Here is a 51,242-nt window from a genome sequence, read left to right as displayed (position 1 = left end):
CGGCATCATCGATCAGAAAACATCAACGCTGCGGCGCTGCGCTAGCGCTGCGCCGCAGCGGACCGAACCATGAACGATTGTTACCTATCCATCCGGTCTGTTTTGTTACCAATCCATCCGCTGGACACAACGCGCATCTCGCTTGCTGTAGGATATTTAGAGATCCAGCTCCCACGTCTCGCCGACCAGATCGGCGCCGAAGCTGTGGTGCCTCTCTTCTTTCACCAGCCTGAATCCCGCGCTCTTGTAGATCCCGCGTGCGGCGACCAGGATGCTCTGCGTCCACAGCGTCATCTTGCTGTAGCCGCGCTCGCGGGCGCCCTGGATGCATTGCTCGACGAGTGCGCGGCCGACGCCGAGGCCGCGCGCCTTCTTCTCCACCTGCAACAGGCGGAGTTTTGCGATCTCGTCCGTGGCCTTGACCAGAAACACCGAGCCGACCGGCTCGCCGCCGGCCTCGGCGATCCAGCAGTGTTCGCGCGCAGCGTCGTAATTCCTGATGAACTGTGCGCAGATCTCGGCGACCAGCGCCTCGTAGCTGATGTCCCAATTGTAGTCCGCGGCATAGGCGGCGCCTTGGCGGGAGATCACCCAGCCCATGTCGCCGACGCGATGGCTGCGGAGCATGACGGCCGCGGGCTGGTTTCGAGGTGGCTCTAGCAAGGCCTCGATGGTCGCCATGGCTTGCGTGAGCCGGGTCGCATCGCCGGGCGAAAGCTGAGCCAGCATTGCGGCGACCTCGTTCTGCGAGCTCTGGTTCAGCTTGGCGAAAGCCTGCCGGCCCTTGGCGGTCAGGCTGAGCTGGTACTGCCTGCGGTCTGCGGGCAGGGGCTTTCGCGTGATCAGCCCCTTCTCGTCGAAACTCTGGACGATGCGGCTGAGATAGCCGGGATCAAGACCGAGCTCGTTTCCGATCTCTTTTGCGGCAAGATCGTCGCGATGGGCGAGCTCGTAGAGCACCCGCGCCTCGCTGAGCGAGAACGGACTCTTGCCGAGGTGCTGGTCGAGCACACCGAGCTTGCGGGTGTAGAAGCGGTTGAAGGCGCGAACCGCCGCGACGTGGTCGTCGGCAGCCTGTTCGGCCACGGCGCTTGATGACGAACCTGTCGATAACATGGGATCACCTCGATATTTGCCATTGTCAATTAATTGATTGACGTTGGCAAGTATCGCTTCAGCCGACCATGACAATCCGGCTGCGCAGCATGGTCCGGGACGACCGGCCGAGCCGCCGGAGCAGCCGCGCCTCGGAATGCCGGGCGTGGGGCGGGTATCCGCCGATCCGGTCGTAATGATCGCGCGCGATCAGCAGCCCTTGATCGCCGAGCGGACCGACGAGCCTGCGCGCCACCGCCCAGAGAACGTCGCGCACTGCGGTATCTGCGTAAGGCGAGCGGGCATAGCGGAACACCGCGGCACGATCCCGGCCGCTGGTGGCGACGGCCTGGATGAACTGGGTGGTTTCCTCGATCCAGCCCGTTTCCAGCACCGCGCCCGCAGGCAGGAACATCAGCCAGGGCGATCGGGCCTGGAGCGCGCCGGCCGCGAGCGCAGCGCCTTGCGAGTGCCCTTCGAAGCCGATGAAACGGCAGCCCGCGACGTCGGCAACGCGCTCGATGACGCCGTTGCGCGTGCCGTCGACCAGAAGCACTTCCCGGATTACGCCGGCTGTGGCGCCGGGCACCAGCGCGGCCAGGGTTGCGACCGCGGTCTGCTCGACACCTTCGGTCGGAATGATGACGCTCAGCATGATTGAGGCTTCAGTTTCCGCACTTCGGGAGAAGCGTAGCGTTGCATGATGTTGTCATAAACCCGTCGCGCTGCCGAGTGCAACTTTCGGAAGGGGCTTCGGCGTGCGATGGTAAACTGCCGCGAGTCATCGCGGCCGAATGTGTCAGGCGCGGGCTGGTAATATTGCCGAATGTTTCGGCACAAGCCGATCCTGACGGTATTAACCGCGAATGCTTCGTGGCGACGTTTCGCTGCCCGGGAGAGACCTTGCATGAACGCCGATCACCTCGCCGTTGGCACCGCGCCAACATCGCCGAAGCAGGAGGCCGCGCCGACCTTGCGGATCCGGGCGCTGATGCTGGGCGACCGCATCAACGCGTCTGGCCTCGAGATCGGCACGCTGGTGTCCTCGACGCCGGCCGCCTTCCGCGTTCATGCCGGCCTTGCCGTGATCTTTCGCTACGGGGTCGTCGTGCTGATCGGGCTGTTGCCGTCGGAGGAGAAGGTCCTCGTCGACAACCTGAAGTCACGCGTGACCGGAGAGTTCAGCCCGCACGAGGAGGAGATCGCGCAGGCGCAGCTCTGCAACGAGGAAGCCGCCGAGACGATCCAGCCGGGCGGGCCGATCTGCCTCGCCAAATTCTCCGACGACCGGCTGCTGCTGGTCGCCGATGCGCTCGCCAAGAGCACGTCGCTGGCGCGCGACGAGCGGCGCGTCGCCGCGGTGTTCGACGTGATCGAGCCGTTTGCACGGGAGCTCGCCGAGCGCGGTCGCACGCCGCAACGGCGCAAGGGCATCCTGCAATTGATCGGCAACGCGCTGCTGGTGCAGCAGCGGGTCGCCGGCCGCGTCGCCGTCGCCGAGAAGCCCGACGTGCTCTGGGAGAAGCCCGAGCTGGACCGGCTCTATTCGCGCCTGGAGGACGAATACGAACTGAAGGAGCGCCTCGACACGCTCGAGCGCAAGCTTGCCGCGGTGTCGGAGACCGCCAACGCGCTGACCGATATCATCGACACCCAGCGCTCGCTCCGCCTGGAGATCGCCGTCGTGGTGCTGATCCTGATCGAGGTCGCGATGGGGACTTTTCAGCTCCTGACCGGCCGCGGTCACTAAGCATGATGAGATCAGGTTTGATTGCTACAACGTAAGCGTGCTCCCTCTCCCGCTTGCGGAGAGGGTGTTTCCCCAACGGGATAACCCCTAGATCAGAGCAGCGCAATGGCGCGCGATCATCATCTCTTCGTTGGTGGGAATGACGAAGACCTCGACCATGCTGCTGCTGCCGTTGATGCGCTCGCGCGCGGCATCGTTGCTTGCGGCGTCGATGCGCACGCCCATCCAGGCGAGACGCTCGCAGATCGCGCCGCGGATGTCCTTGGCATGTTCGCCGATGCCGCCGGTGAAGATCAGGCAGTCCAGACCGCCGAGCGTGGCCGCCATCATCGCGACCTGCTGCGCCGCACGGAAGGTGAAGAGATCCACGGCTTCACGCGCCGCAGCCTCGCGGCTCGCCAGCAGCGTGCGCATGTCCGCAGACAAGCCGGAGACGCCGAAGAGGCCTGACTCGTGATAGAGCAGGTGCTGGACATCCTCGACCGACATGTTCTCGTGCTGTTGCAGATAGAGTAGCACGCCCGGATCGATCGCACCGCAACGCGTGCCCATCACGAGGCCGTCGAGCGGTGTCAGCCCCATCGTGGTGTCGATGCTGCGGCCATCGCGCAAGGCGCAGAGGCTGGCGCCATTGCCGAGATGTGCGATGATTGTGCGCTTGGCGGCGAGCTCCGGCGCGATCTCGGGCAGGCGTCCCGCGACATATTCGAACGAGAGGCCGTGAAAGCCGTAGCGCCTGATCCCACGCGCCTCGAATCGCCGGGGAATGGCGAAGCGGCTCGCCGGCGGCGCCAGGCCGTGGTGGAAGGCGGTGTCGAAACACGCGATCTGCGTCAACTCGGGCCGGATCGCCGCGAGGTTTCGCACCGGCGCGAGGCAGCGCGGCTGGTGCAGCGGCGCCAGCGGCGTCAAGGCCTCCAGTTTCGCAATGATGTCGTCCGTCAGGACCACCGGGCCTGAATAATCCGGACCGCCGTGGACGATGCGATGGCCGACGGCCCGCAGGCTGCGTCCACCGAACCGGCCCTCGATGAAGGCGAGCACGTCCGCGAACAGATGGCCGCCGGCTGCCTCCGGCGCCTGCTTGCTTGTCTCGAACAGGTCTTCGCCTGTAGGGCCCTTCACCACCAGCCGGGGTTTGTCCTCGTGCTCGTCCAGCAGGCCCTTGCAGAGCAGGGCGGGCTCGGCCGCCGCGACATCGAACAGGCCGAACTTGATGCTCGACGATCCCGCGTTGAGGACGAGGACCGTCTCCGACATCGCTAATCGCCGGCCTCGGCCGGCGTGTTGCCGCCGGCGCTGTTTTGCCAGACCCAGTCACGAATCTCAGGCATGTCTTCACCGTGCTCGCGGACATAACGGGAGTGTTCGATCAGTCTGTCGCGGAATTGCTGCTTCACCTGCGCAGCCTTGGTCGCCAGTCCCGGCACGCGTTCGATCGCCTCGATCGCGAGGTGGTAGCGGTCGAGTTCGTTGAGCACGACCATGTCGAAGGGCGTCGTCGTGGTGCCCTCCTCGGCAAAGCCGCGCACATGCATGCCGGCATGGTTGGTGCGGTTATAGGTCAGCCGGTGAATGAGATAGGGATAGCCGTGATAGGCAAAGATGACGGGCTTGTCGCGCGTGAACAGGCTGTCGAAGTCGCGGTCGGACAGGCCGTGCGGATGCTGCTCCCTCGGCTGCAGCGTCATGAGGTCGACGACGTTGACGACGCGGATCTTCAAGTCCGGCAGCGCCTTGCGCAGGAGGTCGACGGCGGCGAGCGTCTCCAGCGTCGGCACGTCTCCGGCGCAGGCCATGACGACGTCGGGCTCGCCCTTTCCGTCCTCCGTTCCCGCCCAGGTCCAGATGCCGATGCCGGCATCGCAATGCGTCGCAGCGTCCTGCATCGACAGCCATTGCGGCGCCGGCTGCTTGCCGGCGACGATCACGTTGATGCGGTTATAGGTGCGCAGGCAGTGGTCGGCGATCCAGAGCAGCGTGTTGGCATCCGGCGGGAAGTAGATGCGGACGATATCGGCCTTCTTGTTGGCGACGAGATCGACGAAACCGGGGTCCTGATGGCTGAAGCCGTTATGGTCCTGGCGCCAGACATGCGAGGTCAGCAGATAATTGAGCGAGGCGATCGGACGCCGCCACGGCAGCTCCCGCGTCACCTTCAGCCATTTGGCGTGCTGGTTGAACATGGAATCCACGATGTGGATGAAGGCCTCGTAGCAGGAGAAGAAGCCGTGCCGTCCCGTGAGCAGATAGCCCTCCAGCCAGCCCTGGCAGAGATGCTCGCTCAGCACCTCCATGACGCGGCCGTCCTGGGCGAGGTGCACGTCGTAAGGCTCGGTGGGCTCCATCCAGACGCGTTCGGTGGCTTCGAACACGGCGTCGAGTCGGTTCGATGCCGTCTCGTCCGGGCCCATGATGCGGAAGTTGCGCGTTTCCGCATTGAGGCGAATGACATCGCGCAGGAATTTGCCGAGCTCGCGCGTCGCTTCCGCAACGACTTCGCCAGGCTGCGGCACGTCCACCGCGAAGCTGCGGAAGTCCGGCAGCTTCAATTCTTTCTTGAGGAGGCCGCCATTGGCGTGCGGGTTGGCGCCCATGCGCCTGTTGCCGTCAGGCGCCAGGGCCTGAAGCTCGGGGACGAGCGCGCCGCTTTCGTCGAACAGCTTCTCGGGTTCATAGCTGCGCAGCCAGTCTTCGAGAATCTTCAGATGCGCCAGGTTTTCACGGCAGCCGGCAACAGGAACCTGATGGGCGCGCCAAAAGCCCTCGACCTTCTTGCCGTCGACCTCCTTCGGGCCGGTCCAGCCCTTGGGGCTGCGCAGCACGATCATCGGCCAGCGCGGCCGCTCGACGGTTGTGCGGCCGTCGCGGGCATGTTGCTGGATCGAGCGGATGCTGGCGAATGCAACGTCGAGCGCATCGGCCATGGCCTGGTGCATCAATTTGGGATCGTCGCCCGTGACGAACAGCGGCTCGTGGCCGAACCCGCGGAAAAGGTCGCGGATCTCCGCGTCCTGCATCCGCCCAAGCACGGTCGGGTTGGCGATCTTGTAGCCGTTGAGATGCAGGATCGGCAGCACCGCCCCGTCATGGGCAGGGTTCAGGAACTTGTTGGAGTGCCAGGACGCAGCGAGCGGGCCGGTCTCGGCCTCGCCGTCGCCGACCACGCAGGCGACGATCAAATCCGGGTTGTCGAATGCGGCGCCATAGGCGTGCACCAGCGCATAGCCGAGCTCGCCGCCTTCGTGAATCGAGCCCGGCGTTTCCGGCGCCGCGTGGCTCGGGATGCCGCCGGGGAAGGAGAACTGCCGAAACAGCTTGCGCAATCCGTCCACGTCGCGCGCAATATCGGGATAGATCTCGCTGTAGCTGCCTTCGAGATAGGTGTTGGCGACCATGCCCGGACCGCCATGGCCGGGACCGCAGACATAGATCACGCTGACATCGAGCGCGCGGATGACGCGGTTGAGGTGGGCATAGATGAAGTTGAGGCCCGGCGTCGTGCCCCAATGTCCGAGCAGACGCGGCTTGATGTGCTCGGGCCGCAGCTGCTCGCGCAGCAGCGGATTGTCGAGCAGGTAAATCTGCCCGACCGAGAGGTAGTTGGCGGCGCGCCAATAGCGATCGAGCAGATCGAGTTCGCTGCTCGCTTCGGCCGTTTTTTGTTGGATTGTCATGTTCCTGCCGACCTTCACTTCGCGATCGTCACCAACCCGGTTCCGGGGCGATCGATCCGTCGGGCATGAAACGGGATGGTCGTGACGGCCGTGTTGCGTGAGGTCAAAGGCAGGCGCGCGAAGTTTGGGCAGCTCTACTGTGCATGGGGTTGTTTTCACGTTTTTGGTTTGTGTTCTTGATTTGTTCCTATGTCGTGCTATCTTGGCTGCATGAGTCCAGCATCCTCTCATGCTCTCAAGCACCCGCCGGTTACGGCGCCCTCCGAGCCGGCGGGTGCGCCTTCAGATTTCCCCGAGCTTGGCGTCGCCATCGACCGCGCGCGACGGCGAGGGCGGGGCGCGCAGTCCAACGCCAGCGGCCGTTACGAGGCCGAGGCGCGCGTCGCTTTCGACGACGGCTGGCAGAGCCTGGACGAGCTGCCGCCGTTCAAGACGAGCGTCGCTATCGACACCTCGCGCAAGGTGATCACACGCAACGATTCCCCCGACATCGGTTTCGACCGCTCGATCAATCCCTATCGCGGCTGCGAGCACGGCTGCGTCTATTGCTTCGCGCGGCCGACCCACGCCTATCTCGGCCTGTCGCCGGGGCTCGACTTCGAGTCGAAACTGTTCGTGAAGCCCGAGGCGCCTTCGCTGCTCGAGAAGGAGCTTGCGGCTCCCGGCTACGAGCCGCGGATGATCGCGATCGGCACCAACACCGATCCCTACCAGCCGATCGAGCGCGAGCGCAAAATCATGCGCGGCATTTTGGAAGTGCTGGAGCGAGCAGGGCATCCCGTCGGCATCGTCACCAAGTCGGCGCTGGTGCTGCGCGACATCGACATTCTCCAGCGGATGGCCAAGCGCAACCTCGCCAAGGTCGCGATCTCGGTCACCTCGCTCGATCCGAAGCTGGCGCGCACCATGGAGCCGCGCGCCTCGACACCGCCGAAGCGGCTGGAGGCGCTGAAGCAGCTCTCGGAGGCCGGCATTCCCACCACGGTGATGGTCGCGCCCGTGATCCCCGCGCTGAACGATTCCGAGATCGAGCGCATCCTCGACGCCGCCGCCCATGCGGGCGTCAAGGAAGCCGCCTATGTGCTGCTGCGGCTGCCGCTGGAGGTGCGCGATCTCTTCCGCGAATGGCTGATGGCGAACTATCCGGACCGCTATCGCCACGTCTTCACCCTGATCCGAGACATGCGCGGCGGGCGCGACTACGACGCCAAATGGGGCGAGCGGATGAAGGGCACCGGACCGATGGCCTGGACCATCGGCCGCCGCTTCGAGATCGCCTGCGAGAGGCTCGGCCTCAACAAGCGGCGCTCCAAGCTGACCATTGATCACTTTGCGCGGCCGAAGCGGAACGGTGATCAGCTCAGCCTGTTTTGAGCGGACACGTGCAAGAGGTGTCGCATGCTCAAGGAACTCACCGTGCCGGTGCCGCGGCTGACCGTCATCACGCTCGGTGTGAACGACATCCGCGCCAGCATCGCCTTCTACGACGCGCTCGGTTTCTCGCGCCGGCTGAAGGGGACCGGCGAGGCGGTTGCGTTCTACGACACCGGCGGCCCGGTGCTCGCGCTTTATCACTGGGATCGCCTCGCGGCGGACGCGTCCTTGGAGGACCAGCCGAGGCCCACGACCTTTCGCGGCATGACGCTTGCCTGGAATTGCGTGACCCGCGAGGAGGTCGACGAGGTGCTGGCCTTCGCCGTCGAGAAGGGGGCCACCTTGCTGAAGGCGGCGCACGCGACCGATTACGGCGGCTATTGCGGCTATTTTGCCGATCCCGATGCACATGTCTGGGAAGTCGTGGTCGCACCCGGCATCGAGCTGGGCGAGGACCGGCGGGTGCATCTGGCGGAGTAGGGTGGGCGGCCTGAATAACGGGAATATCCTGGGTTCCCGGTTGCGCTGGCGAAGCCCCCTGGCGCACGATCCCGGCCATGATTCGGGACCCCTCCGCTAAGACCCCAGCCAAAGCCGCGCCGAAGAACAAGGCTGCGCCGAAGGCTGTGCCCGCCAAGGCGGCAAAGATATCTGCGGCCGATGTTGCGAAGGTTCCTGCCGGTAGGAAAGGCATCATTGCCGTTGCTGCCCCCAACTTCCGCCGCGAGCGCGCGCTGATCAAGCGCGGCGTCTGGCCGGTCGCGGGCTGCGACGAGGCGGGCCGCGGCCCGCTAGCCGGCCCTGTAGTGGCGGCGGCCGTGATTCTCGATCCCGACCGGATTCCCCGCGGCATCGACGATTCCAAGCGCCTGACCGCCGAGGAGCGCGAAAAGCTGTTCGACAAGATCTGCGCCACCGCGCAGGTCTCGGTCGCCGTCGCCTCGCCGGCGCGAATCGACCGCGACAATATCCTGCGCGCCTCGCTGTGGGCGCTGAAGCGCGCCGTGGTGGCCCTGCCCGAGGCGCCCAGGCACGTCTTCGTCGACGGCCGCGACCGGCTCGACACCGCATGCGACTGCGAGGCCGTGATCGGCGGCGACGGTATCGTGCTGTCGATCGCCGCGGCCTCCATCGTCGCCAAGGTCACCCGGGACCGGCTGATGTGCGCGCTGGCGCAGGACTGCCCGGGCTACGGCTTCGAGCAGCACAAGGGCTACGCCGTCCCCGAGCATCTCGACGCGCTCGATCGTCTCGGCCCCTCCATCCACCACCGCAGCTTCTTCGCCCCCGTCGCCGCCGCCCGCGCCAAGCACATGCCCTGGACCGTCGAGCCGGTGCAGGACCTGTTCTCGGTGACCGAGATCGAGGTGCAGGTGGAGGCGAGCGTCGAGATCGACGCTTCCGTAAATCTCTAGCGATCCTCCTACAGTTTTCCCATCCGTCATGGCCGGGCTTGACCCGGCCATCCACGTCTTACCAGCGGCACGAAGAACGTGGATGCGCGGGCCTTCGCCGCGCCGAAGCGGCTTCGGCCGCGCAGGCGGGACAAGCCCGGGCATGACGAACTGCGGCGGTTGCCACAACCCGTGACGCCCTTTATCAAAACAGACGTGAGCAAATGGGGCCGGCTGGACGGGTTGGCTGCACCTTCGGACGTTGCATGCGGTTTACCTCCCTGGTCATCGAGCTCATTCGCGCCCGGCCGCGGCTGATCGTTTGGATTGCGGTGCTGCTGCAGGCCGCGATGTGGCTGTTCGTGGCGCTGGTGTTCTACCGCAGCCCGCCCGGCAATCTCGCGATCCTTCTGGCCTTCGGCAGGGAATACCAGGTCGGCACCGATCTCGGCCCGCCGCTTGCCATCTGGCTCGCCGACATCGCCTATCGCGCCGCCGGCGGCCACATGCTCGGCGTCTATGTGCTCGCCCAGCTCTGCGAGATCGCGACCTTCATCGCGCTCTATCATCTTTCCCGTGCCGTGGTCGGCTCGCAGCAGGCGGTGCTCGCCGTGCTCCTGACCATGACGGTGTTGGCCTTCTCCTCCTCGGCGCTGGACTTCGGCCCGCTGATCCTGGCGCGGCCGCTCTGGGCGCTCTTGCTGCTGCACTCCTGGCAGATCATCGGCCAGCGCCGCGGCAATGCCTGGTTCGCCTGGTCGATCGAAGCCGGCCTCCTGCTGCTGACGACGCCCGCCGCGGTCTTCCTGCTGCTGCTGATCGTCGTCTTCGCGGTTACGACCGCCGGCGGCCGCCGGACGCTGCGCGGGCTCGATCCGCTGTTCGCGCTGATCGTCGTCGCCGTGCTGGCGCTGCCCTATGCGGTCTTTCTGATGCGGGCCGAGACGCTGACGCTGCCGGACTTGCCGCCAGTCGCCGAGCTCAACGCCCGCGCGCTGCATGCGGCCTGGCTGCTCGGTGGCCTCGTGCTGGGGGCGGCTGCGATCCCGGCGCTGACCTTTCTCAACACCGGAATGTTCGCCGGCAAGGGCGAGGAGCCACCGATCATCTACCGCCCGCCGGTCGAGCCGCTCGCGCGCAACTTCGTCTATTTCTTCGCGTTCGCTCTGCCGCTCGGCGCAGTGCTGATCTCCGGCCTGCTGGGGCTCGATTCCGTCGTCGGCGGCCCCGGCGTCGTGCTGATCATGTCGGGGCTTGCCGTGGTCGTCGCGGCCGGCGATCTCATTGCGATGCGCCGCGCGCGCATGCTCCGCATGGTCTGGGCCGCCGCCGTTGCCGCGCCCGCCGCCGGCGTGGTGCTCGCCGTCCTGTTCCTGCCCTGGACGGGCACCAGCGAAATTGCGACCTCGATGCCGGCGCGCGCGATCTCGGACTTCTTCGACGAGAGCTTCGCCCGCCGCACCAACCATCGCCTGCGCGCCGTCGCCGGCGAGACCCAGCTCGCCAGCCTGATCGCGCTCCATTCCGGCCGGCCACATCTGTTCATCGACGCCGCCCCCGGGCGGACGCCGTGGATGAGCCAGACCAAGTTCGGCGAGACCGGCGGCGTCGTGGTCTGGCGCGCCTCCGATACCGCCGGCACCCCGCCGCCGGAGATCCTCCAGCGCTTCCCCGGCATCGTGCCGGAAGTGCCGCGCGCCTTCGAATGGCTGGTGACCGGCCGCCAGCAGCTCCTGCGCATCGGCTGGGCCATCGTGCGGCCGAAGGGGACGTAGGTCGGTGTCATTCCGGGGCGGGGCGAAGCCGCGAGCCCGGAATCCATTCATCCACCAACTCTGCCGCTCGATGGATTCCGGGCTCTCGCTTCGCGATCCCCGGAATGACGGCGTGGGTGTGGTTACACCGCGCCTTGCGTCAGCACCTTCGCGATCGCCCGCAGATCCTGCCAGGCCAGCCGCTTGTAAGCCGGCGAGCGCAAGAGGTAGGCCGGGTGAAACGTCGGCAGCGCGCGGATCACCCGCTGGCCGGTGTCGTAGTCGAACCAGCGCCCGCGCGTGCGCATGATGCCTTCGCGCGTCGACAGCAGCGTCTGTGTCGAAGGATTGCCAAGCGTCACCAGCACGTCGGGGTTCACCAATTCGATCTGGCGCTGGATGAAGGGCAGGCAGATTTGCGTCTCCTGCGGCGTCGGCGTGCGGTTGCCGGGCGGCCGCCAGGGAATGACGTTGGCGATGTAGGCGGTGGTACGGTTGAGGCCGATGGCCCCTAACATCAGATCGAGCAGCTTGCCGCTGCGCCCGACGAAAGGCAGTCCCTCGATGTCCTCGTCGCGGCCCGGCGCCTCGCCGACGAACATGATGCGCGCCTGCGGGTTGCCGTCGGCAAACACCAGCCGCGTCGCGGTGTGCTTCAACGCGCAGCCCTCGAAATTCTGCATCAGCTCGCGCAGCGCCTCCAGGGTCGGCGCGGTGCGCGCGGCCTCGCGTGCCGAGGCGATGGCGACGTCCGGTGCAGGCGCGGCTTCGCCGCGCATGACCGCGGGCGCTGCGACCGGCCGCGGCGCTTCGGCTGGCGGGGCCGCGCGCGGGCTGGGTGGCGGCGCATCGATTTCCGCCAGGCGGTCTATCGGTTCCTCCGCGAGCGTGCAGTCGACACCGGCCTCCAGATAGAAGGCGAGCAGCTCTCGGACGGTGGGTGCGGGTTCGGGGATCATGGGAAAGTCTGACTTTTATAGCATAGCGTTTTCAAGCGAAGTGGACACCGGTTCGCGTGAAGAAAACGCGTCAAAAAATGATCAGGACCTTCCCGGTTCTGGCGTACCAGAACCGGGGAGGTCCTGCTTGGACGGCCTTGCATCCCGGCGGAACGCGATTCCGAGGTTGTCCTACCCGGAAAAATCGGAAACAAGAGGGCGCAAACGACCAAGGACCGTCTCAAGGGCTGAGATCAGATGAGCACCGAAGAACTTCCCCCGCGCGAATCCATGGAATTCGACGTCGTCATCGTCGGCGCCGGCCCGTCGGGTCTGTCGGCCGCGATCCGGCTCAAGCAGCTCAACGCCGAGCTCAACGTCGTCGTGGTGGAGAAGGGCTCCGAGGTTGGTGCGCACATCCTCTCGGGCGCCGTGATCGATCCCGCGGGCCTCGACAAGCTGATCCCGGACTGGCGCGAGGATGCCGATTGCCCGCTGAAGACGCAGGTCAAGGACGACCGCTTCTACTGGATGACCGGCGGCGGCGCGATCAAGCTGCCGGGCTTCATCATGCCGCCGCTGATGCACAATCATCACTGCTACATCGGCTCGCTCGGCAATGTCTGCCGCTGGCTGGCGCGCAAGGCCGAGGCGCTTGGCGTCGAGATCTATCCGGGCTTTGCGGCGGCCGAGGTGCTCTATGACGAGGAGGGCAAGGTCAAGGGCATCGCCACCGGCGACATGGGCATCGGCCGTGACGGCAAGCCAAAGGATTCCTTCACCCGCGGCATGGAATTGCTCGGCAAGTACACGCTGTTCGCCGAAGGCGCCCGCGGCAGCCTGACCAAGCAGCTCATCAACAAGTTCGCGCTCGACGCCAAGAGCGAGCCGCCGAAGTTCGGCATCGGCCTCAAGGAGGTCTGGCAGATCGATCCCGCCAAGCACCAGAAGGGCTTGATCCAGCATTCATTCGGCTGGCCGCTTGACCTCAAGACCGGTGGCGGCTCGTTCCTTTATCACTACGACGACAATCTCGTCGCCGTCGGCTTCGTCGTGCATCTGAACTACGACGATCCCTATCTGTCCCCATTCGACGAATTCCAGCGCTTCAAGACCCATCCCTCGATCCGCGGCACCTTCGAAGGCGCCAAGCGGCTCGCCTACGGCGCGCGCGCGATCACCGAGGGCGGCTATCAGTCGGTGCCGAAGCTGAGCTTCCCCGGCGGCGCGCTGATCGGCTGCGCGGCCGGCTTCGTCAACGTGCCGCGCATCAAGGGCGTGCACAATGCGATGGGCACCGGCATGCTGGCTGCCGAACATGTTGCGGCCGCGCTCGCCGCCGACCGCGCCAATGACGAGCTCGTCGAATACGAGAACGCCTGGCGTTCCTCATCGGTCGGCAAGGACCTGTTCCTGGTCCGCAACGTCAAGCCATTGTGGTCGAAGTTCGGCACCGTGCTCGGCGTCGCGCTGGGCGGCTTCGACATGTGGTGCAATACGCTGTTCGGCGCCTCACTGTTTGGCACGCAGTCGCACGTCAAGCCCGACCGCGCCACGCTCGATTCGGCCAAGAGCCACGCGCCCAGGAACTACCCGAAGCCCGACGGCAAGATCACGTTCGACAAGCTGTCCTCGGTGTTTTTGTCCAACACCAATCACGAGGAGGACCAGCCGATCCATCTGAAGGTCACGGACATGAACCTCCAGAAGACGTCCGAGCACGACGTCTATGCCGGCCCCTCGAACCGCTATTGCCCGGCTGGCGTCTATGAATGGATCGAGGAGGGCTCCGGCCCGCGCTTCCAGATCAACGCCCAGAACTGCGTTCACTGCAAGACCTGTGACGTGAAGGATCCCAACGGCAACATCACCTGGGTTCCCCCGGAGGGCGGCGGCGGCCCGAACTACGAGGCGATGTGAGGACATCGCAGGTGACCAGGCGCACGTTCCCGTGAGGACGGGGCTGCGGCGACCCGCCGCGGCCACGATAAGGCCATAGTGGCGGCGTCTTGGGGCGCTGGCGCGGTTTCAATGGGCCGGTTTGGGCGTGCGGAGGGGATCTTCCCGGGTCCGAATCCTTGCGGCGAAGCGCCAAAAGCGGCATTGTCGGCCTGACGGTTCCGGGCCCGGATGTCACCGGCCGCGTTCGCTTGCGATACGGTCTTCTGCTGCAAACCCAGGCACCACCCAACTCAAGGCGAGCCCTGATGTTTTCAAATCGTTTCAACCGCTGGACTGCTGCCGCCATCGCCCTCATGGGCACCGCGATCGCGACGGTCCCCGGCGCGGTCCTGGCGCAGACGCCGGATCATCCGGAAAACACGGCGGCGCAATTTCCGACGCGAAACGATCTGAAGTCGCTCACCGGCGCCGGCAGCTATCTCGCCGCCCGCCATGCTAGCGTTGAGCGCGACGCGACCTCGGCCGCCGCATTCTACCGTTCGGCGCTCCGCACCGATCCCAAGAACAACGAGCTGCTCGACCGTGCCTTCATCTCGTCGGTCGCCGACGGCGACATCGAGGAGGCGGTCAAGCTCGCCGAGCGCATCCTCACCATCGACAAGACCAACCGCGTCGCCCGTCTCGTCGTCGGCGTGCACGATCTCAAGCTGAAGAAGTACGTCGCGGCGCAGACCAACATCAACCAGTCGATCCGTGGTCCGATCACCGATCTCGTCGCCACGCTGCTGTCGGGCTGGGCCGCCTATGGTGCGGGCGATGCCAAGGGTGGTGTCGCCACCATCGACAAGCTGACAGGTCCGGAATGGTATCCGCTGTTCAAGGATCTCCACACCGGCATGATCCTGGAGCTCTCCGGCAAGGAGAAGGACGCCGGCACGCGCTTCGAGCGCGCCTACAAGCTCGACGATTCCATGCTGCGCGTGACCGAGGCCTATGCGCGCTGGCTGTCGCGCAACAAGGATTCCGCCGCGGCCACCAATGTCTATCAGGCCTTCGACAAGAAGCTCGCACGCCATCCGCTGATCCAGGAAGGCCTGCGCGAGACCAAGGCCGGCAAGAAGATGCCGCCGTTGGTCGATTCCGCGCAGGCCGGCGCCGCCGAAGCGCTCTACGGCATCGGCGCGACGCTGACCCGCCGCGGTGGCGAGGATCTGGCGCTGGTCTATCTCCAGCTCTCGCTCTACCTGCAGCCGACGCATCCGCTGGCACTGCTGTCGCTCGCCGATCTCTACGAATCAGTCAAGCGGCCGAAGATGGCGATCAAGGTCTACGAGCGCGTCCCCGCCAACTCGCCGCTCAAGCGCAACGCGCAGATTCAGCTCGCCATCGATCTCGATTCCGCCGACCGCACCGACGAGGCGATTAAGATCCTCAAGGGCGTCACCTCGGAGGATCCCAAGGACCTCGAAGCCATCATGGCGCTCGGCAACATCGAGCGCGGCCGCAAGCGGTTCGGCGATTGCGGCGCGACCTATTCACGAGGCATCGAGGTGCTGCCGCCCGGCAACGACAAGGCCAACAGCGTCTGGTACTATTATCGCGGCATCTGCCAGGAGCGCTCCAAGCAATGGGCCAAGGCCGAGGCCGACATGAAGAAGGCGCTGGAGCTGCAGCCCGATCAGCCGCACGTCCTCAACTATCTCGGCTATTCCTGGATCGACCAGGGCGTGAATCTCGACGAAGGCATGAAGATGATCAAGCGGGCCGTCGAGCAGCGTCCCGACGACGGCTACATCGTCGATTCCCTCGGCTGGGCCTATTACCGCATCGGCAATTTCGAGGAGGCAGTGAAGAACCTCGAACGCGCGATCGATCTCAAGCCCGAGGATCCGACCATCAACGACCACCTCGGCGACGCCTATTGGCGCGTCGGCCGCACGCTGGAGGCAAAATTCCAGTGGTCGCATGCGCGCGATCTCAAGCCCGAGCCGGAAGAGCTGCCGAAGATCGAGGCCAAGATCGCCAACGGCCTTCCCGACGACAATTCGAACTCTTCTGCGGCGCAGGCCGAAAAGAAGAAGGACGACGGCAGGGGCGGCTAAGCTAGGCGCATGATCCGGAAAAGTGTGGAGCGGTTTTCCGATCAGATCATGCGCAAACAAGTGAGTCTTGGGGGCTGATCGCCAATGTCGGCGTTGATTGAAGAGGGACGGGCGAAGGTCAATTTGAGCCTTCGCGTCGTCGGCCGTCGTGCCGATGGTTATCATGATCTCGAAAGCGTGGTCGCGTTTGCCGACTGCGCCGACCGGCTCACCTTGGAGCCGGGCGGGGAGCTGAAGCTCACCACGACTGGGCCGCTGGCTGCCGCCTGCGGCCACACAGCCGACAATCTCGTGCTCAAGGCCGCCAAGCTCCTTGCCGAGGCGATCCCTGGCCTGCAGCTGGGCGCCTTCGCGCTCGACAAGGTGCTCCCTGTTGCAGCCGGCATCGGCGGCGGCTCGGCGGATGCCGCGGCCGCGCTGCGGCTCCTGGCGCGTCTCAACGATCTGTCGCTCGATGATCCCCGCATTCAGAAGGTCGCGCTCGCAACCGGCGCCGACGTGCCGGTGTGCCTCCTCTCGCGCGCCTGCGACATGACCGGCGTCGGCGAGCAGCTGCTGCCGCTCGCGCTGCCGAGCATGCCTTGCGTCATGGTCAATCCGCGTGTGCCTGTCGCCACCAAGGACGTGTTCCAGGCGCTGGGCCTGCGCAACGGCGAGCTCCTGGTCGGCGTCACCGACGTCATCCGCGCACCGGCCTGGCCCGGCGAAGGCGGCTCGATTTCCGATTGGGTCGAGGTTCTCGACACGGTCGCCAACGATCTCGAAGCACCCGCGCTGCGGATCGAGCCTGTGATCGGCGAGGTGCTGGACGCCTTGCGCGATTCCGCCGGCGTCAAGCTCGCCCGCATGTCCGGCTCGGGCGCGACGTGCTTTGCGATCTACGGCGCATCTGAGGAGGCACATGCCGCGGCCGAAACGATCCGGCGCGATCACCCCGCCTGGTGGGTGCATGCGGGCACGTTGAGCTAGCCTTCGTCCTCGTTGAGCTCGAGAAACCGCCGGATCTCACCCAACACCTCCTGCGGCTTGTCGTGCTGCAGCCAGTGTCCCGCCCCGGCAATAGTCTTAACGCGCGCGTTCTGGAAGTATCGCTCCAGGCCGGCGGAGCGAGCGCCCGCTAGAAAGCTTTCGCCGGCATTGAGCAGCAGCGTCGGGCACGTGATCCGCGACCACAGCTCGATGTGATCGTCGGGCCAGAGCCGATGTGGCGCGGAGGCGCGCTGATAGGGATCGAATTTCCAGCTGTAGCTGCCGTCCTCGTTCTGCCGCGCGCCATGCCTGGCGAGATGCAGCGCGAGGTCCCGTGACAGGCGCTTGTTGTGAAGCACCATCTGCGCGGCCGCGTCCTCGAGGCTCGGATAGCGGCGCGGGGTGCGGTCGTGGAGCTTGTCGAGCTGGCCAACCCATCTGCCGATGCGCTCATGCGCCGGCGGCTTCGGTGTGTCCGGCAACATGGTCACGCCGTCGAGGACGACGAGCCTCGTGACCTGTTCCGGGAATGCGCCCGAAAAGATCAGGCTCACCATGCCGCCCATCGAATGGCCGATCAGGGTGACCTGAGGCGCTGCGATGCTGCGAACCAGCTGCGCGAGATCGTACACGTATTCTGTCAGCGCGTAGCTGCCGCCTCTCGTCCAGTCGGAATCGCCGTGACCACGCAGGTCGGGCGCGACGACGCGAAAATGCGGTTGCAGCGAGCGCGCGATGTGATCCCAGCTGCGGCAATGATCGCGGCCGCCGTGCACCAGGATGGCGACCGGTGCACCCTCGTTGCCCCAGTCGGCGTAGTGCAGCCGCAGGCCGTGCGATTCATAGAAGCGGCTTTGCGGGGCGCTAGCCATTGGCCGGCCGCCGCGCCAGGGCGAGCGAGAGGCCGAGGCCCGCGATGAAGACGCCGGAGCCCTGCGTGAGGCGACGCATCAGAAGCGGCCGTCCGGTCAGCTGCGCGCGCGTCGCGGAGGCCATCAGCACCACCACGACATCGGCGAGCGTGTTCAGGGCCACGGAGATCGCACCCAGCAGGATGAATTGCAGCGTCGGGTTCGAGTCCGACGGATCGAGAAACTGTGGAATGAAGGCGAGGAAGAATGCCGCGGTCTTCGGATTGAGCGCTTCGACCAGCACGCCGTCGCGAAACGCGCGCTGGTCGCCGATCGGCTCGCTCCCGAGCGACAGGTTGTTGCCGGCGCTGCGAAACGTCTTGATGCCGAGCCAGACCAGATAGAGCGCGCCGACAAACTTCACGGCGGCAAACAGCTCCGCGCTGGCCAAGATGATGGCGGAGATGCCGAGGCTGCCCGCGACCACATGAACCAGTCCGCCCAGCGCCGTGCCCGCGGTCGAGGCGAAGCCGCTGCCACGCCCCTCCGACAAGGTTCGCGCCGCGACGTAAAAAATGCCAGGGCCGGGAACGGCGGCAATGAGGAGAGCTGCGGCCAGGAACAGCCAGAAATTCGTTTCGATCATGCCGTTTTCGTAGCGGAGCCGGCGGCGATTGCAAGACCTCTTGCTTAGCCCAGCCGGCGCAGGATCACGCTGGCATTGACCCCGCCGAAGCCGAACCCGTTGGAGATGGCATGCTGCATCGGCATTGGCCGCGCGCTGCCTGCGACGATATCGATGCCTTCGGCGCCCGCATCGGGGTTTTCGAGATTGAGCGTGGGCGGCGCGATCTGGTCGCGCAACGCGAGCACGGTGAAGACCGCTTCCAGCCCGCCGGCGGCGCCGAGCAGGTGACCCGTGGCCGATTTGGTCGCGCTCACGGCAATGCCGCGGTTGCGGCCGAACAGCGCGCCGATGGCGGCGAGCTCGCTTTCGTCGCCGGCCGGTGTCGAGGTCGCGTGCGCGTTCAGGTGCTGCACATCCGCGGGCGCAAGCTTGGCCTGCCGAAGCGCGATCTCCATGGCGCGGCGGGCACCATCGCCATCGGGCGGCCCCGAGGTCATGTGATAGGCGTCCGCGGTCGTGCCGTAGCCGACGATCTCGGCGATCGGCGTCGCGCCGCGCGCCTGCGCATGCTCCAGCGCCTCGATTACCAGGATGCCGGCGCCTTCGCCCATTACGAAACCGTCGCGGTTGCGATCGAACGGACGCGAGGCGCGCGCAGGCTCGTCGTTGAAGCCGCTCGACAGCGCGCGAGCGGCCGCAAAGCCGCCGAGGCTGACGATGTCGATGCAGGCCTCCGCGCCGCCGCAGATCGCAACGTCCGCTTCGCCTGACCGGATCATGCGCGCGGCATCGCCGATCGCCTGCACGCCGGCGGCGCAGGCCGTGACGGGCGTGCCCAGCGCGCCCTTGTAGCCGTATTTGATCGAGATGTGGCCGGCGGCGAGATTGGCGAGGAACGAGGGGATCGTGAACGGCGACAGCCGGCGCGCGCCGCGCTGCGCGGTGATGCGCACCGCCTCCGCCATCGCAGGAAAGCCGCCGACGCCGGAGGCGATGATCGTCGCGGTGCGCTCGAGCGCGCCAGCATCCTGCGGTGTCCATTTGGCTTGCGCGACGGCTTCTGCCGTCGCGAGCAGCGCGAACAGGATGAAGCGGTCCATCTTGCGCTGATCCTTGGGCGCGGCAGCCTGCGCCGGATCGAAACCGCCTTCGGCATCATCGGCCTTGTCGGGCACGAGGCCTGCAATGCGCGCGGGCAGCGCCTCTGCCCATTCCGGCAACGGGCGCAGCCCGCTTTGCCCGGCCAGCAGCCGCCGCCACGTCAATTCGACGCCGCAGCCAAGCGGCGACACCGCGCCCATTCCCGTCACGACGATACGACGCATGTCAGTCTCCAGCCGGCGCGACGGCCGGGTTCATGGCCTTGAGCGAAGCAAGCCGTGCGCGCATGCCGCGGCTGGCGCGGGGACCTGCGACGACGACCGCATTGGCGAGCGTGATCGGGCGCTTGTCGGCGGCATCGACCACAATCGGCTCGAGCGGGCGGACGTCGCTCCGGTTCGCCAGCAGGATGGATTCGCCTTTCGGAGCCAGATGCTTGTTGCCCCAGGCGAGCAGCGTAGCGATCACGGGGAAGAAATCCCGCGCCTTGTCCGTCAGCACATATTCGTAGCGCGGCGGGCGCTCCTGATAGCGGCGACGCGCGAACATGCCGCTTTCGGTCAGATGCGCCAGCCGCCGCGACAGGATGTTGGGCGCAATGCCGAGGCCTTGCGAGAACTCGTCGAACTTCGTCGCACCCTGAAATGCATCGCGCAGAATCAGGATGCTCCACCATTCGCCGACCGTTTCCACCGCGCGGCCGACCGGGCATTCCAGGATCGAAGGGGATTTGGGCTGCATGGCGGGCAAGGTAGGTCAGTAACTTGCAAAATGCAAGTGACCGCGCGGGGAGCCATGTGGAGCGAGTGAGGCTGGATTCTGCTGGTGAGATGAAGCGCGCTCTCGTGCCCCGGACGCAGCGCAGCGCCCCCTAGCGGTGCGCTGCAGAGCCGGGGCCCATATTGATCATGATTGCGGATGTCGCATGGGTCCCGGCTCTGCGCAGCAGCGTTTCACGCTCCAGCGCGTCCGGGACACGAGAGCGAGCGGTGCCGTCGCGGCTACTCCGCCATTGCGAGCGCAGCGAAGCAATCCAGATTGTCTCCGCGGCGGGATTCTGGATTGCTTCGCTACGCTCGCAATGACAGGTGCAGGGAGCGCGCAAAGCGTGAGCGTCAGTCGCCTAATGCGACCTTGCCAAGCAGAACGCCACGACCTGCTCCAGCGCGCTCTTCATCGGCGAGGGCGGGAACAGCGCCAGCGCATCCACGGCCATGGCGCCGTAGTGCTGGGCGCGGATCAGCGTGTCCTCGAGCGCGCGGTGCTTGTTCATCAGGCCGATGGCGTGATCGAGATCGGAATCGCCGATCTCGCCGCGCTCGAGCGCGCGGATCCAGAAGGCGCGCTCGGTGTCGTTGCCGCGGCGGAAGGCGAGCACGACGGGCAGCGTGATCTTGCCTTCGCGGAAATCATCGCCGGTGTTCTTGCCGAGCTTGGCGCTCTTGCCGCCATAGTCGAGCACGTCGTCGACGAGCTGGAAGGCGATGCCGAGATTCATGCCGACCGAGCGGCAGGCAGTCTGCTCCGCCTTCGGGCGGTTCGCGATCACGGGGCCGACCTCGCAGGCGGCGGCGAACAATTCGGCGGTCTTGCCGCGGATCACGGCGAGATATTCGTCCTCGGTGGTGGCGGTGTTCTTGGCGGCGGCGAGCTGCATCACCTCGCCCTCGGCGATGGTGGCGGCGGCAGCAGAGAGGATGTCGAGCGCGCGCAGCGAGCCGACCTCGACCATCATGCGGAAGGCTTGGCCGAGCAGGAAGTCGCCGACCAGCACGCTGGCCTCATTGCCCCAGAGCATGCGCGCCGACAGCTTGCCGCGGCGCATCTCGCTCTCGTCGACCACGTCGTCATGCAGGAGCGTCGCGGTGTGCATGAACTCGACGCTGGCAGCTAGCTTGATGTGGCCGTCACCGGTGTAGCCGGCGAGATTGGCCATGGCGAGCGTCAGCATCGGGCGCAGGCGCTTGCCGCCCGAGGAGATCAAGTGGTTGGCCACTTCAGGGATCATGGTCACGTCGGAGCCGGTCCGCGACAGGATCGTGGCATTGACGCGCTCCATGTCGGGAGCGACAAGGGCAACCAGCTCTTCGATCGACGCGCCGGGAGTTTCGAAAGGTACGATGACGGCCACGCCGGTCTCCAATATTTGCCCCGGAAGGGCTATTCTGATGGAAATACAATAGAAACTGGCGGCGGATGCGGCAAGGGCCGCGGAACCATTGATATTTGCCGCGTTAGCCACTTTCAGGCAGGAGACCTCCGTTTTGCGTGAACTGGTTCGGACCAACGATATGGTGCTGGTGTCGGCGATTGGCGCGCTGCTCGACGGCGCCAACATCCATCATCTGGTGCTGGACCAGAACATGAGCATCATCGAGGGGTCTCTCGGCATTCTGCCGCGGCGGATCCTGGTTCATGAGGACGACGCCGAGGAAGCCAGGGCGCTCCTCACCGAGGCAGGCCTCAGCCACGAACTGCGCGGCGATGATTGAGGCCGCGGATATTACCGAGGACGCGTTTCTCGGCGGGCAGTTGCGCTTGATGCAGAAGCGGTCAGGCCACCGCGCCGGGCACGACGCCATCCTGCTGGCAGCAGCGACCGACGCTAAGGCGGGTGACCGCGTGGTCGAGCTTGGCGCCGGCGTCGGCACGGCGGGCCTTGCGCTGGCGCGGCGCGTCGCGGGGATCAGGCTCAGCCTGGTCGAGATCGATCCGGAACTGGCGCAGCTCGCACGGGCCAACGCCGCCGCGAACGCGATTCCCGCCGAGGTCATCGTGCTCGACGTCACCGCCGACGCGCAGGCGTTTGCAGCGAACGGACTTCTGCCCGACAGTTCCGACGCCGTATTGATGAACCCGCCCTTCAACGACCCCGCACGCCATCGCGGCTCGCCGGATCAGGCGCGCCACACCGCGCATGTGGCGAGGGAGGAGACGCTGCATGCGTGGGTGCATGCAGCCCGGCGCATTCTCCGATCGAGCGGCGTGCTGACCCTGATCTGGCGCGCGGACGGAATTGGCGACGTCGTGGCAGCGCTGTCACGCGGCTTCGGCAGCCTCGCGATCCTGCCGGTTCATGGCGAAGCGGGAAAGCCTGCCATCCGGGTGGTGGTGCGCGCAGTCAAAGGCGGCCGGGCACCGACGCAATTGCTGCCGGGCCTCATGCTCAACGAGGAGTCAAACGTGCCGAAGAAAGAGGTGAAGGATATTCTGGAGGGGAGGGCGGCGTTGCCGCTGGCGAGGCCGTGACGGCTTATTGCGGAAGCGATTCCGTCTGCTGCTCTTGCGGCGACGTAAAGCGAAGCGCCGTGAAAAGCGCACCGATCAGCAGCAACAGCAGATAGATCTTCATGGCGTTTCCTTCCGCTGCCTATTGCAGCTTCCCAACGCGGATTCTGCAAAACACGTTCCTGGCACTTTCAATGACACTCGCGTGATAAGAAATGGTTAATCAGAGGTAAGGCCATGGCCGAACAATTGAACGATCGAGAGAGTTCCGGCCTGGCCGACAAGCTCATGCAATATCTGCCGGCGCGCTTTCGTCCCGGCACGGCGGTCGTGCCGGTGGTGCGGCTGTCCGGTGTGATCGGTGCGGTGACGCCGCTGCGTCCGGGCTTGACGCTTGCCGGCGTCGCGCGGGTGCTCGAGCGCGCGTTTTCCTATCGGCACGCCAAGGCCGTGGCGCTGGTGATCAACTCGCCCGGCGGTTCGCCGGTGCAGTCGCGCCAGATCTACTTGCGCATCAAGCAGCTCGCCGCGGAGAAGAAGCTGCCGGTGCTCGTGTTCGTCGAGGACGTTGCGGCCTCCGGTGGTTACATGATCGCCTGCGCGGGTGACGAGATCATCTGCGATCCCTCCTCGATCCTCGGCTCGATCGGCGTGGTCGGCGGCAGTTTCGGTTTTCAGGAGGCGATCAGGCGGCTCGGCATCGAGCGGCGCCTCTACACCTCGGGCGAGCACAAGGCGATGCTCGACCCGTTTCTTCCGGAAAACCCGGATGACGTCATGAGGCTGAAGGCGATCCAGCGCGAGATCCACCAGATCTTCATCGCGCTGGTCAAGGAAAGCCGCGGCGCCCGGCTGAAGGGAGCGGACGACACGCTGTTCACGGGCGAATACTGGGCGGGGGACAGCGCGATCGCGCTGGGGCTCGCCGACAGCATCGGCGATCTCCGCTCAACTCTTCGTGCCCGTTATGGTGAGAAGGTTCTCACCCCCGTGATCGCGCAGCCGACCGGGCTGCTCTCCGGCCTTTTGGGCCGGAAATCGCCCGGCGCGGGGCAGCTTTCGGCCCTGGAATCAATGGCCGGGCTGCCGGACGAGCTGATCTCGGCGGTCGAGACGCGGGCGATTTGGGCGAAATTCGGGTTCTAGGTCTCGCGCTCCCGCGCCATTTCGCCCGGGCGGCGCCGATTGCGGCGCAGGTCCATCTGCGCAAGAATGCTGGTGGGGGCTGAGCATGAGACGAGGATCGACCGATGCCGCCGTTCGTCGCTTTCGCGGGCGTCCTGGGCGGGCTTGCCGTGGTCCGCTGGGCCTACAAGACCGCCATCCGGATCAACCAGGAGCTGGAGGAGATGCGCCTGTCGCGCGTCACCGAGGCCGCTCCTATGGGGGACATTAAGACGCTGAAGCGTGATCCCGTGACCGGAGCTTACCGGCCGGGTTAGAGCACACCTCCACGCGTTCGTCATTCCGGGGCTCGCGAAGCGAGAACCCGGAATCCATCGAACCACGGAGTGAGCGGCGCAATGGATTCCGGGCTCGCCCTGCGGGCGCCCCGGAATGACGCCCGAATCCGCCCCCTTCGCCTTGATTCCCATCCCCGCCGTCGATACGGTCCCGCGCGATTCAAAACCCCCCGCGAGAGCCCGATCTGACGATGGACGCCTCATTGCCCGCCCATATGCGCCCGGAACGTTCGTTCCAGGGCTTCATCCTCGCGCTCCAGCGGTTCTGGGCCGAGCAGGGCTGCGTGATCCTGCAGCCCTACGATATGGAAATGGGCGCGGGCACCTTCCATCCGGCGACCACGCTGCGCGCGCTCGGGCCAAAGCCGTGGAACGCCGCCTATGTGCAGCCCTCGCGCCGGCCCAAGGACGGCCGTTACGGCGAGAACCCGAACCGGATGCAGCACTATTACCAGTTCCAGGTGATCATGAAGCCGTCGCCGCCGAACCTTCAGGAGTTGTACCTGAAGTCGCTCGCCGCGATCGGCATCGATTCCGCCGTTCACGACATCCGCTTCGTCGAGGACGATTGGGAGAGCCCGACCTTGGGCGCCTGGGGCCTCGGGTGGGAATGCTGGTGCGACGGCATGGAAGTCAGCCAGTTCACTTACTTTCAGCAGGTCGCCGGCTTCGAATGCGTGCCGGTCGCGGGCGAGCTCACCTACGGGCTCGAGCGTCTCGCGATGTATGTGCAAGGCGTCGACCGAGTCTACGACCTCAACTTCAACGGCCGCGACGGTGACCAGAAGGTCACCTATGGCGACGTGTTCCTGCAGGCCGAGCAGGAATATTCGCGGCATAATTTCGAATATGCCGACACCACGATGTTGTTCGAGCAGTTCAGGATGGCGGAGGCGGCCTGCAAAAAATATCTCGACGCGGGCTGGCGCGACGGCGGCAACCGGAAACAGCATCTGATGGCGCTGCCGGCCTATGACCAGTGCATCAAGGCGAGCCACGTCTTCAACCTGCTCGATGCCCGCGGCGTGATCTCCGTGACCGAACGGCAGAGCTACATTCTGCGCGTGCGCGAGTTGGCAAAAGCGTGCGGCGAGGCCTGGATCCACACTGAAGCGGGCGGAGCGGCCTGATGCCCGATCTTTTGCTTGAACTGTTTTCCGAAGAAATTCCCGCGCGCATGCAGGCGAAGGCGGCGGACGATCTGCGCCGCATGGTCACCGACAAGCTGGTTGCCGAAGGCTTGGTCTATGAGGGCGCAAAGGCGTTCGCGACGCCGCGCCGCCTTGCGCTCACCGTGCACGGCATCCCAGCGCGCCAGCCGGACCTGAAGACCGAGCGCCGTGGACCCAAGGTCGGCGCGCCCGATGCGGCCGTGCAGGGCTTCCTGAAGGCTACCGGTTTGAAGTCGCTGGACGAAGCAAAAATCCAGCGCGACCCCAAGGGTGATTTCTACATCGGCTTGATTGAGAAGCCCGGCCGCGACGCGATCGACGTGCTCGCGGAAATTCTGCCTGTCATCATCCGCACCTTCCCCTGGCCCAAATCGATGCGCTGGGGCGCGCGCTCGGGCAAGCCCGGCTCGCTGAACTGGGTGCGTCCGCTGCACGCGATCACCGCGACCTTCGGCCCCGAGACCGAAGAGCCCGATGTCGTGAAATTCGAGGTCGACGGCATCGAGAGCGGCCAGACCACTTACGGTCATCGCTTCCTTGCGCCGGCGCCGATCTCCGTGCGCCGCTTCGAGGACTACGACGCTAAGCTTCTTGCAGCAAAAGTCGTGCTCGACCCCGAGCGCCGCAAGGACGCCATCCTCACCGACGCCAAGCAGCTCGCCTTCGCGCAAGGTTTTGAGCTGGTCGAGGACCAGAATCTGCTCGAGGAGGTCGCCGGCCTCGTCGAGTGGCCGGTCGTGCTGATGGGCTCGTTCGAGCCGGAATTCTTGAAGACTCCCGACGAAGTCATCCGCGCCACCATCCGCAACAACCAGAAGTGTTTCGTGGTGCGCGACCCCAAGACGGGCAAGCTCGCCAGCAAGTTCATCCTCGTCGCCAATATCGAGGCGACCGATGGTGGTGCGACCATCATCGCCGGCAACGAGCGCGTGATCCGCGCGCGGCTGTCGGATGCGAAGTTCTTCTACGAGACCGACCTCAAGACCAAGCTCGAGGGCCGGCTGCCGAAGTTCGATCAGATCGTGTTTCACGAGAAGCTCGGGACGCAGGCGGAACGCATCAAGCGCATCGAGCGGCTGGCCGCCGAGATCGCGCCGCTGGTCGGCGCCGATGTCGCCAAGGCGACGCGCGCGGCGCATCTGGCAAAGGCAGATCTGCTGACGGAAGTCGTCGGCGAATTCCCGGAAGTGCAGGGCCTGATGGGCAAATACTATGCGCTGGCTCAGGGCGAAGACGCCTCCGTCGCAGCGGCCTGCGAGGAGCACTACAAGCCGCAAGGGCCTGCTGATCGCGTTCCGACCGATCCGGTCAGCGTCGTGGTGGCGCTCGCGGACAAGATCGATACCCTGGTTGGGTTCTGGGCGATCGACGAGAAGCCGACGGGCAGCAAGGACCCCTATGCGCTGCGTCGTGCGGCGCTGGGTGTGATCAGGCTGATCGCCGAGAACGCGCTGCGTCTGTCGCTCATGAAGGTGGCGGGATCAGCGCTCGCCGGCTTGTCCGTGAAGCCGGCCGATGCCTCGAAGCTTCCGAGCGATCTGCTGGCCTTCTTCGCCGATCGCCTCAAGGTCCAGCTCCGCGAGCAGGGCGCGCGCCACGATCTCGTCGATGCCGTGTTCGCGCTCGGCGGCCAGGACGATCTCCTGATGATCGTCCGCCGCGTCGAGGCGCTCGGCAAATTCCTCGACTCTGACGACGGCAAGAACCTGCTCGCCGGCACCAAGCGCGCCAGCAACATCCTTGCGATCGAGGAGAAGAAGGACAAGCGCAGCTTCGACGGTGCGCCCGATGCTGCGCTCTACAGCCTCGCTGAGGAGAAGGCGCTGGCCAAGGCGATCGGTGAGGTCAAGGCGGAAGCCAGCGCTGCGGTCGCCAAGGAAGACTTCGCCGCCGCGATGAGCGCGATGGCCAAGCTGCGTCCGCCGGTCGATGCCTTCTTCGAGAAGGTGCGCGTCAATGATGACGATCCGAAGGTGCGCGAGAACCGCCTGAAGCTCCTCAACGAGATCCGCAGCGCCACGCGCGCGGTGGCGGACTTCTCGAAGATCCAGGATTGAGGCGCGGTTTGCGGCAAAACACCGCTGTCATTCCGGGGCGCGCGTAGCGCGAGCCCGGAATCCATAACCACGATCGTGAGTATGGATTCTCAGGTGCGCAATTGCGCACCATAGCCCACGCCTCCGGCATGTCCCGGAATGACGGCTGCTGATGTGGCTTGCCTAAAGAAGCCCCGCCCGGCGGGGGGAGGACCGGGCGGGGCGTGATGTCCGATTTAACACTGCTCGCGCCAGCCTGATGTGACGCGCCGGACATCGAATGGAGCGGCTGCGTCTTTAGTCCAGCACCTCGACGATGCGGCGCGAGCGCGGCTCGACCAGCACGGTTTCGCCGTTCACGACGGTGTAGCGATAGGTCGTGGCGCCGAAACGTTGCGGCACGTCATAATAAGTGACGCCTGCCTCGGGTAAGGTGGTGCCGACCACTACGCGATCTGGAATGCGGAAGGGCGGCACACGTTGTTCGACGACATATTCGCGGAAGGCGGGCCGCTGTTCGACGGCAATCGTCGGCGCGCCGTCGACCATGGGGGGCGCGCGTCCAATCGTGACATCGCTTTGCGCCTGCGCCGCAAGGGGCGCGCCGGTTGCGGCCGCGAGCGCTGCGAGAGCAAAAATCCTGTTCCGCATGGACAACTCCTTCGACGTGATTCTGCGGGCGCGCGAGCGGCGCGACCGGTTGCCAATGCGTGCCTCAAGCCAATGTTCCGGGAAAAGGCATGCCGCATTCGCGGCAATTTCGGGCAGTTTTCGTGAGGCCGGAACTCGCAGCAGCCCTTGCGCATCTCTACTCCCGGAACCCAGCCGGTTATGATCCGCGCGCGATTCGCCTCACCTCACAGAAAGATAGTTCATGCACATCACCGTCGCCCACATTTCGCCGATCCTGTCGTTGATTGCGGGCGTGCTCATCCTGATCATGCCGCGGCTTCTCAACCTCATCGTCGCGATCTTCCTCATCGTCAACGGCGCGATCGGGCTCGGGCTCCTGAAGTGGCTCCGCTTCTAGGCGTTCACTTTTCGGAACTGTCCGTCTTGCGCGGGCCCGCCCAAAGTGGTGTAAGGCCCGCGATTTCCCATTCCTCTCGCAGGTTGTGTGCAAGCTATGGCCAAAGCCGCCTCGAAGCCTTCTAAAACTGCAGCGAAATCAAAGCCCTCCGCCAAGGCGAAGGCCGCGCCGGCGGCCCGCAAGGCGCTGGCCAAGAGCGCGCCGAAGCCGGTCGCCAAACCCACTGCAAAGCCGGTGGCAAAGGCAATGACCAAGGCGGCTTCGCCGAAGATTGCCGCGAAGCCTGCGCCGAAGAAGGTTGTGCCTGCCAAGGCGGCGCCGGCAGCGGCCAAGGCCGGCAAATGGGTCTACACGTTCGGTGACGGCAAGGCCGAGGGCCGGACGGAAATGCGCGACCTGCTCGGCGGCAAGGGCGCTAACCTCGCCGAGATGGCCAATCTCGGCCTGCCGGTGCCTCCGGGCTTCACCATCCCGACCTCGGTCTGCACCTATTTCTACGAGCACGACAAGACCTACCCGAAGGAACTGAAGCCGCAGGTTGAGAAGGCGCTCGACTATGTCGGCAAGTTGACCGGCAAGGTGTTTGGCGACACCAGGAACCCGCTGCTTGTCTCGGTGCGCTCCGGCGCGCGCGCCTCGATGCCGGGCATGATGGACACCGTGCTCAATCTCGGCCTCAACGACCAGACCGTGGAAGCGCTGGCCGAGCTGTCGGGCGACCGCCGTTTCGCCTATGACAGCTATCGCCGCTTCATCACGATGTATTCCGACGTGGTGCTCGGCTTCGAGCATCATCACTTCGAGGAGATCCTCGACACCTTCAAGGACAGCCAGGGCTACACGCTCGACACCGATCTGTCGGCCGAGGATTGGGTCGAACTGGTCGGCAAGTACAAGGACGCGGTCGCACGCGAGACCGGCAAGGAATTCCCGCAGGATCCGCACGACCAGCTCTGGGGCGCGATCGGCGCGGTGTTCTCATCCTGGATGAACGCGCGCGCGGTGACCTACCGCAAGCTGCACGACATTCCGGAATCGTGGGGCACCGCGGTCAACGTGCAGGCCATGGTGTTCGGCAACATGGGCGAGACATCGGCCACGGGCGTTGCCTTCACCCGCAACCCCTCGACCGGCGAGAGCAAGCTCTACGGCGAGTTCCTGATCAACGCGCAAGGCGAGGACGTGGTCGCGGGCATCCGCACGCCGCAGGACATCACCGAGGAGGCGCGCAAGGAGTCGGGCTCCGACAAGGCATCGATGGAAGCGGCGATGCCGGAAGCCTTCAAGGAGCTGACGCGGATCTACACGCTGCTCGAGAAGCACTACCGCGACATGCAGGACATGGAGTTCACGGTCGAGCAGGGCAAGCTCTGGATGCTCCAGACCCGCGGCGGCAAGCGCACCGCCAAGGCGGCGCTGCGCATCGCGGTCGAGCTCGCCAATGAGGGCCTGATCTCGAAGAAGGAAGCGGTGACGCGGATCGATCCGGCCTCGCTCGACCAGCTCCTGCATCCAACCATCGATCCCAACGCCAAGCGCGACGTGATCGCAACCGGCCTGCCGGCTTCGCCGGGCGCGGCCTCCGGCGAGATCGTGTTCTCCTCGGACGAGGCGGCCAAGCTTCAGGGCGACGGACGCAAGGTGATTTTGGTCCGCATCGAGACCAGCCCGGAAGACATCCACGGCATGCACGCCGCCGAAGGCATCCTGACCACCCGCGGCGGCATGACCTCGCACGCGGCGGTGGTCGCGCGCGGCATGGGCAAGCCCTGCGTCTCCGGCTGCGGCACCATCCGCGTCGATTACGGCCGCGGCACCATGAGCATCGGCTCGCGCACCTTCAAGACCGGTGATGTCATCACCATCGACGGCTCGCTCGGCCAGGTGCTGGCCGGCCGCATGCCGATGATCGAGCCGGAGCTGTCCGGCGAGTTCGGCACGCTGATGAACTGGGCCGACCAGGTCCGCAAGATCGGCGTCCGGGTCAACGGCGACACGCCTGACGACGCGCGCACCGCGATCAAGTTCGGCGCGGAAGGCATCGGCCTCTGCCGCACCGAGCACATGTTCTTCGAGGAGACGCGCATCCGCACGGTGCGCGAGATGATCCTCTCCGAGGACGAGCAGTCGCGCCGCGCCGCGCTGGCAAAACTGCTGCCGATGCAGCGCGCCGACTTCGTCGAGCTGTTCGAGATCATGAAGGGCCTGCCCGTCACGATCCGGCTTCTGGATCCTCCCCTTCATGAATTCCTGCCGCACACCCATGCCGAGGTCGAGGAAGTGGCACGCGCCATGAACACCGACCCGCGGCGCCTCGCCGACCGCGCCCGGGAGCTCTCGGAGTTCAACCCGATGCTCGGCTTCCGCGGCTGCCGCATCGCCATCGCCTATCCCGAGATCGCCGAGATGCAGGCCCGCGCGATCTTCGAGGCGGCGGTCGAGGCGCAGAAGCGCACCGGCAAGGCCGTCGGCCTCGAGGTGATGGTGCCGCTGATCGCGACCAAGGCCGAGCTCGACCTGGTCAAGGCACGGATCGATGCCACCGCACAGGCCGTGATGCGCGAGACCAACACCAAGCTGGCCTATCAGGTCGGCACCATGATCGAGCTGCCGCGCGCCTGCCTGCTCGCGGGCGAGATCGCGCAGTCGGCCGAGTTCTTCTCGTTCGGCACCAACGACCTGACGCAGACGACCTACGGCATCAGCCGCGACGACGCGGCGAGCTTCCTCGGTCCCTATGTGGCGAAGGGCATCCTCACGGTCGATCCCTTCATCTCGCTCGATCAGGAAGGCGTCGGCGAGCTGGTCAAGATCGGCGTCGCCCGCGGCCGCAAGACCCGCACTTCGCTCAAGGTCGGCATCTGCGGCGAGCACGGCGGCGATCCCGCCTCCGTCGCCTTCTGCCACCATATCGGTCTCGACTACGTCTCCTGCTCGCCCTACCGCGTGCCGATCGCGCGGCTTGCAGCGGCGCAGGCCGCGCTCGGCAAGGCGATCGCGAGCCAGGCGTAAGCCGAAACACAGACTTGAATTGAGAGAGGCGGGACCCAGCCCCGCCTCTCATTTTTGGCACTGCTCTCTCCGCGTCGTCATTGCGAGCCACCGGGTCCGCGCAAAGCGCGGCCCGATGACAGGCTCCACGAAGCAATCCAGAGTCGTTCCGCAGAGGGACTCTACTCGGCGCCCCTCACATCATCCCCGTCTCATCCTCCTCGGCCTGCCCGATCAGCGCCTCGCTCGCTACCGCCTCGCGGCGGGGCACGACGAACATCATCACGCAGGCGCAAAGGATCGAGATCGCGAGGACCGCGGAGGTCAGCGGCAGCGTCGTTGCGGAGTGGCCGCCGAGATAGGCGCCGAACTGCGACATCAGCGCGCCAATGCCTTGCTGCAGGAAGCCCATCGCGCCCGAGGCGGTGCCGGCCGCTTCGGGACGGATGCTGATGGCGCCGGCGGCGGAATTCGCCATCACGAAGGCATTGCCGGCCATCACGATCATATGGGTGCCGAACAGCCAGGCGGGCGCCTCGTTCCAGCCGACGAAGCTCCAGATTAGGTTCGCAAGGCTGCCGCAGAGTTGCAGGGCGAGCCCGAACCAGATCAGCTTCTCCAGTGAGTGGCGCGGCGCAAAGCGCACGCAGAGCAGGTTGCCGACCAGAAACGCAAAGCCCGTCGTTGCGAACCAGGCGCCGTATTCGGCGCTGCTGCGGCCCATCTGCGTCACCACGATGTAGGGCCCGCCGCCGGCGAAGGTGAAGATGATCTGGGACGCCAGCACCTGGCACATCACATAGCCGACGAAGGCGCGGTTGCGGATGAGCATGCCGATATCGCCGCGGAAGCCGCTGCCGGCGGCGCGGCTGCGGCGGGTCTCAGGCAGCGCCAAGGCGATCCCGACGGCAACGACGATGGCGGCGATGGTGATGGCATAAAAGATCGCGCGCCATCCCAACGCGGTCTCGATCAGGCCGCCGGTGAGCGGCGAGACCATCTGCCCGATCATCAGCGCCGCGACCACGAGGCTGATCATCGAGGCGACGCGGTCGCGCTCGTAGATGTCGCGGATGATGGCCCGGCTGATCACCATGCCGGATGCGCCGCCGAGCGCCTGGAAGAAGCGTGCGGCGATCAATTGCGGCAGGGTCTCGGCGAAAATGCAGGCGACGCTGGCCGCCACCATCAGCGCAAGTCCTCCGAGCAGCACCGGACGCCGCCCGAACCGGTCCGACAGCGGGCCCATGATCAGCTGCGACAGCGCGATGCCGACCATGTAGAGCGACACCGTCATCTGCGCGATCGAGATGTCGCTGCCGAAATCCGTCGCCAGCACCGGCAGCGCCGGAACCAGGATGTAGAGCGAGATCGGTGCGACCCCGGTCATCACCACCAGCAGCAGCAACACCAGACGCGAGGTCGCGAGGTTGCCGGCCGCTTCGGGCGGCTTGCTGATGATGCCGTGCATCGCCGGACACTAGCCGCATCGCGTTGCGAGCGAATACGCTCATTTCGGCATACGGCTATGCGCGAGGCGTCAAGCCGTCTTTCGCTGGATCTAGAGCTTCAGCTCCGCCGTGGCCTGATCGAGCCAGGTCTTCGTCGCCTCGTCCAGCGCCGGCCGCACGTCGTACCTGACGCGCGCATGGTACGCGTTCAGCCAATCGAGCTCGTCGCGGCTCAGCATCGCGACATCGATCAGGCGGCGGTCGATCGGCGCCAGGGTCAGCGTCTCGAACGCGTTCATCGGCTTCTCGGCACCCTTGATGTCGGCGGCGACGACCAGCTCGAGATTCTCGATGCGGATGCCGAAGCCATCGGTCTTGTAATAGCCGGGCTCGTTGGACAGGATCATGCCGCGCTTCAGCGGCGTGGTGCCGAGCTTCGAAATTCGTGCCGGCCCTTCGTGCACCGAGAGATAGCTGCCGACGCCGTGGCCGGTGCCGTGCTCGAAATCGAGCCCGACGGCCCAGAGATATTGCCGCGCCAGCGTGTCGAGTTGCGCGCCCGTGGTGCCGTCCGGAAAGACGGCGCGCGCGATCGCGATGTGGCCGCGCAGCACGCGGGTGAAGCGGTCGCGCATCTCATCCGTCGGCTCGCCGACCGCCATGGTGCGGGTGACGTCGGTGGTGCCGTCTTCATATTGCGCGCCGGAATCGATCAGCAGGAGATCGCCGGGCGCGATCCGCCGGTTGCTCTTGCGGGTGACGCGGTAATGCACGATGGCGCCGTTCGGGCCGGTGCCGGAGATGGTCGGGAACGAGACGTCCTTGAGCGCGCCGGTGTGGCGGCGGAAGGTTTCCAGCGCCTCGACCGCGTCGATCTCGGTGAGCTTGCCGCTTGGCGCCTCGCGATCGATCCATGCGAGGAAGCGCGCCAGCGCCACGGCGTCGCGCAAATGAGCCGTCTTGGTGCCCTTGATCTCGGTCGCGTTCTTGACCGCCTTGAGCAGTGCAACCGGATCGCTGCCGCGCACCGGCTTGCCGCCGGCCCCGCTGATCAGGCGGCTGAGTGCGTCGGCCGCTGTGGCATTGTCGAGCGCAATGGCCGCACCGCTCTTGGCCAGCGCCATCAGCGTCGGCGCCATGGCGTCCGGTTCGCGCACGTCGGCGGACTGCTCGAGATGGTCGCGCGTGAGGTTGGAGAGCTTGCGGTGGTCGATGAAGATGGTGGGACGGCCGTCCTTCGGTACCAGCGCGTAGGACAGTGGCAGCGGCGTATGGGCGACGTCGGCGCCGCGGATGTTGAAGGTCCAGGCAACCGCGTGACTGTCCGACAGCACCAAGGCATCGGTGCTGAGCTTGGCGATCTCGGCCCTGATCTGGGTCAGCTTCTCCGCTTCAGTGATACCGGCGTGCTGAAGGCTGTGCACCGCGACGGGGGCGAGCGGCGGCTGCGGCCGGTCCTGCCAGATCGCGTCGACCGGATTGCTGTCGACCGCGACCAGCTCGGCCCCGGCCTTGGCGCAGGCGGCGGACAGCCGTTCTGCTGCCGAAAAAGTGTGCAGCCACGGATCAAATCCGAGGCGGTCGCCGGCTTTCAGTTGCGCCGCCACCCAGCTCTCCGGCGGCGGATCGATCAGCGGTTCCACCGCCCATGCCTTGGCATCGACCTGCTTGGCCGCCTGCAGCGTGTAGCGGCCGTCGACGAACAGCGCAGCCTCCTGCGGCAGAACCACTGCTAGTCCCGCCGAGCCGGTAAAGCCGGTCAGCCAGGCGAGCCGCTCTTCCGATGGCGGCACATATTCGTTCTGCTGCTGGTCGGCACGTGGCACGACGAAGCCGGTCAACTTGCGACGGGCAAGTTCTTCGCGAAGTGCGGCCAGCCGTGCCGCCAACGCGACGCCGGCCTCCGGCTCCTCGAATGTCTGGAAGTGCGCTTCGAACATGGTGGATCACTTTAGGATCATGGAGATCAGTCCGCAATGTAGACGCATTTGCGTCGCATCTGGCATGGACTGTGCTTGAAATAGTTCCATTCGAATTGGGTGGAGTAAAGGATGCGGCAGTTGCGCTTCGTCCGGATAACAGGGAAATTCGAGCAGGTGGTTCATCTCAACGGCGAGGGGACACACGATGCCAGCGTTCACCTTTGAGAAGATTTCGCCGCCGGCGCGCCGCGCTCCGACAGCGGCAGTAACAAAGAAGCCGCGCGGCCTCATCAGCCAGATGATCGACCGTTTCGCCGAGCGCCGCGCCAAACGCGCCGTGCGGGGCAAGCGCGCGTCACGCCGCGACGAGAAGCCGGCCGAGTAGCGCGGCGAGGGAGCGCACCGCCGTCGCGACGCGGTTAGTTCATCCCACCTTCCTCAGCAACAGACTGCTCCACCCCTCGATGCGCAGATGCTTCACCGGCACGAGGCCGCGGGCGCGGTAGGCGGCGATCACGGCGGGCGCCTGGTGCGTCAAGAGGCCGGAGAGGATGACGCGGGCGCCAGGCGCAAGGTGTCGCGTCATCGGGCTCGCTAATTGCCGCAACGGATTGGCAAGGATATTGGCGAGCACCAGGTCGAACGGGCCTGCACGCGCAAAATCTGGCGCGGCAAAGCCGGTCGCGCGGATCACCCGCACATGGTTGCCAACTTCGTTCAGCGTGGCGTTCTCGGCGGCCACCCGGACCGATGGCGGATCGATGTCGGAAGCGAGTACCGCGCGATGCAGCGCCTTCGCCGCCGCGATCGCCAGCACGCCCGTGCCGGTGCCGAGATCGAGCAGGCTCCTTGGGCGGGAGCTCTTCAGGACATGGTCAAGCAGAAGTAAACAGCCGCGCGTCGTGCCATGGTGACCGGTGCCGAAGGCGAGCGCCGCCTCGATCTCGATGGCGAGCTTGTTCGGCGCCACACGGTCGCGATCATGGCTGCCGTGCACGACGAAGCGGCCGGCCGGCACCGGGACGAGATCTTCAAGGCTGGCTTTGACCCAGTCCTTGGCTTCGACAGTGTCGAAGACGAGCGTCGCCGCGATCTGATTTCCTGCTGAAGTTGCAACGAGTTCGCGCAGCCATGCCTGATCGAGCGCTGCGGCGAAATGCAACGTGACGTCCCAGCGTCCGTCAGGCCGTTCGAACGCGGCGACCGCCGCATCGCCGTCGAAAAAGACCTCGGTGAGCACGTCGACGACGCGCTTGGCGTCGGCTTCGCTGCCGATCGAAAAGCTGGCGCGATGGGTCGGGGAAGGCTGCATTCAGGGCTCCGTCGCGTTCAATTTTTGGAACTTTTGCTGCCCAGTTTTCGGACAAGTTGAGGTTCCCGCATTAACGCGCCTGTAGTGGGTGCCACGTATATTTGCGGATGTACAGGAAAGTCCACGCAGCTTGAAATTGAAACGGAGGCGAGTCTTGAAGCGCATGATTCAGAAGTTCTGGTCGGATGAGTCCGGTGCAACCGCGATCGAATACGGCCTGATCGCCGCGGGTATCGCCCTGGCGATCATTACCGTGGTGAACGGCCTGGGCACCACCATGAACGAGAAGTTCACTTCGATTAGCACCTCCTTGAAGTAATTTCCGCCGCCATTTTCCAGCGGGGCTATTTTCTTCAAAGGCTGTTCCTGATCACCGCCCGCTGGGGATTCCCCTGGCGGGCGAGGTCGTTTTTGCCGCCCGACTTCACAGCTTATCCGCCTGCTTGTCCGGACTTTATCCACCACTTTTCCCCTGATCGCCCCGCCGATTTCCCACCGGCTTTCCCCAGGATCGCTCCTGGCCGTATCGCCCAGGCCTCCTCTGGCCGCTCACAGGCCTTTCGACAGCCTGTCCACAACCAATCCACAGCCCTATCCACGGCTCCCGAACAGGGCGCGGTGATCCCGCAGGATCGCCTGCGCTGCGTTATGGCCGGGCGCGCCGGTGACGCCGCCGCCTGGATGGGACCCGGATCCGCAATGGTAGAGGCCTCTCAGCGGCCCGCGATAATCGGCGTGGCCCAGCATCGGCCGCGCCGAGAACAACTGGTTCAGCGTCAGCGCGCCGTGGAAGATGTCGCCGCCGAGCAGCCCGAATTGCCGCTCGAGGTCGAGCGGAGACAGGATCTGACGGCCGAGCACGCTCGCCGCGAAGCCCGGGGCGTATTTATCCACCGTCGCGATCATGAGATCGGCGACCTCGTCGCGATGGTCGTCCCACGACTTTCCATCGGGAAGCCTTGGTGCGACATGCTGGCAGAACAGGCTCGCGACATGCTTGCCGGCAGGGGCCAGCGTGTCGTCCAGCGTCGAGGGGATCAGCATTTCCACGACGGGCTCGCGGCTCCAGCCCTGCGCGCGCGCGTCGAGCCAGGCGCGGTCCATATAGCCCAGACTCGGCGCCAGGATGATGCCGGAGGTGAGGTGATCGCCCTCGCCTGAGAGCGCCGTGAAGGAGGGCAGGCGGTCCAGCGCCACATTCATCCGGAAGGTGCCGGAGCCGTTCTTCCAATGCCGGATGCGGGCGAGGAAGTCCGCAGGCAGAGCATCGGCCGCGATCAGGCGCGTGTAGAGCAGCTTTGGATTGACATTGGCCGCGACATATTTCGCGCGGATCGCAGAGCCGTTCTCCAGCACGATTCCGACGGCGCGGTCGCGCTCGACGATGACCTCGCGCACACCGGCATCCGTGTCGATCACGACGCCACGGTCGCGTGCCGCGCGCGCCATCGCCTGCGTGATCGCGCCCATGCCGCCGATGGCGTGGCCCCACACGCCCTTCTTGCCGTTCACCTCCCCGAACGCATGATGCAGCATCACATAGGCCGAGCCGGCGGCGTAGGGGCTGGCATAGTTGCCGACGATGGCGTCGAAGCCGAACAGCGCCTTGACCAGATCGTGCTCGAAACGTTCGTCCAGCATCTCGCCGGCCGAGCGCGTGAACAGATCGAGCAGGCTGCGGCTTTGTTCCAGCGTCAGGCCGCGCAGAATGTTGGCGCTCTGCAAAGCGTTAACGACCTCGCGGACCGCGTTGGTGCCAAAACCGTCGAGCAGGTTCGGCGGCGCGCGCAGCACGAACCGCCTGAGCACGTCGGCAATGTCTTCCAGCTCGCGCGCGAAGCCGTCGAGCGCTTCCGCATCATGCGCGCTGAGCCGCGCCACCGAGGCTTTCGTTCGCCCCTCGCCGGTGAGGAGATAGCTGCCGTCTGGCGCGGGCAGAAAATTCTGCGCACGCCGCTCGACGATGCGCAGGCCCTGCTCGGCAAGCTTGAGGTCACGGATCACCTGCGGATTGAGCAGGCTCACGGTGTAGGCGGCGACAGAATTGCGAAAGCCGGGGTGAAACTCCTCCGTCACCGCAGCACCGCCGACCACCTTGCGCCGCTCGACCACGCGCACGCGCAGGCCCGCCATCGCCAGATAGGTCGCGCAGGTGAGGCCGTTATGTCCCGCGCCGATGATGATGACGTCCGTATCGGTCATGACTTCCTTGGCTTGATTCCGGGGCTACTCGGCAGAGCCGAACTATGATGCGGGCTCCGCACCGGAGAATCTCGAGGTTCCGGGTTCGATGCTGCGGATCGTACCGGAACGACATCTCTATATCAGGCATTCCTTGCTGCAACATCGCGCCACACTTTATTGCCCGTCCAGGCGCCTTGTGCTCCATTGCGCGCGATCCGGCGCCCGCCGGGGTTTGAGCCGGAGCATTCATGGATTCGATCGTGCAACCCGCCGCCACGGAGCAGTCGTCGTCGTCGCGCAACCGGCTGCTGCTGACGATCTACACCGCTGCGATCTTCGTCAGCGCGCTGCTGCTGTTCTCGGTGCAGCCTCTGTTCACCAAGATGGTGCTGCCGCGGCTCGGCGGCTCGCCAGCGGTGTGGTCGGTGGCCATGGTGTTCTTCCAGTCGCTGCTGCTGGCCGGCTATGCCTATGCGCATCTGCTGATGCAGGCGCGGAACCGGATCGTCCCCGTCGCGGTACATCTGGTGCTGCTGTTCGCCGCCTTCGCCACGCTGCCGCTCGGCATCGCCTCCGCCTATGGCGAGCCGCCGGCTTCGGGCTACGCAGTCTGGCTGCTCGCCCTGTTCGCGGTCTCGATCGGGCTGCCGTTCTTTGCGCTCGCCGCGAACAATCCGCTGCTGCAGGCCTGGTTCGTCCGCACCGGCCATCCGGCCGGGCACGATCCCTATTTCCTCTACGCCTCCTCCAATATCGGCAGCTTCCTCGCGCTGTTGTCCTATCCGTTCCTGCTGGAGCCGATGTTCACGCTGCAAATGCAGAACCGGTTCTGGACCGGTGGCTATGGCCTGCTGATCCTCCTCATCGGCGCCTGCGGCGTGCTGTTGTTGCGTTCGCCGAAGTTGGCGTTGACTGACACGCGGGCCGAGGACGTGAATGCACCCGCGCCCGGCCTCTTGACGCGGCTGCGCTGGATCTTCCTCGCCGCCGTGCCATCGGGCCTGCTCATCGCCGTCACCGCGCACATCTCGACCGACGTCGCGGCGGCGCCGCTTTTGTGGGTGCTGCCGCTGTCGCTTTACCTCTTGACCTGGGTCGTCGTGTTCCAGTCGCGGCCGCTGCTGCCGCACAAATGGATGCTGATGCTCCAGCCGGTCGCGATTGCGGGCGTCGTCGTCCTGCTGGCTTTCGGCGGCGAGCAGAACCTGCTGCTGACCCTCGGCGGACATCAACTCTGCTTCTTCGTCATCGCCATGGCTTGCCACGGCGAACTGGCGCGGACGCGGCCTGCCGCCAAATATCTCACCGGCTTCTATGTCGCGCTGTCGTTCGGTGGCATGGTCGGCGGCTTGTTCGCGGGGTTGGTTGCGCCCTTCACCTTCTCGTGGATCGCCGAATATCCGATTCTGATCGCGCTTGCCGCGCTGTGCCGTCCGTCCGGGAATGAGCGGCTGGCCGCAATCGTCAAATGGTACTGGCTGGCGCTCGCCGCGATCGCGGTGGCGCTCATCGCGCCGTCATATACGACAGGCGACCTCACGACCTGGTTCGAGGATCATCGCGTCTGGGTTGCCGGCGCAGTCGGCGTGCTCGCCGCGCTGCTCGCGCTGATCCTCAATGCCGGGCGCTGGAAGATCTTTGCCACCGTCGCGCTGGCACTGGCGTTGATCCGCGTATATCCCGCGGACGAGGGCCGCGTCACGACCGTGCGCAGCTTCTTCGGCGTGCACAAGATCGTGGTGACGCCGGGCGGTTATTTCCACGTGCTGATGCACGGCACCACCATTCATGGCGCCGAGCGTTTCCGCAACAATGACGGCACGCCTGTTGCCGGCCGACCCGAGCCGATCACCTATTATCACAAGGACGGCGGCATCGGTCAGGCCGTCAGCGCGATCCGCGAGCGCAAGGGCGCGCCGCTGAAGGTCGCCGCGATCGGCGTCGGCTCCGGCACGCTCGCCTGCGCCGCCGAGCGGGGGGAGGACTGGACCTTTTTCGAGATCGACCAGTCCATGGTCGACGCGGCGCGCGACCCGAGGAATTTCCGCTACATCTCGAGCTGCATGCCCGACATGAAGCCCGTCATCGGCGATGCGCGCCTCACCTTCGCCAAGGAGCCCGACGGCGCCTATGATCTCGTCATCGTCGACGCCTATTCGTCCGACGCGATCCCGATCCATCTTGCGACCGAAGAGGCGATGAAGATCTACAAGGACAAGCTCGCGCCGCACGGTGCCGTGGTGATGCACGTCTCGAACCGGCATCTGGATCTCGAAACCGTCGTCGTCGGTATCGCGGACGCCAATGATCTCAAGAGCTGGGTCTTCAACGAGGATTCCGGGCGCGATGGTGACTACATCTTCTCCACCGACGTCGTCATCTCCGCGCGCGAGGAGGCCGACATCGGCAGGCTCGCGTCCTCCAAGCAATGGGAACAGACCGAAGCCGACGACAGGGTGCGGGTCTGGACCGATGACTATTCGAACATCCTGGGCGCGCTGTATCGGCGTTGGAAGGACGGCGAGTAGGGCTCTCTTCGTAGCCCGGATGGAGCGAAGCGCAATCCGGGGCCGCTCCATGCGTGGCACTGTCCCGGATTTCGCTGCGCTCCATCCGGGCTACGAGGCATCGCAACTACGGCGCCACGGGCGTCCCCACCGGCAGCGCAATTCCCTTAGCGCCGGCCACCTCTCGCAATAGATCCGGCCTGTCCGAGATGATGCCGTCGACGCCGAGCTCGATCATGCGCGTCATGTCCTCGCGCTTGTTCACCGTCCACACCACGACGCGCAGTCCGAGCGCGTGGGCCTCCGAGACCAGAGGCGCGGTCACGTCGCCGAAATAGGGCGACCAGATCGCGCCGCCCGCAGCCTTGATCGTGCGCGGCAGCGAGCCGGCGTGATCGGCCGGGTTGAACCCCGCCGTCCAGTTTGTCGCCTTGTCGAGCGCTACCGTCGGAGCCAGGCCGCGCTGGATCGTCAGGTACGCGGTCGGGATGTTCGGCGCCTGCTGCTGGACGCGACGCAAGGTTCGCCAGTCGAACGACTGGATCATGACGCGATCGGAGACTCCCTCGGTCTCGATCACCCCGAGCAGCTTCGCGACGAATTCTTGCGGATCAAGCGTTTCATCGGGACGGTTCGGATCGATCTTGGTCTCGATGTTGAAGCGCACTTGCCTGTTGCCGGACTTGCGCACGAGCGCGAACAGCTCGCGCAAGGTGGGAATGCGAGTCCCCGGGACGGCACGCTGGCCCGGAAATTGTTCCGCATAGGCACTGTCCGGCCGAATCTGGCCGACGTCATAGGTCCTGATCTCGTCGAGCCGCAATTTCACGAACGGCGTGCCGGGCGGAGCGATGTAGGCGCCATCGGGCCGCCGTGCGAGATCGGGATTGAGCCCGCGCTCATGCGCGACGATGACTTCACCGTCGGCGGTGACGCCGACGTCGAGCTCCAGCGTGTCCACGCCCATCGTCAGCGAATGGGCGAAGGCGGGCAGGGTGTTTTCCGGCAGCAGCGCCCGCCCGCCGCGATGCGCCTCGAGGTCGAAGGCCAAATCAGATCCCATGGCTTGTCCAGCAGTGAGCAGCGAGAGCAGCACCGGGATTGTCGTGGCACGTGATGGCATGGTGCCTCGACGGTCAAGGGCGGTTGATGGTCGCCGGGTCAGTTCTGATAGTAGTAGCCGCGCGGCTGATAAACCTGCCGCGGCTGCGGCTGATAGTAATAGCCCTGCTGGCCGTAGCCCTGGTCGTAATAAGGCCGCGGCTGCTGCTGATAGACCTGCGCGTCGTAGAGCGGGCGGGTGGCCGAGCGCGGCGCCGGATAGCGCGCGCCGGTGTCGCTGCCGTCGGCCGGGTAGATGTAATTGTCGTCCTGCGGCGTGTAGCGCCGCGCGGGCTGCGCCGGCGGGGTCAGGTCCACGGGGGCGCCGGTGGTGGCGTATTGGTCTTCGGCCGGCTGCGGGGCGCGGGCCACCGCAGTGTTGTTGCGGCCGCGCGGATTGCGCGCCAGCGCCACCTGTGCCGAGCCGGTCAGCGTCACCGTGGTGTTGAGCACGCCCTGCTGCTGCACCAGCGCATAGAGCGTCGAGGCATTCTGGCGCGACAGGCGCACGCAGCCATGGGATGCCGGCGAGCCGAGCCGGCCGACCGAGTCCGTGCCGTGGATGGCGTGCCCGACCTTGGTGAAGAAGATGGCGTGCGGCATCGGCGCGTCGTCGAATTCTTTGGAGTAGTGATCCTCTTCCATGCGGAAGGCCCGGAAGGCGCCGTTCGGCGTCTCGCGCGAGGGGAGGCCGGTCGACACCGGCCAGCGGTAGCGCGCAACCCCGTCGACGGCGACGGTCATCTGTTGATTGTCCTTGTCGACGGTGATCTCGACCTTGGCTTGCGCGGTACCCGCGCTCAAAAGCATCAGGGATGTGAAAGCAATCAAAAACGAACGCATCTGACTTCTGGCCTCCGGCCTGTTCATGCTTAGCGCCGCGGCTCTCCGTCCCCCGGCGTGCATTATGCCTGCAGCCCGGCGTTGGTTCCAGCGGCCAGCCTGTCCATCGTTAACGTGATGGCAGGCGTAAGCAAGGCCGCTTTGTGCCGCGCCGGCCGGCGGCGCTGACATTTTCGCGAGCGCCGCGTGGTCAGTTCTTGAGCCGGTATCCAGTTCGGAAAATCCACCAGATCACGACCAGGCAGATCACCAGGAAGGCCAGCGTCATGCCGATGCTGACGGACACGCTGACGTCGGCTATCTCGTAGAAGCTCCAGCGGAAGCCGGAGATCAGATAGACGACCGGGTTGAGCAGCGCGACCGTGCGCCATGTCGGCGGCAGCATGTCGATGGAATAGAAGCTGCCGCCGAGGAAGGTGAGCGGCGTCACCACCAGCATCGGAATCATCTGCAGCTTCTCGAATCCGTCGGCCCAGATGCCGATGATGAAGCCGAACAGGCTGAACGTCACCGCCGTCAGCACCAGGAAGGCCAGCATCCAGACCGGATGCTGGATATGCAATGGAACGAAGAGCCCGGCGGTCGCCAGGATGATCAGGCCCAGGATGATCGACTTGGTGGCGGCGGCGCCGACATAGCCGAGCACTATCTCGAAATAGGAGATCGGCGCCGACAGGATCTCGTAGATCGTGCCGGTGAATTTCGGGAAGTAGATGCCGAACGAGGCGTTGGCGATGCTCTGCGTCAGCACCGAGAGCATGATTAGGCCCGGCACGATGAAGGTGCCGTAGCTGACGCCCTCGACCTCGCTGATGCGCGAGCCGATCGCAGCGCCGAACACCACGAAATAGAGCGAGGTCGAGACCACCGGCGAGACGATGCTTTGCAGCAGCGTCCGCCAGGTGCGCGCCATTTCGAACAGGTAGATGGCTCGGATGGCGCGGTGGTTCATGACGTCCTCACGAGGTCGACGAAGATGTCCTCGAGCGACGATTGCGTCGTGTCGAGATCGTTGAAGCGGATGCCGGCGGTGCGGAGGTCGCCGAGCAGGCTGGTGATGCCGGTGCGCTCGCCCTGGGTGTCGTAATCGTAGACGAGCGTCGCGCCGCCGTCGCAGAGCTCGAGCTCGTAATGGCTGAGGCTTTCCGGCAACGCGGTCACCTTGTTCTGCAGATGCAGCGTCAGCCGCTTCTTGCCGAGCTTCTGCATCAAGGTGGTCTTGTCCTCGACCAGCACGATCTCGCCCTTGTTGATGACGCCGATGCGGTCGGCCATCTCCTCGGCTTCCTCGATGTAATGCGTGGTGAGGATGATGGTGACGCCGGATTGCTGAAGCCCGCGCACCACCTCCCACATGCCCTTGCGCAGCTCGACGTCGACGCCGGCGGTCGGCTCGTCCAGGAACAGGATCTGCGGCTCGTGCGACAATGCCTTGGCGATCATCACGCGGCGCTTCATGCCGCCCGAGAGCGTGATGATCTTGTTGTCCTTCTTGTCCCACAGCGAGAGGGCCTTCAGCACCTTCTCGATGTGATCGGGGTTCTTCGGCTTGCCGAACAGGCCGCGGGAGAAGCTCACGGTCGCCCACACGCTCTCGAACGCGTCGGTGTGCAATTCCTGCGGCACGAGGCCGATCAGCGAGCGCGCCTTGCGGTAGGAGGTCTGGATGTCCTCGCCGCCGACCAGGACCCGGCCCTCGCTCGGATTGGCGATGCCGCAAATGATCGAGATCAGCGTGGTCTTGCCGGCGCCGTTGGGGCCGAGCAGCGCAAAAATCTCGCCGCGCTTGATGTCGAGGTTGACGTTCTTGAGCGCCTTGAAGCCGGACCCATAGGTCTTCGACAGATTGGCGACGGAGATGATGGAAGACATGATGGCCGCGAGGCTGAGGAGCAAAGGCTGGGGCGGGGGCCGGACCATCCAGGAGGACAGGTCGGCGGAGCCCTGAAATAGGAACGCCATTGTCCCTCCGCAATTCCCCGGAGAAAAATGGTCTCAAAACAGGCGCTTTAGTGGCATGTTCCGGGCAAGTGTTGCGCGATGGTCACGGCTTGCTGCTAAGATTGGCGCTCACGCGCCTCTTTGTTGCGTCTGCGAGCGCGCCGTGGCTACGATTCCGGCCAATCGCGAAGCGTATTGTCTCCAGGGAAAAGATCGATGAGACCGAACGGCCGTCACACCGCCGGCGCCAGCCAATTGTCCGCCCTCCGTGTTTGGGCGATGGGCCTGCTCCTGCTGTCAGCTGTTGCCATCAGCCCGACCACCGCCAAGGCCGCGCCGAGCCAGGCCGCGGCGGCGACCACGCATGTCTATCTGCTCCGCGGCGTGCTCAACATCTTCTCGCTCGGCCTCGACACGATCGGCGCCCGGCTCCAGGCGCAGGGCGTTCCGGTGACCGTCGCCAATTTCGTGTCCTGGTCCTCGCTCGCCGATGAAGCGGCGGCTGCCTACAAGGCCGGTCGGCTCAAGACCATCATCCTGGTCGGCCATTCCTCGGGTGCGACCGCGCTGCCCGACATGATCGCCAAGCTCAACCAGCTCGGCGTGCCCGTGAAGCTCGCGATCGGCCTCGACTCCGTGTTCAAGACCAAGCTCTCGACCGGCGCGGAACGCTACATCAACATCTATATCGGCGATGGCCCCGGCGAGCCGGTGCGGGCCGCGGCCGGGTTCCGCGGCAAGCTCGACAATGTCGACATCCGCGGCAGTGGCGTCGGCCACATCTCGATCGACAAGAACGAGGCGATCCAGCGCCGCGTCATTGCCGAGATCGACGCTGCCATCATGCGCTCGCGCGCCCCGGCTGCGCGAGTCGCCGAACCCGCTGCGCCGCGGCCCGCACGCGCGGCGGCGGCAACGGATCCGGCGAGGAATTGAGCCGTCGCGCATCCTGCCGCGTGATGCCGCCTAAGCTGGCGTCACTCGAACCGGCATGCTCTCCAGCCCGCGCAGGGAATTGTTGAGCCTGCGCTTCGGCTCCGCCGCGAGCTCGATCGTCTTCACGCGCCTTGCGAGCTCGCCGAAGATCAATTCGCCCTCCAGACGCGCGATCATCTGGCCGACGCAGGCGTGTATGCCTGCGCCGAAGCCGACATGGCCGGTCGCAACCCGCTCCACGTCGAAACGGCCCGGCTTGTCCCAGCGTGCGGGATCGCGATTGGCGGAGGCCATGAACAGCAGCACCTTGCGGTGCGCCGGGATCATGCCGCCGCCGATCTCGGCATCGCGCGAGGTGGTACGAAAGAACGTCTGCACCGGTGAATCGTAGCGCAGACCTTCCTCGAAGGCGTTGCGTGCCAGCTCTGGTTTCTCGTGCAGCTTGCGATATTCGTCCGGATGGGTGGCGAGCGCGAGCAGGGTATTGCCGATGCCATTGACGGTGGTGTCGATCCCGGCCGTGAGGAACGGCCGCACCAGATGCGTCGCCTCGTGCTCGGTGATCTCGCCCTCATCGGCCGCCTGGTAGATCATCATGCCGAGGCTGTCGGGCCGTAGCGCATCGCGCGCACAACATTCCATGATCCAGCTCTGCGCCGCGAGACCGTCCTTCCGCGACGCCGCGAGGATCTCGTTCTCCGGGCCGAAGCTGTTGAATACGAACGTGCTCCAGGCGAGCAGCTTCTCGCGCCCATCGGGGCGGATGCCGATCGCGTCCGGAAACACCTTCATCGGATAGGCTTCCGCAAGATCGGTCACGGCATCGAACGTGCCTTTGTCGATCAGCTCCGAGACCTTCCTCTCTGCTTCGCGCTGGAACGTCTCGCGCAGCTTCCTTGCGACGCCCGGAGACAGCGTGCGGCCGAGCACGCGGCGGCCCTTGTCGTGGTCGGGCGGATCGATCTGCAGGGTCAGCGGCTTTGGCAGCGCCGGGTTCATGCCGTGGAGGCCGACACCTTCGCCGCTGATAAACGTTTTCCAGTCCTTCAGGGCCGCTTCGACCTCGGCATAGCAGGCCATGGCCCACACGTCGTAGCGCTCCACCTCGAACACCGGCCCGATTGCGCGCAGCGCCTCATAGGCGGGATAGGGATCCGTCAGAAAGCCGGGCGCGAACGGATCGACCGGGCTGGATGCAATGCCGCTCATGGTCAGCTCCGAACCGCTATTGCTTTGCGAGCGGGCACTGAGCGTCACTCTCGGACCGGAACGCGTCCTCGCCCTTGATCGTGGCAACGACCTTCAGCAGATCCCAGGACGAATTCGATTCCTCGGGAGCCTTGACCTGCAACAGATAGAGCGGATGGATCTTGCGGCCGTCCTTGCGGATGTAGCCCCTGCCGAACAACTGATCGTCGGTCGGCATCTGCTTCATCGTCGCGACCACGGCCTTGCCGTCCTTGGCTCCGCCGGCCTTGTCGACCGCCTTGAGGTAGTGGATGACCGAGGCATAGACGCCGGCCTGCATGTCGTTTGGATAGGCCTTCGAGGGAATGCGTTCGGCGAAGCGCTTCGCGAAAGCACGCGTGCCGTCGGTCAGATCCCAGTAGAACGGATTCATGATTTGCGCGCCCTGCGCAAACTTAAGCCCAAGCGCGGGAAGGCCGTTCATGCCGAGGATCAATCCGACCAGCTTGTGATCCTTCGTCAGCCCGAACTCGGCGGCCTGCTTCATCGAGGTGATGGTATCGTCCCCTGCATTGGCGAATGCGATGACGCTCGCGCCCGACGCCTGGGCCTGGAGCAGGAATGAGGCGTAATCAGCCGTGCCCAACGGATGCCGCACGCTGCCGAGCACCTCACCGCCGGACGCTTTCACGGCTTCCGCGGCCTGCTTTTCCAGATCATGGCCGAACGCGTAATCCGCGGTGATGAAGAACCATTTCTTGCCGCCCTGCTGCACGATGGCCTTGCCGAGGCCGCGCCCGTAGGAATAGGTGTCGTAGGTCCAGTGCACGGTGTTTGGCGTGCACTTCTCCCCGGTCAGCAGCACCGTGCCGGCGCCCGAGCCGATGAAGACCTTGTTCTTCTCGGCGCTCATGCCGGCCACGGCGAGCGCAATCGACGAGTTCGGAATGTCGAAGATCGCATCGACGCTCTCGTTCTCGTACCAGCGCCGGGCGATACCGATGCCGATGTCCGTCTTGTTCTGATGGTCCGCCGCGACGACTTCCACCGGCTTGCCGGCGGCCTTTCCGCCATAGTCCTCGACGGCCATCTTGGCGGCAACGACCGAGCCGATGCCCTGATAGCTCGCGAACGGCCCCGATTGATCGTTCAGGATGCCGATCTTCACGACGTCCTGGGCCAAGGCCGGTGTGGCGGCCAGTACCGCGGCCACCATGCATAGTTTATGCAGGAATTTGCTGTTCATTGTGTCCCTCCCATGGGCGGTCTTTGTGCCGCTCTAGAATAGTTATAATTTATAGCTATTTTTGAGAGTGTCAATTCGGCCGACTTGTGGCCGCCGGATCCAGGATCATGAGCCCGAAAGCAGTCAGACCCGGAGCGAAGCCCGCTCAACCGTCGGAGACGTCACTGGACTTGCGCGCGCTGCAGAGCACGCCCGGCTTCATGCTGCGGCTCGCGCAGCTGAAATTCTTCGAGGGCTTCTATGAGGAGTTCGCCGCACTGGGCCTGACGCCGGCGACCTATGCGATCTTCGTCGTCATTCGCGACAATCCGGGTGTTCCCCCCAGCAGCCTTGCCGGCCTGCTCCGCCTGCGCCTGCCGAACCTGATCAAGATCCTGAACGAGCTGGAATCGTCCGGTTTCATTAAGCGTAACCGCTCGAAGTCCGACCGCCGCGCCGTCGAGTTGATGCTCACGCCGAAGGGCGCCAAGCTCATTCAGGACGGGGCAAGCCTGACGCAGACGTATAATCGGAAGATGCTGGCTCCACTCACCGAGGCCGAGCAGCGCACGTTGCTCGACCTCTTGAACCGGATGCTGCCGCTTTAGCCGGCACGCAATGTAGCAACCGACGATCGCCACAGCCCACGTCACTTCAGGAACGCGCGAATGCTTTCCGCAATTTCCCGCGCATGCGTCTCCAGCGCGAAATGGCCGGTGTCGAAGAACTGCACGACCGCGTTGGGATTATCGCGCTTGAACGCCTCGGCGCCGGGCGGGATGAAGAACGGGTCGTTCTTGCCCCAGACCGCCAGGAACGGCGGCTTGTGCTTGCGGAAATAGTCCTGGAAGGCGGGATAGAGCGCGACGTTGCTCTTGTAGTCGCCGAACAGGTCTAGCTGCACGTCGTCCGAGCCCGGCCGCGCCAGATAGAAATTGTCGAGGTTCTGGCCATCCGGCGACACGGTCGCCGGGTCGGAGACGCCATGGGTGTACTGCCAGCGCGTCGCCTCCGGCGTAAGGAAGGCGCGTAGCGCCTCGCGGTTGGCAGGCGAGGGATCCTGCCAATAGGCCTTGATCGGAGTCCAACCGTCGCTGAGGCCGTCCTCATAGGCGTTGCCGTTCTGCGAGATGATCGCGGTGATCCGTTCGGGGTGACGCAACGCAAGTCGGAAGCCAGTCGGCGCGCCGTAATCGAAGACGTAGATCGCGAAGCGATCGAAGCCGATCACTTCGGTGAAGCGCTCGATCACCTGCGCGACATTGTCGAAGGTGTAGCGGAAGGTTTCGCGCGAAGGCATGTCGGACTGGCCAAACCCTGGAAGGTCGGGGGCGACGATGTGGAATTTGTCGGCAAGCAGCGGAATCAGGTCGCGGAACATGTGGCCGGCGCTGGGGAAGCCGTGCAGCAGCAGCAGCTTCGGCGCACCTCGGGAGCCGGCCTCGCGATAGAACACGTTGAAGCCATCGACATCGGCGGTGCGGTAGGTAGTCGGGGTCATGACCGTCTCCAAGTAAGTAACCTTTTAAGTGCTAGTATGGAGGTTACGTAAGGGATGAGTAACTTGTCAATGGTCATTTTACAGGTTACTTATGGGTTACGCTTTCCAGGCTGAGGACCGTTCATGGACAGACCGCCCGCGATGTTCGTCGCCGACTCACTCGGCCTCGACTTCCTCAACTCGGTCGCAACACCGGTCGATACGCCTGTCGACTGGATCGACGATGGCGCTGGCCTGATCGACTGGCTTTCCCAGGCGAAGCTGGTGCCGACGAAGGAGCTGGATGCGCTGAAAGCGCGCGCGAGGCCAGTTGAGCTCGACAAGGTCGCCGATCAGGCCCGCGACTTGCGTGAGTGGTTCAGGGGCTTTGTTCTGGGGCACGCGGGCCGGCCGCTGACTGCGAAGGCGCTGCACGAGCTCGGCCCGTTGAACAGCATCTTGGCGCGTGATGAGGCGTTCTTGCAAATTGCGCCGCGCCATGGCCAGGAAGGTCTTGCGCTGCAGAGGACGCGGCGCTGGCAATCAGCCGGAGCCCTGCTGCTGCCGATCGGCGAAGCCCTGGCGAAGTTCGTCTGCGAGGAAGACTTTTCGAACGTGAAGGCGTGCGAGGGCCACAATTGCACGATGCTGTTCGCCGATCACACCCGCAGGCGCGCACGGCGGTGGTGCACCATGGCGATCTGCGGCAACCGCGCCAAGCAGGCCGCGCATCGCAGCCGGCTCAAGAGCAGGCAGTGATGGGCCGGGAGCGGTCCCCCCGGTGACGGAGCGTTGATGCGCGCGGCGGTGCGTCGCGCTTCGGTTCCCGTGCCCCAAAATCCACCCAATCGATGGTCACTAAGCCGGTCAGGGGAGGCCCCTGCCTCCCGTGGTGGGACTGCTGGACTGATGATTCATTCGAGGCGACTCCTCGCGCTGGCAGCAGTGGTGCTGCTCGCCTTGAGCAGTGGCATGGCCGCTGCTACTCCCCCCAAGTCCAAGACCAACGCGACCGCCCCCGCCGCGCCGCCGCCGCCTCCGCCGTTCGAGCCGTTGCCGCCGCCAAAAATCTACCTGTTCCGCGGCGCCATGGGCCCGATCTTCTCGACCGGCATGGATCGGCTCGAAGAGAAGCTAACGAAGGCCGGCTTCTCGGCCAACGTCTACGAATTCACCATCTGCCGGTGGATCGGCGATCGCGCCATCTCCAGCTATAAGGAATCGCCGGCGCCGATCGTGCTGATGGGCCATTCCATGGGCGGGCTGTGCTCGATCGTCATCTCCGAGATGGCGGCCAAGGAGAACATCCCGATCAGCCTCGTCATCGCCATCGATCCCGCGCAAGCGACCGGCGATGTCCCCCTCAACGTCGAGCGCTTCATCAACATCTTCCTGTCCGACAGCGTGCTCGGCGGCGGCGACGTCGTGGCTGTTCCCGGCTTTCGCGGCCATTACGCCAGCTATGACCTCAAGCGGAACGCGCGCGTCACCCACATCAACATCGAGAAGTCCGACGATATCCATCGTCAGATCGTCGAGATGGTGACGCAGCTGCCGCGCATTCCGCCGCAAACGCAGGCCGATGCCGTGCCGCTGCGCTATCTCGTGCCGGCGGACACGCTGGTCGAATTGTGGGACAGCGGCGTGCGGGTGCCGGTGCGCCGCGGCGACACCATGGAGAGCATCGCAGCAGCAAA

45 protein-coding genes (1 of these 45 running past the window's edge) are annotated in these 51,242 nt (G+C 65.4%); 23 read left to right on the top strand and 22 right to left on the bottom strand.

Annotation, left to right across the window (positions count from 1 at the left end):
• Positions 1–156 precede the first annotated feature (156 nt).
• Entirely contained in the window at positions 157–1,116 is a 960-nt protein-coding gene (locus I6F17_RS26590) for a helix-turn-helix domain-containing GNAT family N-acetyltransferase (RefSeq protein ID WP_225131970.1), read from the bottom strand.
• A 58-nt stretch (positions 1,117–1,174) separates the two neighbouring features.
• A complete protein-coding gene (locus I6F17_RS26585; protein WP_225131969.1) occupies positions 1,175–1,750 on the bottom strand; it encodes a glycosyl transferase in 576 nt (191 codons plus the stop codon).
• Between the two features lie 252 nt (positions 1,751–2,002).
• Between I6F17_RS26585 and I6F17_RS26580 the strand changes: the two genes are divergently transcribed.
• On the top strand, positions 2,003–2,845 hold the full coding sequence (locus tag I6F17_RS26580) for an RMD1 family protein (RefSeq protein WP_225131968.1): 843 nt from the start codon (positions 2,003–2,005) through the stop codon (positions 2,843–2,845).
• A gap of 87 nt (positions 2,846–2,932) precedes the next feature.
• Here the strand turns inward: I6F17_RS26580 and I6F17_RS26575 are convergent, their stop codons facing one another.
• Both I6F17_RS26575 and I6F17_RS26570 read right to left on the bottom strand, forming a co-directional pair.
• Positions 2,933–4,105 carry an acetate/propionate family kinase gene (locus tag I6F17_RS26575; RefSeq protein ID WP_225131967.1) on the bottom strand — a complete coding sequence of 391 codons (1,173 nt, stop codon included), beginning with the start codon at positions 4,103–4,105 and terminating at the stop codon, positions 2,933–2,935.
• A 2-nt stretch (positions 4,106–4,107) separates the two neighbouring features.
• Positions 4,108–6,522, bottom strand: coding sequence for a phosphoketolase family protein (locus I6F17_RS26570; protein ID WP_225131966.1), 2,415 nt, complete (start codon positions 6,520–6,522; stop codon positions 4,108–4,110).
• Between the two features lie 210 nt (positions 6,523–6,732).
• On the opposite strand from I6F17_RS26570, the gene I6F17_RS26565 reads away from it, so the two are divergent.
• From I6F17_RS26565 to I6F17_RS26550, 4 genes are all read left to right on the top strand, one after another.
• Positions 6,733–7,896, top strand: coding sequence for a PA0069 family radical SAM protein (locus tag I6F17_RS26565; protein WP_225131965.1), 1,164 nt, complete (start codon positions 6,733–6,735; stop codon positions 7,894–7,896).
• A gap of 24 nt (positions 7,897–7,920) precedes the next feature.
• A complete protein-coding gene (locus tag I6F17_RS26560) occupies positions 7,921–8,376 on the top strand; it encodes a VOC family protein (protein ID WP_225131964.1) in 456 nt (151 codons plus the stop codon).
• A 77-nt stretch (positions 8,377–8,453) separates the two neighbouring features.
• On the top strand, positions 8,454–9,311 hold the full coding sequence (locus I6F17_RS26555) for a ribonuclease HII (protein ID WP_225131963.1): 858 nt from the start codon (positions 8,454–8,456) through the stop codon (positions 9,309–9,311).
• A gap of 245 nt (positions 9,312–9,556) precedes the next feature.
• The gene (locus I6F17_RS26550) at positions 9,557–11,065 is read left to right on the top strand and encodes a glycosyltransferase family 39 protein (protein ID WP_225131962.1); all 1,509 of its coding nucleotides are present in this window, start codon (positions 9,557–9,559) and stop codon (positions 11,063–11,065) included.
• A 122-nt stretch (positions 11,066–11,187) separates the two neighbouring features.
• Here I6F17_RS26550 and I6F17_RS26545 read toward each other — a convergent pair whose 3' ends face one another.
• Entirely contained in the window at positions 11,188–12,003 is an 816-nt protein-coding gene (locus tag I6F17_RS26545) for a uracil-DNA glycosylase (protein ID WP_036037272.1), read from the bottom strand.
• A 237-nt stretch (positions 12,004–12,240) separates the two neighbouring features.
• Here I6F17_RS26545 and I6F17_RS26540 point away from each other — a divergent pair, with 237 nt between their 5' ends.
• The 3 genes from I6F17_RS26540 (at position 12,241) to I6F17_RS26530 (ending at position 16,955) form a co-directional block, all read left to right on the top strand.
• The gene (locus I6F17_RS26540; RefSeq protein ID WP_225131961.1) at positions 12,241–13,902 is read left to right on the top strand and encodes an electron transfer flavoprotein-ubiquinone oxidoreductase; all 1,662 of its coding nucleotides are present in this window, start codon (positions 12,241–12,243) and stop codon (positions 13,900–13,902) included.
• 287 nt (positions 13,903–14,189) lie between these two features.
• Positions 14,190–15,986 carry a tetratricopeptide repeat protein gene (locus tag I6F17_RS26535; RefSeq protein WP_225131960.1) on the top strand — a complete coding sequence of 599 codons (1,797 nt, stop codon included), beginning with the start codon at positions 14,190–14,192 and terminating at the stop codon, positions 15,984–15,986.
• A gap of 84 nt (positions 15,987–16,070) precedes the next feature.
• Positions 16,071–16,955, top strand: a complete 885-nt coding sequence (locus I6F17_RS26530) for a 4-(cytidine 5'-diphospho)-2-C-methyl-D-erythritol kinase (RefSeq protein WP_225131959.1) — start codon at positions 16,071–16,073, stop codon at positions 16,953–16,955.
• On the opposite strand, the gene I6F17_RS26525 is transcribed toward I6F17_RS26530, so the two are convergent.
• From I6F17_RS26525 to I6F17_RS26505, 5 genes are all read right to left on the bottom strand, one after another.
• On the bottom strand, positions 16,952–17,827 hold the full coding sequence (locus tag I6F17_RS26525; protein WP_225131958.1) for an alpha/beta hydrolase: 876 nt from the start codon (positions 17,825–17,827) through the stop codon (positions 16,952–16,954). The two genes, I6F17_RS26530 and I6F17_RS26525, sit on opposite strands and share 4 nt — an antisense overlap.
• Positions 17,820–18,452 carry a LysE family translocator gene (locus tag I6F17_RS26520; protein WP_036037282.1) on the bottom strand — a complete coding sequence of 211 codons (633 nt, stop codon included), beginning with the start codon at positions 18,450–18,452 and terminating at the stop codon, positions 17,820–17,822. The genes I6F17_RS26525 and I6F17_RS26520 overlap by 8 nt, the downstream gene beginning before the upstream one ends.
• Before the next feature lie 44 nt (positions 18,453–18,496).
• Complete coding sequence (gene fabF / locus I6F17_RS26515) at positions 18,497–19,759, bottom strand: beta-ketoacyl-ACP synthase II (RefSeq protein ID WP_225131957.1); 1,263 nt, start codon at positions 19,757–19,759, stop codon at positions 18,497–18,499.
• Position 19,760: 1 nt separating this feature from the next.
• Positions 19,761–20,276 carry a helix-turn-helix domain-containing protein gene (locus I6F17_RS26510; protein ID WP_225131956.1) on the bottom strand — a complete coding sequence of 172 codons (516 nt, stop codon included), beginning with the start codon at positions 20,274–20,276 and terminating at the stop codon, positions 19,761–19,763.
• 382 nt (positions 20,277–20,658) lie between these two features.
• Positions 20,659–21,666: a polyprenyl synthetase family protein gene (locus I6F17_RS26505; RefSeq protein WP_036006386.1), complete on the bottom strand. Its 1,008-nt coding sequence runs from the start codon at positions 21,664–21,666 to the stop codon at positions 20,659–20,661.
• 133 nt (positions 21,667–21,799) lie between these two features.
• Here I6F17_RS26505 and I6F17_RS26500 point away from each other — a divergent pair, with 133 nt between their 5' ends.
• The 6 genes from I6F17_RS26500 (at position 21,800) to glyS (ending at position 27,455) form a co-directional block, all read left to right on the top strand.
• Positions 21,800–22,027 (top strand): DUF2007 domain-containing protein, encoded by a 228-nt coding sequence (locus I6F17_RS26500; protein WP_008562067.1) that lies wholly within the window; start codon positions 21,800–21,802, stop codon positions 22,025–22,027.
• Entirely contained in the window at positions 22,020–22,784 is a 765-nt protein-coding gene (locus I6F17_RS26495) for a methyltransferase (protein WP_225131971.1), read from the top strand. The genes I6F17_RS26500 and I6F17_RS26495 overlap by 8 nt, the downstream gene beginning before the upstream one ends.
• A 216-nt stretch (positions 22,785–23,000) precedes the next feature.
• On the top strand, positions 23,001–23,909 hold the full coding sequence (locus tag I6F17_RS26490; protein ID WP_057026307.1) for a S49 family peptidase: 909 nt from the start codon (positions 23,001–23,003) through the stop codon (positions 23,907–23,909).
• A gap of 104 nt (positions 23,910–24,013) precedes the next feature.
• On the top strand, positions 24,014–24,205 hold the full coding sequence (locus tag I6F17_RS26485; protein WP_036037298.1) for a hypothetical protein: 192 nt from the start codon (positions 24,014–24,016) through the stop codon (positions 24,203–24,205).
• Between the two features lie 212 nt (positions 24,206–24,417).
• The gene (locus I6F17_RS26480) at positions 24,418–25,356 is read left to right on the top strand and encodes a glycine--tRNA ligase subunit alpha (RefSeq protein ID WP_225131922.1); all 939 of its coding nucleotides are present in this window, start codon (positions 24,418–24,420) and stop codon (positions 25,354–25,356) included.
• Positions 25,356–27,455 (top strand): glycine--tRNA ligase subunit beta, encoded by a 2,100-nt coding sequence (gene glyS, locus I6F17_RS26475; RefSeq protein ID WP_225131921.1) that lies wholly within the window; start codon positions 25,356–25,358, stop codon positions 27,453–27,455. Before I6F17_RS26480 ends, glyS begins: the two co-directional genes overlap by 1 nt.
• Positions 27,456–27,731: 276 nt before the next feature.
• Here glyS and I6F17_RS26470 read toward each other — a convergent pair whose 3' ends face one another.
• Positions 27,732–28,085 (bottom strand): DUF1236 domain-containing protein, encoded by a 354-nt coding sequence (locus I6F17_RS26470; protein WP_225131920.1) that lies wholly within the window; start codon positions 28,083–28,085, stop codon positions 27,732–27,734.
• 223 nt (positions 28,086–28,308) lie between these two features.
• On the opposite strand from I6F17_RS26470, the gene I6F17_RS26465 reads away from it, so the two are divergent.
• Together I6F17_RS26465 and ppdK are read left to right on the top strand one after the other, a co-directional pair.
• Positions 28,309–28,464 (top strand): DUF3096 domain-containing protein, encoded by a 156-nt coding sequence (locus I6F17_RS26465; RefSeq protein WP_008562090.1) that lies wholly within the window; start codon positions 28,309–28,311, stop codon positions 28,462–28,464.
• 96 nt (positions 28,465–28,560) lie between these two features.
• The gene (ppdK, locus tag I6F17_RS26460; RefSeq protein WP_225131919.1) at positions 28,561–31,476 is read left to right on the top strand and encodes a pyruvate, phosphate dikinase; all 2,916 of its coding nucleotides are present in this window, start codon (positions 28,561–28,563) and stop codon (positions 31,474–31,476) included.
• Between the two features lie 175 nt (positions 31,477–31,651).
• Here the strand turns inward: ppdK and I6F17_RS26455 are convergent, their stop codons facing one another.
• Both I6F17_RS26455 and I6F17_RS26450 read right to left on the bottom strand, forming a co-directional pair.
• Positions 31,652–32,926: a multidrug effflux MFS transporter gene (locus tag I6F17_RS26455; protein WP_225127801.1), complete on the bottom strand. Its 1,275-nt coding sequence runs from the start codon at positions 32,924–32,926 to the stop codon at positions 31,652–31,654.
• Between the two features lie 90 nt (positions 32,927–33,016).
• A complete protein-coding gene (locus I6F17_RS26450) occupies positions 33,017–34,846 on the bottom strand; it encodes an aminopeptidase P family protein (RefSeq protein WP_225131918.1) in 1,830 nt (609 codons plus the stop codon).
• Positions 34,847–35,033: 187 nt separating this feature from the next.
• Between I6F17_RS26450 and I6F17_RS26445 the strand changes: the two genes are divergently transcribed.
• Positions 35,034–35,213, top strand: a complete 180-nt coding sequence (locus I6F17_RS26445; RefSeq protein ID WP_225131917.1) for a hypothetical protein — start codon at positions 35,034–35,036, stop codon at positions 35,211–35,213.
• Between the two features lie 39 nt (positions 35,214–35,252).
• Here the strand turns inward: I6F17_RS26445 and I6F17_RS26440 are convergent, their stop codons facing one another.
• Positions 35,253–36,140: a 50S ribosomal protein L11 methyltransferase gene (locus I6F17_RS26440; RefSeq protein WP_225131916.1), complete on the bottom strand. Its 888-nt coding sequence runs from the start codon at positions 36,138–36,140 to the stop codon at positions 35,253–35,255.
• Positions 36,141–36,294: 154 nt separating this feature from the next.
• On the opposite strand from I6F17_RS26440, the gene I6F17_RS26435 reads away from it, so the two are divergent.
• Positions 36,295–36,459: a Flp family type IVb pilin gene (locus I6F17_RS26435; protein WP_036006397.1), complete on the top strand. Its 165-nt coding sequence runs from the start codon at positions 36,295–36,297 to the stop codon at positions 36,457–36,459.
• Positions 36,460–36,731: 272 nt separating this feature from the next.
• Here I6F17_RS26435 and I6F17_RS26430 read toward each other — a convergent pair whose 3' ends face one another.
• Positions 36,732–38,342, bottom strand: a complete 1,611-nt coding sequence (locus I6F17_RS26430; RefSeq protein ID WP_225131915.1) for an NAD(P)/FAD-dependent oxidoreductase — start codon at positions 38,340–38,342, stop codon at positions 36,732–36,734.
• A 230-nt stretch (positions 38,343–38,572) separates the two neighbouring features.
• Between I6F17_RS26430 and I6F17_RS26425 the strand changes: the two genes are divergently transcribed.
• Entirely contained in the window at positions 38,573–40,852 is a 2,280-nt protein-coding gene (locus tag I6F17_RS26425) for a fused MFS/spermidine synthase (protein ID WP_225131914.1), read from the top strand.
• Between the two features lie 106 nt (positions 40,853–40,958).
• On the opposite strand, the gene I6F17_RS26420 is transcribed toward I6F17_RS26425, so the two are convergent.
• The 4 genes from I6F17_RS26420 to I6F17_RS26405 all read right to left on the bottom strand — a co-directional run bounded on the left by I6F17_RS26420 (position 40,959) and on the right by I6F17_RS26405 (position 44,647).
• Positions 40,959–41,954, bottom strand: coding sequence for a glycerophosphodiester phosphodiesterase (locus tag I6F17_RS26420; RefSeq protein ID WP_225131913.1), 996 nt, complete (start codon positions 41,952–41,954; stop codon positions 40,959–40,961).
• A gap of 38 nt (positions 41,955–41,992) precedes the next feature.
• Complete coding sequence (locus tag I6F17_RS26415; RefSeq protein ID WP_225131912.1) at positions 41,993–42,802, bottom strand: L,D-transpeptidase; 810 nt, start codon at positions 42,800–42,802, stop codon at positions 41,993–41,995.
• A gap of 163 nt (positions 42,803–42,965) precedes the next feature.
• Positions 42,966–43,727, bottom strand: a complete 762-nt coding sequence (locus I6F17_RS26410) for an ABC transporter permease (protein WP_036006407.1) — start codon at positions 43,725–43,727, stop codon at positions 42,966–42,968.
• Positions 43,724–44,647 (bottom strand): ABC transporter ATP-binding protein, encoded by a 924-nt coding sequence (locus I6F17_RS26405; protein WP_225114526.1) that lies wholly within the window; start codon positions 44,645–44,647, stop codon positions 43,724–43,726. Before I6F17_RS26405 ends, I6F17_RS26410 begins: the two co-directional genes overlap by 4 nt.
• A gap of 285 nt (positions 44,648–44,932) precedes the next feature.
• Between I6F17_RS26405 and I6F17_RS26400 the strand changes: the two genes are divergently transcribed.
• The gene (locus I6F17_RS26400) at positions 44,933–45,652 is read left to right on the top strand and encodes a hypothetical protein (RefSeq protein ID WP_036024916.1); all 720 of its coding nucleotides are present in this window, start codon (positions 44,933–44,935) and stop codon (positions 45,650–45,652) included.
• A 30-nt stretch (positions 45,653–45,682) separates the two neighbouring features.
• Here the strand turns inward: I6F17_RS26400 and I6F17_RS26395 are convergent, their stop codons facing one another.
• Both I6F17_RS26395 and I6F17_RS26390 read right to left on the bottom strand, forming a co-directional pair.
• Positions 45,683–46,861: a cytochrome P450 gene (locus I6F17_RS26395; protein ID WP_225131911.1), complete on the bottom strand. Its 1,179-nt coding sequence runs from the start codon at positions 46,859–46,861 to the stop codon at positions 45,683–45,685.
• A gap of 16 nt (positions 46,862–46,877) precedes the next feature.
• The gene (locus I6F17_RS26390; RefSeq protein ID WP_225131910.1) at positions 46,878–48,086 is read right to left on the bottom strand and encodes an ABC transporter substrate-binding protein; all 1,209 of its coding nucleotides are present in this window, start codon (positions 48,084–48,086) and stop codon (positions 46,878–46,880) included.
• 107 nt (positions 48,087–48,193) lie between these two features.
• Between I6F17_RS26390 and I6F17_RS26385 the strand changes: the two genes are divergently transcribed.
• Entirely contained in the window at positions 48,194–48,673 is a 480-nt protein-coding gene (locus I6F17_RS26385; RefSeq protein WP_225131909.1) for a MarR family transcriptional regulator, read from the top strand.
• 41 nt (positions 48,674–48,714) lie between these two features.
• Here I6F17_RS26385 and I6F17_RS26380 read toward each other — a convergent pair whose 3' ends face one another.
• Positions 48,715–49,566, bottom strand: a complete 852-nt coding sequence (locus I6F17_RS26380; RefSeq protein ID WP_225131908.1) for an alpha/beta hydrolase — start codon at positions 49,564–49,566, stop codon at positions 48,715–48,717.
• A 123-nt stretch (positions 49,567–49,689) separates the two neighbouring features.
• On the opposite strand from I6F17_RS26380, the gene I6F17_RS26375 reads away from it, so the two are divergent.
• Both I6F17_RS26375 and I6F17_RS26370 read left to right on the top strand, forming a co-directional pair.
• On the top strand, positions 49,690–50,304 hold the full coding sequence (locus I6F17_RS26375) for an ABATE domain-containing protein (protein ID WP_225131907.1): 615 nt from the start codon (positions 49,690–49,692) through the stop codon (positions 50,302–50,304).
• 150 nt (positions 50,305–50,454) lie between these two features.
• Positions 50,455–51,242, top strand: partial view of a LysM peptidoglycan-binding domain-containing protein gene (locus I6F17_RS26370; protein WP_036006428.1) — the 5' portion only. 157 nt of this gene lie beyond the right edge of the window; only the first 788 of its 945 coding nucleotides appear in the window; the start codon lies at positions 50,455–50,457; its stop codon lies beyond the right edge, outside the window.

The sequence above is a fragment of the Bradyrhizobium sp. NBAIM18 genome (genome assembly GCF_020193825.1).
Lineage (GTDB): Bacteria > Pseudomonadota > Alphaproteobacteria > Rhizobiales > Xanthobacteraceae > Bradyrhizobium > Bradyrhizobium yuanmingense.
Note: the sequence above shows the minus strand (reverse complement) of the source record. Positions and strands in the feature narration are given on the sequence as shown.

Excerpts from the sequence above, each read along its gene's own strand:
- I6F17_RS26590 (WP_225131970.1), bottom strand. The coding sequence starts at position 1,116 with ATGTTATCGACAGGTTCGTCATCAAGCGCCGTGGCCGAACAGGCTGCC.
- I6F17_RS26585 (WP_225131969.1), bottom strand. The coding sequence starts at position 1,750 with ATGCTGAGCGTCATCATTCCGACCGAAGGTGTCGAGCAGACCGCGGTC.
- I6F17_RS26580 (WP_225131968.1), top strand. The coding sequence starts at position 2,003 with ATGAACGCCGATCACCTCGCCGTTGGCACCGCGCCAACATCGCCGAAG.
- I6F17_RS26575 (WP_225131967.1), bottom strand. The coding sequence starts at position 4,105 with ATGTCGGAGACGGTCCTCGTCCTCAACGCGGGATCGTCGAGCATCAAG.
- I6F17_RS26570 (WP_225131966.1), bottom strand. The coding sequence starts at position 6,522 with ATGACAATCCAACAAAAAACGGCCGAAGCGAGCAGCGAACTCGATCTG.
- I6F17_RS26565 (WP_225131965.1), top strand. The coding sequence starts at position 6,733 with ATGAGTCCAGCATCCTCTCATGCTCTCAAGCACCCGCCGGTTACGGCG.
- I6F17_RS26560 (WP_225131964.1), top strand. The coding sequence starts at position 7,921 with ATGCTCAAGGAACTCACCGTGCCGGTGCCGCGGCTGACCGTCATCACG.
- I6F17_RS26555 (WP_225131963.1), top strand. The coding sequence starts at position 8,454 with ATGATTCGGGACCCCTCCGCTAAGACCCCAGCCAAAGCCGCGCCGAAG.
- I6F17_RS26550 (WP_225131962.1), top strand. The coding sequence starts at position 9,557 with ATGCGGTTTACCTCCCTGGTCATCGAGCTCATTCGCGCCCGGCCGCGG.
- I6F17_RS26545 (WP_036037272.1), bottom strand. The coding sequence starts at position 12,003 with ATGATCCCCGAACCCGCACCCACCGTCCGAGAGCTGCTCGCCTTCTAT.
- I6F17_RS26540 (WP_225131961.1), top strand. The coding sequence starts at position 12,241 with ATGAGCACCGAAGAACTTCCCCCGCGCGAATCCATGGAATTCGACGTC.
- I6F17_RS26535 (WP_225131960.1), top strand. The coding sequence starts at position 14,190 with ATGTTTTCAAATCGTTTCAACCGCTGGACTGCTGCCGCCATCGCCCTC.
- I6F17_RS26530 (WP_225131959.1), top strand. The coding sequence starts at position 16,071 with ATGTCGGCGTTGATTGAAGAGGGACGGGCGAAGGTCAATTTGAGCCTT.
- I6F17_RS26525 (WP_225131958.1), bottom strand. The coding sequence starts at position 17,827 with ATGGCTAGCGCCCCGCAAAGCCGCTTCTATGAATCGCACGGCCTGCGG.
- I6F17_RS26520 (WP_036037282.1), bottom strand. The coding sequence starts at position 18,452 with ATGATCGAAACGAATTTCTGGCTGTTCCTGGCCGCAGCTCTCCTCATT.
- fabF (WP_225131957.1), bottom strand. The coding sequence starts at position 19,759 with ATGCGTCGTATCGTCGTGACGGGAATGGGCGCGGTGTCGCCGCTTGGC.
- I6F17_RS26510 (WP_225131956.1), bottom strand. The coding sequence starts at position 20,276 with ATGCAGCCCAAATCCCCTTCGATCCTGGAATGCCCGGTCGGCCGCGCG.
- I6F17_RS26495 (WP_225131971.1), top strand. The coding sequence starts at position 22,020 with ATGATTGAGGCCGCGGATATTACCGAGGACGCGTTTCTCGGCGGGCAG.
- I6F17_RS26490 (WP_057026307.1), top strand. The coding sequence starts at position 23,001 with ATGGCCGAACAATTGAACGATCGAGAGAGTTCCGGCCTGGCCGACAAG.
- I6F17_RS26485 (WP_036037298.1), top strand. The coding sequence starts at position 24,014 with ATGCCGCCGTTCGTCGCTTTCGCGGGCGTCCTGGGCGGGCTTGCCGTG.
- I6F17_RS26480 (WP_225131922.1), top strand. The coding sequence starts at position 24,418 with ATGGACGCCTCATTGCCCGCCCATATGCGCCCGGAACGTTCGTTCCAG.
- glyS (WP_225131921.1), top strand. The coding sequence starts at position 25,356 with ATGCCCGATCTTTTGCTTGAACTGTTTTCCGAAGAAATTCCCGCGCGC.
- I6F17_RS26470 (WP_225131920.1), bottom strand. The coding sequence starts at position 28,085 with ATGCGGAACAGGATTTTTGCTCTCGCAGCGCTCGCGGCCGCAACCGGC.
- I6F17_RS26465 (WP_008562090.1), top strand. The coding sequence starts at position 28,309 with ATGCACATCACCGTCGCCCACATTTCGCCGATCCTGTCGTTGATTGCG.
- ppdK (WP_225131919.1), top strand. The coding sequence starts at position 28,561 with ATGGCCAAAGCCGCCTCGAAGCCTTCTAAAACTGCAGCGAAATCAAAG.
- I6F17_RS26455 (WP_225127801.1), bottom strand. The coding sequence starts at position 32,926 with ATGCACGGCATCATCAGCAAGCCGCCCGAAGCGGCCGGCAACCTCGCG.
- I6F17_RS26450 (WP_225131918.1), bottom strand. The coding sequence starts at position 34,846 with ATGTTCGAAGCGCACTTCCAGACATTCGAGGAGCCGGAGGCCGGCGTC.
- I6F17_RS26445 (WP_225131917.1), top strand. The coding sequence starts at position 35,034 with ATGCCAGCGTTCACCTTTGAGAAGATTTCGCCGCCGGCGCGCCGCGCT.
- I6F17_RS26440 (WP_225131916.1), bottom strand. The coding sequence starts at position 36,140 with ATGCAGCCTTCCCCGACCCATCGCGCCAGCTTTTCGATCGGCAGCGAA.
- I6F17_RS26430 (WP_225131915.1), bottom strand. The coding sequence starts at position 38,342 with ATGACCGATACGGACGTCATCATCATCGGCGCGGGACATAACGGCCTC.
- I6F17_RS26425 (WP_225131914.1), top strand. The coding sequence starts at position 38,573 with ATGGATTCGATCGTGCAACCCGCCGCCACGGAGCAGTCGTCGTCGTCG.
- I6F17_RS26420 (WP_225131913.1), bottom strand. The coding sequence starts at position 41,954 with ATGCCATCACGTGCCACGACAATCCCGGTGCTGCTCTCGCTGCTCACT.
- I6F17_RS26415 (WP_225131912.1), bottom strand. The coding sequence starts at position 42,802 with ATGAACAGGCCGGAGGCCAGAAGTCAGATGCGTTCGTTTTTGATTGCT.
- I6F17_RS26410 (WP_036006407.1), bottom strand. The coding sequence starts at position 43,727 with ATGAACCACCGCGCCATCCGAGCCATCTACCTGTTCGAAATGGCGCGC.
- I6F17_RS26405 (WP_225114526.1), bottom strand. The coding sequence starts at position 44,647 with ATGTCTTCCATCATCTCCGTCGCCAATCTGTCGAAGACCTATGGGTCC.
- I6F17_RS26400 (WP_036024916.1), top strand. The coding sequence starts at position 44,933 with ATGAGACCGAACGGCCGTCACACCGCCGGCGCCAGCCAATTGTCCGCC.
- I6F17_RS26395 (WP_225131911.1), bottom strand. The coding sequence starts at position 46,861 with ATGAGCGGCATTGCATCCAGCCCGGTCGATCCGTTCGCGCCCGGCTTT.
- I6F17_RS26390 (WP_225131910.1), bottom strand. The coding sequence starts at position 48,086 with ATGAACAGCAAATTCCTGCATAAACTATGCATGGTGGCCGCGGTACTG.
- I6F17_RS26385 (WP_225131909.1), top strand. The coding sequence starts at position 48,194 with ATGAGCCCGAAAGCAGTCAGACCCGGAGCGAAGCCCGCTCAACCGTCG.
- I6F17_RS26380 (WP_225131908.1), bottom strand. The coding sequence starts at position 49,566 with ATGACCCCGACTACCTACCGCACCGCCGATGTCGATGGCTTCAACGTG.
- I6F17_RS26375 (WP_225131907.1), top strand. The coding sequence starts at position 49,690 with ATGGACAGACCGCCCGCGATGTTCGTCGCCGACTCACTCGGCCTCGAC.